Source organism: Psychrobacter pocilloporae (genome assembly GCF_029872915.1).
Taxonomy (GTDB): domain Bacteria; phylum Pseudomonadota; class Gammaproteobacteria; order Pseudomonadales; family Moraxellaceae; genus Psychrobacter; species Psychrobacter pacificensis.
The window spans coordinates 922,743-980,413 of record NZ_PGFT01000001.1; the positions used below are offsets into that span (position 1 = coordinate 922,743).

Below are 57,671 nucleotides of genomic sequence, written 5' to 3' on the forward strand. Positions count from 1 at the left end.
GCGTGACGGGCGCTGGTCTGCGCGCGACAGGCGTTGACTTCGACCTGCGTAAAGCGCGTCCTTACATGGGCTATGAGAATTACGATTTTGAGATACCGGTTGGCTACAACGGTGATGCTTACGATCGCTGTATGGTCAAAGTTGAGGAGATGCGTCAGTCATTACGTATCATTCGTCAATGTATGGACAACATGCCACAAGGCCCTTATAAGGCAGATCATCCACTGGCCGTACCACCGCCGAAAGACCGTACACTGAACGATATCGAAACGCTGATTAACCACTTTATCTCCGTATCATGGGGTCCTGTAATGCCAGCGGGTGAGTGTACGACGATTGTCGAGGCGACCAAAGGTCTGAACAGTTATTATATTACCTCAGACAAAGCCACAATGAGCTATCGTACGCGTATCCGTACGCCAACGTTTGCTCATATACAGCAGATGCCATCGGTCATTAATGGCTCACTGGTTTCTGATGCCATTATGTATTTGGCATCGATTGATATTGTGATGGCGGACTGCGATCGTTAAGATTTTGATCTTTAAGGTTAAACCGCTGCTTAAAAAGTATTTGTTCATCAATATATTATTGCCTGATGGCACACCAAAATGCTGTCGCTTGTCGATATAACCACGGTTTTAAGTAGACTGATATTGGCTTGTGATAGAGCAGGATGAGTGAGGAAAGACAGAAGATTATGAAAATTGTTTCCGACAAAATGCCAAAAGTAGATGTGGAAAGCATCCTCACCACTGAGGAAATCGCTGCCATTCATGAGTTTATGCACCATTACCCACAGGCGCGTGCTGCCTCATTAGATGCGCTAAAAATTGTGCAAAAGCGCAACGGCTGGGTCGATGATGCGCAAGCAAACGCTATTGCCAACATCCTAGACATCCCGATGTCAGACATGGATGGGGTCGCCACTTTCTTTAACCGTATCTATCGCCAGCCTGTCGGTCGCCATGTGATTCTCATCTGTGACTCCGTGGCTTGTTATTTGACAGGTTATGAAGCGTTGTCAGCTGAGATCAGATCACAGCTGGGTATTGAGTATGGTCAGACAACTGCTGATGGACGTTTTACGCTATTGCCAATTTGCTGCTTGGGCAACTGTGATAAGGGACCAGCGGTACTGATTGATGAAGACACTTACGGCCCTGTCCAGCCATCTGAGGTCGCGCAATTATTGGAGCTATACGCATGAGTTTAACGATTTCAGAGCAAATTGCTCGTCGCGGTCAAGGCCAAGCGCCAAGCCAGCTAAATGCACAGCGTGTTCCAATCTATGGTGATAAAGCGACAGCCACTAGCGAAACCAAGCCATTGACGTGGCGTTTGGCGCATCATGATGCGGTGCTTGATTTAGCCACTTATGAGTCTCTAAAAGGCTTCACTGGTCTAAAAGAAGCGCTATCTAAATCGCCTAAAGACGTCGGCAATATGATTAAAGCGGCCAATGTTCGAGGTCGCGGTGGTGCGGGTTTTAACGCAGGTCTCAAATGGTCATTTATGTCGCCGCCAGATGGTTTGCCGCGCTATCTCATCTGCAATGCGGATGAAATGGAGCCGGGTACGTTTAAAGATCGCCTCTTAATGGAGCGTCTACCGTTTCAGCTAATCGAAGGTATGCTTATTACCGCTCATGCGATTGGTGCTACTGACGGTTATATCTTTATCCGCGGTGAGTATATCTTGGCCGCTGAGCGTTTGGTCGCTGCTATCGATGAGTGCCTAGCCAATAATCTGATGGGCGACAATATTTTAGGCTCAGATTTTAGTTTTAATCTGCATGTACATACGGGCGCTGGACGTTATATTTGCGGTGAAGAAACCGCCTTGATCAACAGCCTAGAAGGCCGCCGCGCCAACCCCCGTACCAAGCCGCCGTTCCCACAAATCTCTGGGGCATGGGGTCGTCCAACCGTTGTCAACAACGTTGAGACCTTATGCAATATGCCAGCGATTTTGAATCACGGCGTTGAGTGGTATCAGTCATTATCTGAAATCAAAGGTAAAAGTAAAACGCCGGGCACCAAATTATTTGGCTGTTCAGGCTTGGTCAATGATCCAGGTCTCTGGGAGTTACCCTTTGGTTATACCGCTCGCGAAATCATTGAGGATTTGGCAGGTGGCATGAAAGATGGTAAAACGCTCAAAGCTTGGCTACCGGGCGGCGCCTCGACTGACTTTTTAACCGCCGATCATTTGGATGTGGTCGTAGATTTTGACACCATTCAAGAAGCGGGTAGCCGTATGGGTACTGGGCTTATCATGGTCGTTGATGAATCACAAGACATGGTGCCATTACTGCGCAATCTTGAGATTTTCTTTCAGCGTGAGTCATGCGGCTGGTGTACACCGTGTCGTGATGGTCTACCGTGGGGCGTCAAATTGCTGACCGCTATCAATAACGGTGAGGGACAAGTGGGCGATGTCGAAAAACTAGAGGGTCTGACGCGTGATTTATGGATTGGCAAGACGTTTTGTGCCCATGCACCAGGTGCGGTAGAACCCCTCATGAGTGCGATTAAATATTTCCGTCCAGAGTTTGATCAAAAAATCGCGCAGGCGGTTGGTGTCGATGTGATTGATGCGGCAGCCAACCAACAGCCAGCAGTGAAATAAGGAGAGCGGCATGGCAGTCATACATATTGATGGAACCACTGTCGAAGTAGATAGCAGCGACAACTTACTACAAGCCTGCTTATCACTCGGCATTGATGTGCCGTATTTTTGTTATCATCCAGCCCTAGGCTCAGTAGGCTCGTGCCGTCAGTGCGCGGTCAAGCAATTCCAGAATAAAGACGATATGGAAGCAGGTCGTGGTCGTCTCGTCATGTCATGTATGGTCGCCCCTGGCGATGACATGTACATCTCTGTGACTGACGATGAAGCCAAAGCATTCCGCAAGTCGATGGTTGAGCTACTCATGACCAACCATCCACATGACTGTCCAACCTGTGAAGAGGGTGGACATTGTCATTTGCAAGACATGACTTATATGTCAGGTCACAGCCGTCGTCGCTATCGCTTTACCAAACGCACGCATCAAAACCAAGAGCTTGGTCCATTCATCGCGCATGAAATGAACCGTTGTATCGCTTGCTATCGTTGTGTACGTTTTTACAAAGACTACGCAGGCGGCGAAGATTTGGGGGTATATGGCTCAAACAACCGCGTGTATTTTGGCCGTGATAAAGATGGTCAGTTTGAAAGCGAATTTTCAGGCAACTTAACCGAAGTGTGTCCAACTGGGGTATTCACTGACAAAACGCATTCTGATCGCTACAACCGTAAATGGGACATGCAGTATGCGCCAAGCATCTGTCATGGCTGCTCAGCGGGCTGTAATATCTCACCGGGTGAGCGTTATGGTGAATTGCGCCGTATCGAAAACCGCTACAACGGCGACGTAAACCGCTATTTCTTATGTGACCGTGGCCGCTTTGGTTATGGTTATGTCAACCGCGCGGATCGTCCAACCCAAGCGCTTGAACGTATCAATGATAAGCATGTCAAAATCAATATTGACTACGCACTTGATGAAACCATCAAACGTATCAAAGATAAAAAGGTAATCGGGATTGGCTCACCACGTGCCAGTTTAGAGACTAACTTTGCGCTAAAAAATCTGGTCGGCTTTGATAATTTCTCAACAGGTCTGAACCATCAGCAGCAAGCACTGGTCAATAAGTGCATCGAAGTGCTTAGCACTGAAGGCATTTATAACCCTAGCATGACTGATATCGAGACACATGATGCAGTGCTCGTATTAGGTGAAGATATCACGCAAACGTCATCACGTGTCGCGCTGTCAGTACGTCAAGCCGCAAAAAATGAAGGTTTGAAAATGGCAGCGGCGCTGCAAACGCAACCTTGGCTTGCCGAACCCGTCAAACGTATCGCTCAAGATGCGCTAAGCCCAGTCTATGTCATCGATGTAACCCAAACCAAGCTAGAAGATATCAGTAAAGTGAGCGTAGTGGCGACCCCTGAAGACATCACTAAACTTGGCTTCAAAGTCGCTGATGAGATTGCGAGCTTCGCTGATGACTTAGCAGACATAGCAGATCCACAAGCAGCTGAACAAAATGCTGATGCTAGTACTGAGACTGATGGTATGCAAGCGTTGGCCAAACAAATCGCTTATGATTTGATTCAAGCTGATAAGCCGTTAGTTGTCTCGGGTAGCAGCTTGTCTTCTACCGCATTGATAGAAGCAGCAGCACAGATTACCCAAGCGTTGACCCAAAAACGTGCAGCAATCAAAGCGACTGAGCAGCAGCAAGTTGAGGCACATAATGCCAAAGTACAGGCAGCGCAAGCGAAAGCGGCTAATGACCAACCTGAAGAAGACCAAGATTTATCTGCTAAGCCAAACAAACCGGAAACGGGCGTAAATACAGAAGCGCAGGATAATGTCGAACGCGCACCTGCTGAAAACCTTGAGTTAAAAGAAGTGAACGCACAGTATCAGGCACAAGCAGGTATCTATCTAACGGTTCCTGATGCCAATAGCATGGGCGTTTGTATGCTTGGCGGTCAGTCAGTTGAAGAGCTGCTAGCCTCTGATTACGATGTGGTTGTGGTTGCAGAAAACCAGCTAACAGATGCGATTGATGCCAATAAATTGACGCAGCTACTGACTGATAAAACGGTCATTGCGTTAGATCATCAGCTGCTTGATTGGCATAAGGACGTCGATATCGTACTGCCAGCGGCTAGCTTTGCAGAAGCGGATGGCACATTGATATCAGCTGAAGGTCGTGCGCAGCGTTTCTTCCAAGTTTATGACAACGAATACTACCATCCGATGAGCAGTATTAAAGAAGGCTGGCGCTGGATACATGCGGTGCATAGCAGTATTGAAGGTCGTGATGTCGACTGGACGCAGCTAGATGATGTTATCAATGCATTGATTGCCACCCATCCTAAGCTTGCAGGTATCAAAGGCGCTGCGCCTGAAGCGGATTACCGTATGACTGGTCTGAAAATCGCGCGTCAACCGCGCCGTTACTCAGGTCGTACTGCTATGCGTGCGCCAATCTCAGTGCATGAGCCGATGCAGCCAAAAGATTTGGACACTGGTTTGACCTTCTCAATGGAAGGTTATAGCGGTAAAGAAGCACCAAGCTCGATGATTCCTTTTGCCAATGCGGCAGGTTGGAACTCCCCGCAGGCATGGAACAAATACCAAGACAAAGTCGGCGGACATCTGAAAAATGGTGATCCAGGGGTGCGTTTGTTCGATCAGCTAGAGCGCCTAGCCACTCGTCAATATGTGGCGCCAGAAGCCATGTCTTCGAATACAACTGACTTACAGCAAGGCCAAGCGAAGCTAGTACCGATTCATAATATCTATGCCAGCTCAATGATGGCATCACGTAGCCCAATCGTCGCAGAGCAGCTGCCAGTTGCAGCATGGCGTATCGGTATAGATGATGCCAAAGACTGGAATATTGCTACTGGTGATTACTTGGCGATTGAAATTGATAAGCAACAAATCACCTTGCCAGTACAGCTGGTTGGTTATTTGGCTGAAGGCTGTATCGGTTACCCAGTCGGGCAGGTGAGTATCATTCACCCATCAATGCCAGCGTCGGTACGTAAAGTAGACGCACCAGTAACGATGATGGGTAGCATGGCTAACGATATAATGAACAATAACGACACAGCGCAAATGAACGCAGCGCCGACCACCACACAGGAGGTGTAATATGCAAGTTACCCGTATTATCCCTGATGTGCCAAGCTTTTTGGCGGGTAGCATGAGCTTTGATACTTGGTCTATTCTGTTTTTGGTGGGTCAATCGCTAGTCATCTTTTTGGTCGTGGTATTGGTTGCCGCAATGATGATTGTCTATGAGCGCCGCATGCTGGCATTATGGCAAGATCGTTATGGTCCAAACCGCGTAGGGCCTTTTGGTTCGTTGCAGTTAGTCGCTGACATGCTCAAAATCTTTTTTAAAGAAGATTGGACACCAAACTTTACTGATAAGTTTATGTTCACCTTGGCACCTGCGGTCGCGATGTTCACGGCACTGGCTTCATTTGCCATTATTCCTATCTCGCCAACACTTGGCGTGGTTGATTGGGATATTGGTATTTTGTTTTTCTTTGCCATGGCGGGTATTGCGGTATATGCCGTGATGTTCGGTGGTTGGGCATCTGCTAACAAATTCTCGCTACTCGGTGGTTTGCGCTCAGCTGCACAGACGATCAGTTACGAAGTGTTTTTAGGGTTGTCGTTGATGGGCGTTGTTGCACTGACAGGTTCATTTAACTTACGCGCCATTGTTGAGTCACAAGCGGACGGTTGGTATATCTTTCCGCAGTTTTTTGGGTTTTTAACCTTTGTGGTGGCGGGTGTGGCGGTTACGCACAGACATCCATTTGACCAACCAGAAGCAGAGCAAGAACTGGCTGAAGGCTATCATGTCGAATATTCGGGCATGAAGTTTGGTATGTTCTTCATTGGTGAGTATGTCAACGTTGTCTTGATTTCTGCCTTGATGACTTGCTTGTTCTTTGGCGGTTGGCTTGCGCCGTTCAATTTAGATATCCCATTTATTCCACCAGCTTTTTGGTTCATGATTAAAACGCTGTTCTTTATGACCATGTTTATTTTGGCTCGAGGCTCACTCATGCGTCCGCGTTATGATCAGGTGATGAACTTTGGCTGGAAAGTATGTCTGCCAGTAACGCTGATTAATCTATTAATCACTGCTGCGGTCATTTTGATCTTTTCCCCAACGTTATAGTCATTACTAGCCATCACTGATGAACTAGGGTAAAGCTGATAAGGATAATAATCCCATGTTTACTACCATAAAAAAGACCGTCATTGGTATATTTACCATTGTCCGCAGCATGTGGATGGTCAATAGTCATGCGCTCAGACCGCGTGACACCATCCTTTATCCTGAAGAGCCGGTACCTGTGCCGCCGCGTTTTCGTGGACGTATTGTCCTCACGCGTGATCCTGATGGAGACGAGCGCTGCGTCGCTTGTAACTTGTGTGCGGTGGCATGTCCGGTAGGGTGTATCTCATTACAAAAAGCCGAGCGTGAAGATGGACGCTGGTATCCAGAGTTTTTTAGAATTAACTTCTCACGCTGTATCTTTTGTGGATTGTGTGAAGAAGCCTGTCCAACGACAGCGATTCAAATGACCCCAGATTTTGAGCTGGGTGAATATAAGCGCCAAGATTTGGTCTATGAAAAAGAGCATTTGCTCATTTCAGGACCAGGTAAATACCCTGATTATAACTATTATCGTGTGACAGGTATGGCGGTAGCAGATAAACCAAAAGGTGCAGCACAAAACGAATCTGCACCGATTGATCTAAGGAGCTTGCTACCATGATGAATATTTTGAACCATCCTGAACTGGCTGGGTTTTATTCACTTGCAACAGTGGCGATATTTGCCAGTCTGCGCGTCGTGACTCAGGCCAATCCAGTGCATGCTATCTTATCGATGATTGTATCGTTGCTGGCAATTGCTGGGATATTCTTTGTATTAGGAGCGCCGTTTGCAGGTGCGCTAGAGATTGTTGTTTATGCTGGTGCCATTATGGTGCTATTTGTTTTCGTTATCATGATGCTGAACTTGGGCATGAGTAATGATGAGCGCGAAGAGCGTTGGCTCGATGCTGGTACTTGGGCGATACCGACAGGATTGACGATAATCATTGCCGTTGTGCTCTATGCAATGATTGGTATGGGTCATGATGAGGCCGTTATGATGGGTGGCACGACTATCTCTGCCAAAGCAGTCGGTACGGTGCTATTTACCAAATATATCATGCTGGTTGAAATTGCAGCTTTGTTACTATTAGCGGCTTTGGTGGCGGCATATCACTTAGGTAAAGAGTCGATTGATGAAGAGATCGTCGATCATGCGAGTCAAGACTTTCAGCCAAGTGTAGGCAGTATCAAACAATATGACAATGACAGTGCGCTTACACAGCATGATGGCGTAGAAATGGCTAAGCCCTACGAATATAAAGATGTTGACCCGCATGACTATGTTGGTATGAAGATAGGCATGAACACAGGTGCGAACAAAGTGACGCGCAAGGAGGCAGACTAATGGTACTAGCAGCAAGCGTGGCACAAGAGGTGTCAAACGTGCCGTTTGCCCACGAGGTGGCAGGCTTAGTACAGCCAGTTGCTGAGGCGCAAAATGTACTGGGTATGATACCCATGAGCCATGGACTTATTTTGGCAGGTATTTTATTTGCTATTGGTCTGTGCGGCGTCATGGTACGACGTAACTTCTTATTTATGCTCATGAGTCTTGAGATCATGATGAATGCGGCAGCACTAGCATTTGTCGTGGCAGGTAGTCGCTGGGTCGATCCAGACGGGCAGATTATGTTTATCTTTATTTTGACCTTGGCCGCGGCTGAAGCGTCGATTGGTCTGGCAATATTATTGCGTTTTTATCATCAGCGTGGGCATCTCGATGTCGATAGCGCCAATGAGATGAAAGGATGATGTCATGAGTTTATTACCATTAACCTTTATATTCCCGCTCATTGGCTTTTTGATTTTAGCCTTTATGCGCGACAAACTATCAGAGACGGTCGCAGCGATTGTCGGCGTGGGTAGCATGCTGTTATCAGCATTATGTACGCTAGTCGTTAGCTATACCTTTTTGACCACCAATCCAGCTGGAACGGTAATTGAAGTTCCGCTATGGACATGGTTCCAAGTTGGCGACTTTGCGCCGCATTTTGGCTTGAGCTTTGATGGTCTTGCATTGACTATGACAGGCATCATTACTGGGATTGGCTTTTTGATTCATCTGTTTGCCTCTTGGTATATGAAAGGCGACACTGGCTTTGCCCGTTTCTTTAGCTATATGAACTTGTTTGTGGCCAGCATGCTGTTACTGGTACTCGCAGATGATTTGTTCTTGCTATATCTTGGCTGGGAAGGCGTGGGTATCTGTTCGTACTTATTGATTGGTTATTATTACCATGACAGAGCCAACGGTCGCGCCGCGATGAAAGCCTTTACCGTCACGCGTGTTGGTGATGTGTTCTTAGCCTTCGGTTTGTTCTTATTATTCCGCGAATTCGGTACGCTTAATATTCAAGAGATTATTACGCGCGCGCCAGAAGTGTTCGATATCAATAATCCAACGATGATGCTTACCACGATGATGTTGGTCGGCGGCGCAATGGGTAAATCAGCGCAGTTGCCACTACACACATGGCTTGCTGATGCGATGGCAGGTCCAACACCCGTATCGGCATTGATTCACGCGGCAACAATGGTAACGGCTGGCGTTTATCTGATTGCCCGCTTGCATCCATTGTTTGAGTTGACCCCAGGCATCTTATTATATTGGGTTGGTGGCGTCGGGGCATTGACGCTGGTCGTTGCTGGATTCTGTGCGCTCGCACAAACAGACATTAAACGTATCCTTGCGTATTCAACCATGAGTCAAATTGGCTATATGTTCTTAGCGCTTGGCGTGGGTGCGTGGCAAGGGGCAATCTTCCATTTGATGACCCATGCTTTCTTTAAAGCATTATTATTCTTATCATCAGGTGCGGTTATTCTTGCGGTACATCATGAGCAAGATATCTTTAAAATGGGCGGTCTGCGTAAAAAGATACCATTGGTATTTTGGTGTTATATCATTGGTGGCGGTGCGCTCGCGGCGATACCTTGGGTTACCGTTGGTTTTTATTCTAAAGAAGCGATTCTTTGGGAAACTTATGCCACAGGTCACTTAGTACTATTCTATATGGGTGTGTTCGGCGCATTCTTAACCGCAATCTATACGTTCCGTATGATTTGGATCATATTCTTCGGTGAAGAAAAAACCCATGCGCACAAGCTATCAGGGGTGTCGTACTGGTTACCTTTATCGGTATTACTTGTATTGTCTACCGCTGTTGGTGCATGGATTACGCCGCCACTGCAAGGCGTATTGCCAGAGAGCGTGGGTCACTTATTAGAAGTCGCGGGTCAAGACCATGCTAAGCACACCGCAGAGTATATCGCGATGGGTGCGATGGTGGCCGGTTTGATATTGGCAGCACTATTATATGTCGTCAATAAAGGTCGCATGCTCATGAGCTTTAAGCGCTCACGTATTGGCGGGGCGCTATATCATTGGTGCTATCACGGCCTAGGTTTCGATGCGCTATACGATATAATTTTTGTAAAACCCTTTTTGTTCATCGGCCGCTTATTAAAAGCCGACCCTATCGATAAAACGTGGCTATTCTTGCCTAAGCTGGCTTCGGCAGGTAATAAAGTATTGTCTGCGACGCAAACAGGGTCTCTTCGAGGTTATGCCACAAGCTTTGGCTTGGGTATGGCTGTATTGCTGGTGCTGGTAATGATAACGGTGGTGTAAAGATGATGGAGTTACAACAAACGTGGATGCTGCCAGCATTAATCGCAATTCCTTTTATTGCAGGATTGCTATGCTGGTTGGTGGAGCGATTTAATAAACGTCTGCCGCGCTGGATTGCCTTGATCGGTATGATGTTGACCTTTGCTTTGTCATTAGTACTTTGGCAGCAGGGTGATTTTAGCGGTATGAGTAAGCAGGTCATCGCGCCAGATGCTGCCGTGCCTTGGGTCGCTGAATTTAGTGTGCCGTGGATACCGAGCTTTGGTATTAGCTTCCACTTGGCGCTAGATGGTTTGTCATTGATGATGGTAGTCTTAACAGGCTTGCTTGGTGTGGCAGCTGTTGCCTGTTCGTGGAATGAGATTCAGCGCCGCGTTGGCTTTTTCCACCTAAACTTGCTATGGAGTTTGGGCGGCGTTATCGGGGTTTTCTTAGCGATTGATCTGTTCTTATTCTTCTTCTTTTGGGAGATGATGCTGGTTCCTATCTATTTCTTGATCGCGCTTTGGGGTCATGATGTGGTTGGCAAAACCAAAGAATACGCCGCAACCAAATTCTTTATCTATACCCAAGCGTCTGGGCTTATCATGCTCATCGGTATTTTGGTATTGGTCATTATCAGCTACGCCCAAACTGGGGTGGTCAGCTTTAACTATAATGACTTGCTCGGTACGTCACTTGGCGGCTGGGAATATCCCATCATGCTGTGCTTCTTCATTGGTTTTGCGGTGAAGTTGCCTATTGTACCTTTTCATGGCTGGTTGCCAGATGCGCATGCGCAGGCACCAACGGCAGGTTCGGTGGATTTGGCAGGTGTGCTCATTAAGACGGCTGCCTATGGTTTGATTCGTTTTGTGTTGCCGCTATTCCCAGTAGCGTCACAAGAGTTTGCACCGATAGCTATAACTCTAGGTACGATTGGTATCTTCTACGGTGCTTGGCTCGCGTTTATGCAGACCGACATGAAGCGTTTGCTAGCGTATACCAGTATCTCGCACATGGGCTTTGTGGTACTAGCAATCTATGCTGGAACATTACTCAGCTTACAAGGTCTGATGATTCAGATGCTTGCGCACGGGCTTAGCTCAGCCGCACTATTTATCATGGCAGGGCAGCTATATGAGCGTCTGCATACACGTGATTTGACCTTGATGGGTGGTATGTGGGGACAGTTCCGTTACTACGCACCGATATTGATGTTCTTCTGTGCGGCGTTGCTTGGTATTCCAGGTACAGGTAACTTCATTGGCGAGTTCATGATTTTATTTGGCTCCTTTGCTCAGTATCCTGTGTTTGTAGTGTTTGCAACATTCAGCTTGGTGCTTGCAGGTCTATACTCACTTATTTTGATTCATCGCGCGTTATTTGGTGAAAACAACATCGCTGCATTGGCAGAGCGAGAGACTAAGTCACATGGTTTGCCTGCACGTAGATTAAAAGATTTGGGCAAGCGCGAGCTGTCATTACTATTGATGTTAGCGGCTGGTTTGGTATGGCTCGGATTATATCCACAGCCGTTCCTTGATACCTCAAGTCACGCGATGCAGTGGATCAATAATGCATATATATACAGTCAAGTGACACAGGTAGATGCGTCGCAACTGCTTGATGTAATGGAGGCACGTTAAGTCATGAATGAGATTACAATGAATGATTTGATAGGGCTTGTGCCTTACGCGCCGATTATCGCCGTAGTGATTACGGTACTCGTGGTGATGATTGCCATCACTATCAAGCGCTCGCATATGGTCACTGGTACAATCACCGTAGTCGGTTTGAATATTGCTCTGGTTACGTTACTTGGGCAAATGACGGGCTTTATTGAAAGCGGTGCTATTGCGCCAAATGCTGAGCAGTTATTTGTGATTGATAACTTTGCTCAGTTCAATATGGTGATAGTTCTAGTTTGTGCCTTGGCGTGTTGTACGCTATCGTATGCGTATCTGGCCGATCTAAAAGACAATAAAGAAGAGCTATACTTGCTCATGCTGCTATCGACCATTGGTGCATTACTCATGGTCAGTGCTCAGCATATGGCGTCATTCTTTATGAGTCTTGAGATGCTGTCAGTGCCATTATATGGTTTGCTCGCTTATACTTATATGCGTAACCGCTCGCTTGAGTCGGGGCTCAAGTATCTAGTGCTCTCAGCGACCGCATCAGCAACACTTTTGATGGGTATGGCCTTTATTTATGCAGAGGTTGGCTCGTTGGCATTTAAGCCAATCAGTATGGTGCTAGGCAATATTTTTGAATCGCCACTACTGATATTGGGTGCGGCGATGATGATGTTTGGTATCGCCTTTAAACTCTCGGCTGCGCCCTTTCATATGTGGACGCCAGATGTATATCAAGGGGCACCTGTCCCTATCGCGACCTTTTTGGCGTCTGTCTCAAAAGTTGCCATGATGGCGCTGGCGGTTCGATTCTTAATCGATACCTCTTTATTAGCATTGCCATCGGTGCAAATGTTATTAATGGTGATGGCAACCTTGTCTATCTTGGTAGGTAACTTGTTGGCTGTGCGTCAGACCAGCCTCAAACGTCTATTGGGTTATTCATCCATTGCCCATATGGGTTATGTGATGATCGTCATCGTCAGTATTGGCGCTGCTGCTGATAGCATTTCTAGTATGTATATGGCGGTGTATGCCTTTACGTCTATCGGTGCCTTTGGTGTGGTGACATTGATGTCGAGTCCATATCGCCTATCTGGTGAGGCCGATGAGCTGACACATTATCAAGGGCTATTCTGGCGTCGTCCAGTATTGACGGCAGTGATGACTATCATGATGTTATCACTGGCTGGTATTCCATTGACCGCAGGCTTTATCACCAAACTATTTGCGATATTGGCTGCTGTACAAGGAACCAACTGGTTCTTAGCTGCGATGATTATCCTAGGTAGTGCGATTGGTCTATTCTACTACTTGCGCGTGTTACTCACACTGTTCAAGCGTCCTAAGCAGTTCATCGAGTTTGACGTGTCCGGACAATGGGGTATTCGTACCGGCGGTATTATGGTTATTGCGGTGACGGCCATTATCCTGTTCTTTGGTATTTTGCCAAATAGTATGATCGAATGGGCAAGCTTGGCTCGTATTTGGTAGATTCGATGATTTATGCGATAAGATAAGCCATTTGCTGCTTATCTGTTGTTACGGTTAAAAAACCAAGATGCGCCCGCTTTATGATAAGCTTGGCGCATCTTTTTTTGCTTAATTTTTGTCTTTGGCAAACTTATCTTATAAAAATACCATTTAATAAAATATGAGTGATGAACAGTTATGAGTGATAATATTCAAACGGTAACGGTGCTCAGCAAAACCACATGGACGCCAAATTTATTTAGCTTTACCGTCAGCCGTCCTGATAGTTTTAAGTTTACTGCCGGACAGTTTGTGCGCTTGGGCGTCAATCCCAGCCAGTTGAAATATTACCAACAGGTTGAGGCAAGTGATGAAGCATTGAATGAAGATATCTTTCGAGCGTATTCGATTGTGTCTTCGCCATTCGATGAGGTGCTAGAGTTTTTCTCCATTGTGATTCCTGATGGTGCCTTTACCTCACAGCTGCAACATCTACAAGTGGGCGATGAGTTACTGCTTAATACCATGCCATTTGGATTCTTAACGTTAGCGCGTTATCAAAAACCATTGCCAAAGGATTTGTGGCTGCTCGCCACAGGGACTGGTCTTGCACCATTTTTATCGATGCTACAAGACCTAAAGACATGGGAAGATTACGAGCATATCGTGCTAGCCTATAGCGCACGCTCGACGGATGAGCTTGCGTACGTTGAGCAAATCGAGCGCTTGCAAGAAGACTTTGGCTCGCTGGTGGATAATCCGGCAAAGCTGATCTTTATTCCTATCGTCACCCGAGAGTCTGTCGACGGCGCGTTATCAGAGCGACTACCAAAGCTGTTATTAGAAGGCACGTTGCAAGCGCGCGCGGGTATCGATTTGGATGTCGATACGACGCATGTCATGCTATGTGGTAACCCAGATATGGTGGATGATACCAAAGAGGCATTGAAGACATTGGGTCTGGTGATGAATCGCCGAGGTGAGGGTAATATCGCTGTTGAGAACTATTGGTAGGGGCAGCTGACGATTGTCTCATTTAATAAAAAACGCTGCATCTATCAGGCTAATAACCTGTGAGATGTAGCGTTTTTTTGGAGACATCGTTTATGGATCGTTATTCTCGGCTGGGTTCGGTGGCATCGTCTACAGGGTTGATAGGGCCTTGCATCAATTGCGGCTCATCATCGTCGCTAATGATATCTTCGTTATTGCTTGAGGCCAATAAGTCACGGTAGTTAATCTGCGCCTTCAAAACCATTTGCTCTTCTTCAAGCTTTCCATAGTTGACCTGTACTTTATACAACGTACTCATGATCTTTTTGTTGTTTTTTAGCCAGCGGTTAATATCGAGGTAAATCACTTCATCTTTTGGGCGAGCAATATTGACGTAGGAGAGAATAAAGCCCAATGGGTCTTTTTTGAGGACGCTATGATAAAACCAAATAGCAAGCTTGATCCCTTGGCGCTTAACAAAAGACTCGCAGCGTAGATTTAATATATCGGTATACGTCTGCTGACCAAACACAAAACGTTGGACATTACGATCGAGCTGCACATGTATCAAACTAAAATTACTGGCCACTTCAGCGTAAATACCGCCAGCATCAACCGTGCAGTATAAGCGAAACCAATCATCATGCATTTCAACGCGCAGCTCTAGTATGGCTTTTACATTATCCGTCACAAAGCTTTGTAGCGCCTCGTTGACGTATTTTTGTGCGACTGGTAGGGATATCTCATCTTCGAGTTTCTCTGTCGTTTTATGATAGATGTCTTTAACCGATTGAGCGATACGCTCCCAACCACTATCAAGTGATTCGTCAAAACGATAGCCGATGTTCTCAAAGAACTCGTCAAAACTGTCTGAATTATTCACGTTATCAAAGTCGCTCAAACTTATTATCCTTATAATTATAGGGCTTAGCACTACCATTCTAAAACAGTATATAACAAATACCGTGGCTTCAAAATGGACACATGCGTTTTATGACAATTCATTTGATATCATAAAGACGATATCTGTTTTATAACATTTTTAGTGATAGGGATTTGTTTTAAGTAGATGAAAGGTTGTAAACACTGACTGATTAGCGCCATCTCTCGACCCTATCGGTTGGGCTAGCGACATAGTTTTATGTCATGTTATGATAGCGCCGACATATATCGTGCATATCACTACATGCTCATTCATAAACCATACGCCTTACCTATCAGCTGAGACCCATTGTGGCCTATATCAAAGACTCACAGAGCTACCATTTTTCGGCGCAGCCTCCCAAGCGTGATGTGAGCTTACCTGTAGCGATTGTCATTGCGGTCGCCATACACGTATTGATTATTTTTGGCATCAGCTTTTCGATGGGTAAAGACCCGGCTGCTATGATGCAGGATGTGGCAAAGGCGCTCACCGATAATATGCAGCCAAACGAAGACGCGCATTTTATTGCCAACGCCTCACAAGAAGGCGGCGGCACCATAGAGGAGCGACTGAGACAAGAGAATGACCAAGTGAGTCCATTGTCTGCTGAGCAAATGAGTGAGACACAAGACGTCATCAATCTACAGCGCCAAGTTCGACAGCAGCGCTACCAAGAGAGCTATCTGCGCACCACGTTAAGCTGGCGTCAGGCGAGCGTAGAGTCGGATAATGATAGCAAACAAGCACAAGATGACATCATGGCACAAGAAGCGCGTCTGCGTAAGCAAATCGCTACTTTAGAAGCGCAATTGTCTCAACGTCAGCAAGTCTATGCGACCAAATCCAAAGTGGTCACTATGGATAGTAACTCGACCACGCGCGGGGCAGCAGCTGACTATATCAATACCTTCCGTGAGCATGTCGAGCGTGTCGGCAATCTGCATTATCCTGTGCAAGCACGGGCGCAAGGCATTACGGGTGAAGTGCGGCTCATGGTCATCATTAGTAATAATGGCAATATCAAAGCCATTCGTCTGTTAGAAAGCTCAAATTCGACGATACTGGATGAGGCCGCAAAACAGTCAGTACGACAAGCAGCACCTTTTGGACAATTTACCAAAGAGATGAGTGATATTGTCGAGTTACGACTGATACGTACTTATCGCTATAGCGACGAAGTGAATGTCACCTACTAACGCCACAAAACGAAAACTACAAAACTAAAGCGATAAAAAATCAGTGACACGATAAATAAACATAGAATATCAACGAATACGTCATAATATTTGACGACAATAATTAAAATTAATCGGCAATTAAGATTAATCGACACCCAAATTTATAACACACCGCTATCGAGTAAAGAGTTAGTATGGAATTTTTAGGTTTTACAGTAGATGTTGCAACGCTCACCAGCAATGCATTAGAGATAGTCATCAAGGTGGCTTTGGCAATACTTATATTTATCGTTGGGCGCTGGCTTGCCAAAAAAGCCGTCGACTTTTTTGGCCGTCTCATGGCGCGTAGTCATTTAGATGAAACCGTGACGGGCTTTTTAAGCCGTCTGTTGTATGGCGTGCTATTGGTTGTCGTAGTCTTAGCCGCACTTAGCAAAGTTGGCGTACAGACCACCTCGGTCGTTGCTATCTTGGGCGGTGCCGCGGTTGCAGTTGGTTTGTCACTAAAGGATCAATTATCAAATTTTGCCGCTGGCATTATGATCGTGACTTTTCGCCCATTTGTACGCGGTGATTATGTGCAGATCAGCAGCTATACGGGTACAGTGACCGAGATTACCTTGGTCAACACGCATCTAACGACCATTAACAATCATGACATCATTATTCCTAACAGCGACATCACAACCTCAGCGGTGGTCAACTATACAGCACTACCCAATCGCCGCGTCGATATCACCGTGGGCATTGGCTATGATGCAGATATCAAAACGGCCAAAGATCTGATGCTGAGCCTCGCCAGAAATAACCCGTTGTCTTTCACCGATCCTGAGCCTATTGTACGAGTGACCAATCTTGGTGACAATTCAGTTGATTTGACATTGAACGTATGGACGACCAATGCTGATTGGTGGACCATGCAGTGCCAGTTACTTGAGCAGTTCAAACACGCATTGGATGATGAGGATATTGAGATTCCATTCCCGCAGCGCAGTATCCATGTCAAAGGCTTGGATCAAATGATCAATCAAATGGGTCAAGCACAAAAGCTGCCGAACACTAAAGATTGATTAAGACTGAATTAAAGATAGGGATTTGGTAGGTTTAGGCCTGCCAAAATCTCAATCTCAAAGCGTTCCATTTCATCTTGCTCAGCCTCTCCGAGCTCATGATCAAAACCCAGTAGGTGCAGCACGCCATGTATCAGTAAATGACTGATGTGCTGCACCACGGTTTTGTCTTGCTCTTGTGCCTCACGTACCATGACCTCATGACAGATAATAAGCTCACCAAGAGACAGTGTTGGCATTAGTCCAATGATGGCGACAGGCAACTCACTTGGATAAGACAAAATATTGGTCGCATAGTCCTTACCGCGTGCCTCTAAATTGAGGGCTTGGCCTTCGATTTCATCTGTAATATATATATCCAAGGTTTTAGGTTTTTCTTGCCACAGCTCAGAATCGATATCTGCAAAGTAGGGTAGTGTCAGCCCTTCATTGATGCGCGCGTTCATATAATCTAAAGTCGCCATCATGACAGATAATAGATACTTACGATCATAAAACGTATCAAGCGTCTCATCATCGATACTATCGGCTGCATTAATATCCAGTGCTACCAAGCTGTCATCGTCATTAGTGGCGCTATGATCTTGGTGGCTATTATTACTGTCAAATTGGTTCATATCGGTGTCCTGTTTTATTATAAATGGGCGTGTTTAGTTGGCTATACTCAATCTAGACCATGCCTCACCCAAGTAATGCTAAACCTAAGCAATCTCTGCCAAGAAAAAACCGGACTACTTTAGTAATCCGGTTTTTCTATGCAATATAAATCTTTATAGTAAATTGTTCTAGCGTTATTATAGTTGATCCAATTTAAGAGCGATACAAGGCAACCGAGTGCAGATGTATATGTCATACTTCAAGCGAGTTTAACGCTATAACGCTTTTATAGTGGATTGACTATATTATAGTTTGGCAGCAGCATTAGCCACAGCTTGTCTACGTTCTTGTTCTTTGATACGTTCAAACTTACGTTTTTCTTCTAGAGCCATTTGCTCTTCATCGTATACGTCATACGCTTCAACGATTTGTTGTACCAACTGATGGCGTACCACGTCTTTTGAATCAAATTTGGTGATATGAATCTCTTCGATGTCTTTTAAGATCTCCATCGCCTGCGCGAGACCTGACTTATGACCGCGCGGCAAATCGACCTGCGTGATGTCACCAGTAATCACAGCCCGTGAGCCAAAGCCCAAACGTGTCAAAAACATTTTCATCTGTTCAGGCGTGGTGTTCTGTGCTTCATCCAAAATGACAAAGGAGTTATTGAGCGTACGACCACGCATATACGCAAGCGGGGCGATTTCGATGATTTGTTTTTCGATCATCTTGCCAACTTTCTCAAAACCTATCATCTCATAGAGGGCGTCATACAATGGACGCAAGTAAGGATCAATTTTTTGCGTCAAATCACCAGGCAAGAAGCCTAGTTTTTCGCCAGCTTCTACGGCTGGACGCACGAGCAAGATACGCTCAATCTCGTTACGTTCTAGCATATCGACTGCACAAGCGACCGCAAGATAAGTTTTACCAGTACCAGCAGGGCCAATACCAAACGACACATCAGAGCTTAAGACGTTTTTTACATAGCGCTGCTGGTTGCCACCGCGCGGTATGATGCGACCTTTGCGCGTACGCAGACTGACGGGCGTAAACTCATTGGCCTCATCTGATTCTGCATCCTCGATATCATCATCCTGCTCATCGTCGTCCATATCCTCATCACGCGAGATGCTAGATTGAATAATCAGATGCAGCTCTTCTGCGCTGATATCCTTGGTATTTTGGGCTTCATCGACCATCTTGTAGATGATGCGCTCACCGCGCTCGACAGCGGTCACATCGCCACTTAAGCAAAAATCGCCTTGGCGTTGCATGATTTTGATATCGAGGCGTTCTTGGATGTATTTCATGTGATTGTTATATTCACCAAGCACGGTTTTGAGCTGTGCTGGCGTTAGGGATTCAAACTTTATACGGCGGCTCATGGTATCAGTCAAGCGATTATCCTTGTATTATGTGCCCGGCGCTGTGATTTCATTTTGATAGCGTCACGGGTTTCAGAGATAAAGTAGTTAGTAGCGTTATATGGGTGTTGAGTAGTTATAGTAGATACTAAAAATGACGGTAATATTATTGTTGGTTTTGTGGAAGATAATAAATAAAAGTCTTGCCTTCATTATGGTAGAGAATTTTTAAAATTCAAGCGATACATTGAGCAGATAGCGTTGTTTTTGTATGTCGATTGCAATCAACACACAGGCCTACTCTAAATCGAGTCAACAGCATGTCTATTAAGTTCATTTATCGGTTAGATAACATCATCAGGGAAAAGTAACGCTCGCATTGAGAGATGAATAAGTTGAGTTTTTACTGATTTTACTAGGGTGTGTTGACAATTACCGTAAATGGATAATCGTCGCTGCTAAATAGATATTAGCAGCAAACGACTCATCCGTTTTTTCAGCACGCATGGCAATTTTCTTGAAATCTTTCAGCTTACAGAAGAAGTTCTCGATTAAGTGACGCCACTTGTACATTTCTTTATCGAAATCTCGTTGCTTTAAACGAGAGCGTTTAGGGGGTATGACCGCTTTGCTACCACGCTCTTCTAAGTCTAGCAGTAGCCAATCCGTGTCAAAGGCTCTATCAGCAAGCAATGCACCAAACTCTTTGTCTTTAATTAAAGGTTTAACGCCAGCCATGTCATGCTGTTGTCCTTTCAATAAAGTAAAATCAACAAGGTTGCCTAATGCATCAACCATTGCCATGATTTTAGTGGTCATACCGCCTCTTGATTTGCCAATTGCCTGATGACAAGCCCCCCTTTTGCGCCTTGTCCATGACGATGTACCTTAACAATAGTGCCATCAATCATGGCATACTCTAAATCTGAGTCATTCAGAGCATTAAATAGCTTGCTGAATCTATCGCTTTTTACCCATCGACGGTAGCGCTTATAAACACTGTTCCAGTTACCAAATTCAGGGGGTAAGTCTCGCCACGGACTACCTGTTCGGACAATCCATAGAACAGCTTCGATAAATAGTCGATTATTTACCGCTGTTCTACCAACATCGGTCTCTTTACCTGCACAATACGGTGCTATCTTTGCCCACTGGGCATCACTTAGGGTTAATCTAGTCATAACACTATGATTATCAATTATTCTATATATGTCAACACACCCTAATATAAACCTTGCTTGCGACGAGGATGGACGAACGATTTGTCTACGGTTAAGAGCGCAGCATGATAGGCAATTTGTGGTAATCTATGAGCGATATTACAGCACTCAATCGCCAAAGACGTGTCTGCCCAACAATTATAATAGGAACAACAACGATGCAAGAGACAGGTTCACCTTTATCCAATTCTAAAAGCCTACCTGAAAGAAGAGAAGCAATCACCGACCAGCAAGTGCTTATCGTCGGTGGCGGTCATGTCGGTTTGTCTTTTGCCTTACTACTGGCGCATCACGGCATTGCTAGCACGCTATTAGAAAAAAACCGCTATCCCACTATTAGTCCGACCGATGACCGTACGCGCAGTCATTATTTGGACAGTCGTAACACGGCGCTATCTCGGCGTACGGTACAGATCTATCAAGAGATTGGATTGTGGGATGAATTGCAAAGCCATGCGTGCCGAATTGATAGCGTGCAGATTAGTGAGCAAGGTAGCTTTGGGCGCGCGCAGCTCAATAAAACCGAAGAGAAGGTCGAATCCTTTGGACAAGTCATTGAAAACGCGTGGCTAGGGCGTAAGCTCTTATTAGCCGCACAGCAGTCACCACTTATTACCTTGATTGATAATGCCAGTGTCAACGCCGTTGCCCAACAAGCGGACGGCGTGACGCTGAGTTTTAGCAATGATGGCGAAGCAGAAAACGAGCAACAGCTACAAGCCAGCGTGTTAGTCGCTTGTGATGGACGCGACTCTACGGTACGTCAGTTGTTAAATATCGGCACCACAACCTATGACTATCAGCAAACCGCTATCGTTGGTGTGGTAGAGACCGATAGACGTCATGAGCATGTAGCGATTGAGCGTTTTAGCCCAGCGGGGCCACTGGCGGTACTCCCACTGACGGACCCAAAAGGTGATGGCAATGATGAATATCAACGAGGTTATAGACGATCTGTGGTTTGGGTCTGTCCAACAGGTGAAGAAACCAAATATCTAGAAGACGACGCGCAGTTCTTGCAGACGCTACAGCAAGCGTTTGGACAACGCGCGGGCACGTTTGTCGCCGCTGGTCGCCGCGGCGCGTATCCGTTATCGCGTGTGCTAGCAGATAAGCAGGTCGAGGGTCGCTGCGTTATCATGGGCAATGCCGCTCATACTTTGCATCCTGTCGCGGGTCAAGGGTTCAATCTTTGTATGCGAGATGCTCATGTATTGGCGCAAATGATGAGCTCACAAGTGCTCAAAGGCGAGGACATCGGTAATGCACAACTACTAAGGCGCTATGAAAAAGCGCGTCAAACGGATCAAAAGCGGGTGATTCGATTCTGTGATGCCGTGGTACATGGCTTTACCCATCCTAATCCCGCCATTAAGTTTGTACGTAATATGGCATTACTGGCCTTTGATAAATTGCCAAATATCAAGCCATTGGTGGCAACCTACGCGATGGGTTTAAAGTCATAGCGCTATAGTTAATCCTCTTTAAAAGAGTGACAGCTTTAACCTCGCTTGCAGTATTGCCTATACATCTGCACTCGGTTGCCTTGTCTCTCTTTTAAACTGAATCAACTATATGTAATTGAGATTGATAATAAGCATTCTAATATTGAGCAATATTGAGAGACACCTTATGAAAAACAATCATACGCTGATTATCGGTGGCGGTATCGTTGGCGCGACGCTCGCGCTAAAGCTGGCGCAAAATAAAATGCTAGTGACCTTGGTTGATGCCTGTCCTGCGCGTGACGAGTCAGTGTGGCAAGCGGTGCTAAGCAAACGTGACGCTCGTGTCTATGCGCTTAGTCTGGCGAGTATTAACTTGCTCGAAGAGGTTGGCGCGTGGCAACACATTACCGCATCCAAGCGTAAAGCGGACTATTCGCAAATGCAGGTATGGCAACTGAATGGCATGGGCGAGCTATTATTTGGTGATAGTCATGACCAAAGCGCTGCGCCTGAGATACTCGGTAGTATGGTGGAGCCAGCCGTTATTGAGCACGCCTTATGGCAGCGTTTGCATGAAGCGGATGTCAGCGACTATCTGACCGTTATCGCTGGGCATAAAGTGGTCAATATGGACTGGCTAGGTGCACAGCAAGGTTACCGTGTGACCTTGGATGATGGAACAGCGATTGATGCGCGTCTGTTAGTTGGGGCTGATGGGCGTGGCTCATTTGTCCGTCAACAAGCAGGCATTGGACTTGATACGCTTGATTACAATCAAACCGCGATTTGCTGTGCGATTCAGACCGAGAAACCGCATCAAGCGACTGCTCGTCAAGCCATGTTGCCAACGGGCACGCTAGCACTATTGCCGTTAGCGGATATCACTGAGGAAGATAAAGCCCGTCCAGAGCATTGGCAGTCAGTAGTATGGACTTTGCCGCGCAATCAGGCATTGGCATTGATAGAGGAAGACGACCGCTTTATCGCAGATAAACTCGCAGCGGCAAGTCATTACGAGCTGGGTGCTATCAACCAGATTGAGTCCATCGCCAGTTTTCCTTTAGCAGCACAACAAGCAAAAAGCTACGTCGCTGATAACTTAGTACTCATCGGCGATGCCGCCCATGGCGTGCATCCGCTGGCAGGCCAAGGGTTGAACCTCGGTATGCTCGATGTAAAAGTATTGTGTGAGCAGTTGATGCATGACTTTACCCGTAGTGGCGGCACGCTGTGGGGCGGTAATCAAACGCTGCGTCATTATGAGCGCTCGCGTCGTCCGCATAATAGCCTGATGATGCATAGTTTCTCTGCGCTTAATTGGTTGTTTGCAGGATCGCTTGCTCAAGCGCGCCCCGTGCAGCAAATCCGTAATGAAGGCATGTATCGGGTGGGCAAGATAAAACCACTCATGCGCTTGTTTGCAAAGCAGGCGAGTGGGGTTTAGTTTGCTTGTTCTTAGTGACATAGAGTTAGGGACATAGCATGAGTATAAGTATGACCTATCATAACCAGTAAGGCATTCACTATGACAAAGTTTAAGACAACAAAATTCTCTACTGCCTTATGGATGATAGGAGCTGTGGTAATAGCAGGCTGCCAATCAGTGACTCCAGCCACAAGTAACATAGCACAAGAGGTTTTAAAGCCCTCCATTTGCATGGTTGAACCGCCACCTGTTGATGAAAATGGCAAACCTATGCCAGTAGATTTGGACGATACATTGTCTATGGAGTTACGAGTATTTTTTGATAAAGATAGTGTCGAATTCAAGGAACAATATACTCCGGAATTAAATAAGATCATAGCGTTCGCGGATCGCTGTTCTAACCTGACTTTTTTTGTCCAAGGGCATACCTCCAAAATTGAACAGCAAGCCATTGACGAGAAAGCTCTACATCTCAAAGGCTCGTCTCAGCCACTGGACTTTATCTCATTAGCGAGTGCTCGTGCACAAAGTATCAAAAATTATTTGGTTAATCTTGACCTACCAGCGCATAGAATTCGCACCTTTGATTGTAGCGCTGATAATCCTATTGCTCCTAATGATACCGAGGAGGGAGCTATTATGAATCAGCGAGCGTTCGGTTGGATATCAGCGCGAGATAGGTATGATCAAATGTTACTCGAATGCAGAGAGTTTTAAAGGAAAAATATTATGAAAACTCAATTGGGAAATGCATTTTTAATTTTGGTAAGTGCTTTGGCGTTATCAGCCTGCCAAACATCTGTTTCACAAAATCAAGCAACTCAAAATATTAATGCCCCAGTTGCTAAAGTTATTTTAGATAGCGACGGCGATGGCGTGCCTGATGACATCGACCAATGTCCAAATACAAAAATGGAAAGTAATGTAGTAGTGGATGACAGAGGCTGCCACTTCATTATGGGACCTGACATGAGTTTAAAAATCGAGTATCGCGCCTTTTTTGATAAAGACAGCAGTGAGCTTTTGCCAAAGTACCAAGATGAACTCAATAATGTCGGTAAAAGAATGCAAGAACATAAGACAGCAACGATACGGATTGAAGGTCACAGTTCCAAAAGTGAGGTTGATAGCGCCGATTTAAACAAATCCAATCCACTGGCGCAAGCTCGAGCCGACAACGTTAAAAACTATTTGATGTCAAAGTTTAATATTTCACCTAAACGTATCACGGTAGTTGAGTACGGCGCAACTAGACCAACTGCGCCTTCAGACAGTGAAGAAGGCGATATGTTTAATCGTCGAGTTTATGCGCTTGCGACTGAACCTGATAAGTGAAAATGTAGCTTTTTTTAAAAGGACAAAATAATTATTAAAAAGGACTTTACCATGACATCAAAAGTTTATTTAGCTATGGGTATTTTTAGCAGTATTTTTACGTTATCAGCTTGTCAAGCTGCACTGCAATCGGTAACGGCTAATCAGCAAGCGCCTATCGTAGCGCCCGTCGTTCCGGCAGTTTTGGATTCCGATGGCGATGGAGTGCTTGGTGATATAGACGAGTGTCCACAAACGCCACTTCATACAGTAGTGGATGATAGAGGCTGTCCATTTACTCTTATTGGTGTCGGTCTAAAAATGGAATACCGAGCCTTTTTTGCCAAAGACAGTAGTGAGTTATCAAAAGAGTACCAGCTTGATCTTGATAAAGTAGCAGAGCAGATGAATAAGTACGATACCGCTACTATGAAAATTGAAGCTCATATTTCGAAAGATGAAATGGGGCAGGCGTTAAGTGCTTTATCTAAAAATAGAGCTATGATGGTCAAAAACTACCTTATTTTAAAACACGACATCAAGCCTAGTCGTTTGAGTACTTTTGACTGTAGTATCAGAGCGCCTATTGCATCAGCTGACACCGAAGAGGGAAAATCCATGAATCGTCGAGTCTATGGACTAGCGACAGAGCCAAAAATAAACGCTTATAATGATCCGGCTGACTCAGCTTCAAAGATATGTGACGAGTTCTAAATCGTACTCAATCTTAAAAATCTGTATCTACCCCAAAGCCGAAAACACCACCATCAGTACGGGCGAGATGATATTAATCAAAAAGCCAAAGCTAATTGCCAGTGGCACGACCTTAAGGCCGCCTGATTGCTGAATAATCGGTAAGGTAAAATCGAGACTCGTCGCGCCGCCAAGGCCAACTGAGGCAGACGGATATTTACGCATAAACACCGGTATAAATAGCAGTGCAAAGAACTCACGGATTAAGTCATTAAATAACGCTACACTGCCCCAAATTGCGCCATAAGCCTCGGTCATGACGATAGCGGAGAGCGAGTACCAGCCAAAGCCTGAGGCTAATGCTAAGCCTTTGGTCCATGAGACTTCACTAAATAGCAAGGCAAAGAATAGTCCGCCCGCCAACACCGCAAAGGTGAAGATAACGCTCATCTCCACGCCGCGGCGATTGAGCAGTACTTCTTTAAGCGTAATCCCTGAGCCTTTAAGGCCAATACCGACGAGTAGGATCAAAATCATCAGCATGACCGTCATAGAGTTTTCAGGCGGTAGATAGCCTTCTGGCAAAAAATACCCAATCACCATCCCAATTACCACGCAGACGACCTGTAATAGGCTACCTCGAATACTGACACGATGCTCTTTAGATTTGACGCTTGGTTTTTTGGCATGCCACGGTCGTACATGATCAAAAACCATCAGTGCAAACAATCCTGTGCCTATCGTCAATATGGATAAGACAGTCACGTACAGTGCAATTTCGCCAACTTGGTTACCCAGCCCTTCTACCTGTGATAGCTCAATACCGATCAGTGCCAAGATAAGATAGACCAAATAAGACAAGCCCGTATCAGCAAGTTTGGTCAAGGTCGGATTAGACGGAATGGCAAAGCCAATAAACATTGGCATCAAGACCAAAACGAGGGTAATTAGGCTTTGCATGGTGGTCAGCTCGCAGCGATTTTAACAAGATATTTTAGGAAGCTTGCGATTGTACCATAACCCTGACCGAATACTAAAAACCCACTAGGTAGCCTACATTGATTGATATTTTGTGAGCTGATAGAACTTACGACAAGTTAATCAATCTCTGCTATTGGCTGACTTTTTCTAGGACGTTGATGTGTACACTGCTCCGTTAAGCAATCAACGTTTTCCACATATTATTTAGCGTTTTCGATATATTTATAGATTGAGCAGCAGAGATATGTTGCTGATATGGCTCACGCTGCGGCTCAACCACACTTGCCCGAGGTATATCCGATAGCTTTGGATAATCAAGGCGATAATGCCCGCCGCGACTCTCCATACGCTGATAAGCAGACTGAATAATTAAGGTCGCTAAAGCAAGCTGTCTGGTTAATTGAAAGCATGCAAGTTCGCTAGCAGTAGTAGGGCTGCGTCTATTACTTGCATCGGATTGATCAGACTCAGCATCTGTGAACCAGTCTTGCCACTTTTGTATTTGGGTTAATGCTTGTTCTAATTGTCCCGCGCTACGGGTGATACCCATGTTGGCCGTCATGAGTGCTTTTAGTTCTGTGGCTATGGTTGCGACATCAGTTTTTGCCAGATTAGTGTCAACAACATCGAGTGTTTTATTGCCATGACCATATTGTTGTGCAACAAGCCCAGAGATAGGCAAGACCACAGGCTGCGTATTTGTAAGAATTGGCGCTGACCAAAACTCAATCGCTGATTGAGCTGCCTCATAATAAATGTCACCATTTATCTCTTCTAAGTCTTCTAAACGTTCTAAATACTGAGGCAAATGGTCTGCGATATTACGACCAACCACCACGCACTCCAACAACGAATTACTTGCTAAGCGGTTGGCCCCATGTAGCCCTGTATAAGCGACTTCACCAGCCGCATAAAGTCCTGGTACATCCGTCAATCCATTGGCATCAGTCACCACACCGCCACAACTATAATGCGCAGTCGGGGCAACTGGAATAGGGTCTGTCGTGATATCAATCCCGAGCGTTAAGAGCGTTTGGTAAATCTGCGGGAAATGCGCTTTTACAAAGTCAGCAGGCAAGTGACTGACATCAAGATGCACGTAGCCAAGCCCGTTGTTATCAATCTGCTCGGCTATCGCCCGAGCGACGATATCGCGCGGTGCCAATTCAGCACGTGCGTCCACGTCCAACATAAAGCGGACACCCGTCTTTGGACAATATAACCGTCCCCCTTCACCGCGCAGTGCTTCAGATATCAAAAAGCTGCTGTCATCTAGCGCTAAACCTGTTGGGTGAAACTGAATGAACTCCAAGTTTGCCAAGCGGCAGCCTGCTTGCCATGCCATCATGACACCATCACCGACGCAGACGTTAGGCGCGCTGGCACGCTTGAATAATTGACCCAATCCACCACTAGCCAGTACCACTGCACGACTATGAAAGGTGAGCGGGCGCCCATTGATATGATCAAAAACAAGCGCCCCTCGGCAATGCTTAGCATCGCTATTATCTGTAAAAAAAGGCTTGTCGCTCGCTATAGGCAGTGTCAATAACTCAAGCGCTTCATGATAAGGCAAAATAGTGATATTGGTAGCAGCTTGCGCTTTGATGGTTAATGCGTCCATCACGTGTCGACCCGTTGCATCGTCCGCATGGGCGACGCGTCTACAGCCGTGACCGCCTTCTTTTGTTAAATGCAAGTCGCTAGTCTGTAACCGAGAAAATTCCTGTGCGCTTGTATTATCCAAAGCGTTAGGTGAGTTCTGCGTAAAAGGGACACCTTGCGCGCATAGCCACTGAACCGCTTGCTGTCCTGCACCCAAGATACTGGCGGTATTATCGGGTGTGCAAAGCCCGGCACCAGCCACTAAGGTATCAGCAACATGGTCAGACACAGAGTCATCTTTGTCTAGACTAGCGGCAATGCCACCTTGAGCATAGTGACTTGAGCAAACCTCAAGTGCCGCTTTACTCAAAACCGTGATATTTAGTGACTTTGGTAGCGATAACGCTGTACTCAAGCCTGCCAGTCCAGCGCCAATGATAAGGACGTCAGTTTTGACAATATGGCTCATGTGACTACTCCTATAGTTATCAGGAATACAGTTATCAGGGATGGTGGTACGGGTTTGATTGGCTGAGCGCGGCTGACTCATGCTAGGCTGCCCCAACATTGGCAAACAATGCACGGTCTTGGACGATATCGCCACTGGCGGCCACACGTTGCTTTTGTGATTCAGCAAAATCAAGCATACGTTGTAAGGGTTTTCTAGCGGCGGCGGCAAGCTCAGGCGTCATTAGTACCTCACCGCTGTTATTGGTCAAGCATTGCTCGATACCTTTTAGGCCATTCATCGCCATCCAAGGACAAAAGGCACAGCTTTTACAGCTTGCGCTTTCACCAGCGGTAGGCGCTGCCAAAAAGCGTTTGTTCGGCGAGCGTTTTTGCATTTCATGCAATATGCCGAGGTCAGTTGCAACGATAAAGGTGTCAGCATCCATCTCATACGTTGATTGCAACAGTTTACTGGTTGAACCAACGACATCAGCGAGTGCCACCACGCTATCGGGCGACTCAGGATGTACCAAGACTTTGGCTTCTGGGTACTCGGCTTTTAATTGCAGCAATTCAGTGGCTTTAAACTCATTATGCACGAGGCAAGACCCTTGCCAAAGCAGCATATCTGCACCCGTCTCACGAGCGATGTATTTGCCCAAATGACGGTCAGGCCCCCAGATGATCGGCTCACCTTGTGCATGCAAATGACGGACGATATCGATACCGACCGATGATGTCACAACCCAGTCAGCGCGGGCTTTCACCGCGGCGCTGGTATTGGCATAAACGACCACGGTATGCTCAGGGTGGGCATCACAAAATGCGGAAAACTCATCAGCAGGACAACCCAAATCGAGCGAACATTCCGCCTCCAAATCTGGCATAAGCACGGTTTTTTCCATACTTAAAATCTTTGCTGATTCGCCCATAAAGCGTACACCAGCGACGACTAGGGTCTGGGCGCTATGGGCTTGTCCAAACCGAGCCATCTCAAGCGAGTCACCGACGCAGCCACCTGTCGCAAGTGCTAAGTCTTGGATAAAAGGATCGACATAGTAGTGTGCAACGAGTACCGCGTTATTATCTTTCAATAATTTTTTGATGTTTTCTTCAACCACGAGTCGTTCAGCACGAGGCAAGTCTGCTGGCATTTTTGCTCTGGCATATTCGATGTTCATCTGAGTGGCGATGCGATTGTCGGTACTCATGATGGGTGCGTCGTAAGGATAAATTTTCATAATGGCAACCTCTGTTGGCGCTATAGTGATAAATGGTGTGCTAAAACAAGATATTTGGTTAAATAAATTTAATTGGTCTTTAATTATGCTCATTTTGAGTATAAATACAAGTGTTTTTTATAGGTTTACTGATTTATTTCCTCTGTTGTCATCATTTATTCTTAGTTATGTGATAGAGATTCTCTAGCATGTCTCTGCACCATCTTTCTTTGATAGTAGAAGGACCATTTTGATGTTGTCTGATTACAACGCCAGACTATGATATTTCAAGATTCACGTTATACTGTTTTAGATTTGAGGCGTACTATCACTATCAGCCTTGAGAACCCTTTTATGCCATTTTAAAGAGACAGGATAATCCCCAAAACTATGACGTTGTCTTATTCACATGCGCACCAGCAAGGTAGCGGCACAACAGAAGTGGTCGCTGTATTGGTCGCGATTACCGATCATATCGCTCGTGTCCTAACCGTTGACCAAGGCAAACTGTTGCCAAATGGGCCGCTTATGCCATTACATCGCTCGCTACAGGCAGGCGTGCGTCAATGGGTAGAAGAGCAGACGCAGCAGCCGCTTGGGTATTTGGAGCAGCTATATACCTTTGTTGATACCAACAGACGTAATGTTGATGGTCATGCATTGGTGTACGTCAGCTACCTTGGTTTGGTACAAGAAACTCAAATGCAGGCATTGCAAAGCCAAGCGCTATGGCGAAATTGGTATGATTATTTCCCGTGGGAAAATCATTTGGATGGTATGCCCAGTATTATTACCGACTTTATCGTTCCTATGCTTTTAGAGTGGGCAGATACCGCCGAAGACTCTATTGCCCGGCAGCGCAGGCGTCAACGTATTGGTTTGTGCTGGGGACTTAGCGAAGAGTTTTTGACAGATAGCGAGTTCATAGAAACTGAACCAGTTGGCGATAAGGCTGATGAAAGCAGAGAATGGATCGCAGAGCATGTGCTGCTGCGCTACGAGATGCTGTATGAAGCAGGACTGATACCAGAAGCGCCCAATTATCCGCCTAATTACCAAACGGTTCAATTGCCAAGCGACTGGTCTCAGCGTATCGGCATACCGATGTATTACGATCATCGCCGCGTGATTGCCACCGCTATCTCCAGACTACGCGCCAAGATTGAATATCGACCGCTTATCTTTGGGTTGATGCCAGATGTGTTTACTTTATCCCAATTGCAGCAAAGTGTTGAGGCCTTATCAGGCATACGCTTGCACAAACAAAACTTTCGCCGTTTGCTGGAATCTCAGAATCTTGTGATGGAGACAGGAGAGAGTAGTAGTGCTCAGCGTGGTCGCCCCGCCAAACTCTATCGTTTTCGCCATGATATCGAGCTACAAAGCTTATTGATGGACAGCAAACTTCCTAAGCGTAAATAATTGCTACTAACAAATACAGCTAGGTCAATTTCATATAGAAATCGACTTGCTCAATAAAAACTTTTTCACCTTCCCTTGCAGGAGCGTCAACTTTACGCTATATTTATGCTCATTTTGAGTTTAAATATTTAGAAGTTTTTATTCATATTACGCCTACATAAGGGTCAAACATGACAATTGAAAAAGAGCCAGTATTGGATGACGTATTGCTTAAACCTTTGGTAGAAGATGCGCTAGCGGAAGATTTGGGCAGGCGTGGTGATGTCACCTCGCAAGCCACTATCCCAGCAGATATGCAAGCCCAGCTACAAATTAAGGCACGACAATCAGGTGTGATATGCGGTATGGATTTGGCGCGGTTGTCTTTTGCCTTAGTTGATGCAAGCATTGAGTTTGTGGCTCAAGTGCAGGATGGCGAAACAGTCGCTGCTGGTGCCGTATTGGCTACTGTAAAAGGTAATGCACGCCATCTGCTAACAGCAGAACGTACAGCATTAAACTTCATGACGCATCTTAGCGGTATTGCGACTGCGACCCGCCAGATCGTCGATAGCGTGGCGCAATATCCGGCGCAGATTACTTGTACGCGTAAAACCATCCCAGGTCTGCGTATTGTACAAAAATACGCGGTACGCTGCGGTGGCGGTCGCAATCACCGTTTGGGACTGGATGATGCGATTTTAATCAAAGACAATCATATCGCTATTGCCGGTGATATAAAGACGGCTATCGAGCAAGCGCAACACTTTGCTGGGCATCTGATTCCGATTGAGGTTGAAGTCGATACACTAGAGCAATTAGAGCAGGCGCTAGAGGCGGGTGTGAGTTTGGTATTGCTAGACAATATGTCGCCAGAAATCTTATCGCAAGCGGTTGCTATGTGTAAAGGTCGCGCAAAGACTGAAGCATCCGGTGGTATTACGCCTGAAACGGTACGAGCCGCCGCCAGTACAGGGGTTGATTTTATCGCGATGGGCTACCTAACGCACAGTACTACCGCTTTGGATATTGGCTTAGATTTTAGTGCATAGGCCATCAATTATTTCAGCTTTATCTGAGTCATAGCTTTTATATTCGCTGGATTTTTCGCCAAGATGACATAGAAGGGTAACCGAGCAAAGTTAATGATTTAACTCGCTTATCTGCCTATGTTACAATGCTATTATGAATTGCCTATTGGGTCATCGTCGCACTCGCACGATGGCCTTCTCTTTTTGCACCAGTGGTATCAATAGACAAGCGAGCGCTCAGTGAATACTGAAATTATCAAGATAATCCTAGCCTTTATGGTATTGATCAATCCATTTAGCGCATTGACGTTGTTCTTGGATTTGACTCGCGGCTATTCGATGAGAAATCGACGTAAGGTGGCACGCGTTGCCTGTCTGACCATTTTTATCACCATTAGCTTTTTTACGGTGGCAGGTGAGACGCTACTAAAGGCACTAGGTATTTCTATTGGCTCGTTTCAGCTGGCTGGTGGTATATTGGTGTTCTTGATTTCACTGAATATGATGAACGGTGAAGGCAACCCTGTTAAGCCTGATCAAGAGAACTTCGATGTCGACCACGTGCAAGATGCACCGCCGACGATGGCCTCAGCAGTGGTCCCCATTGCGATACCAATGATGATTGGACCAGGTGGTATTTCTACCGTTATTATCTATTCATCGCAAGTCTCAGGCATTTTGCAGGTATCTGCCATCATCATTGCTGGTCTCTTCATTAGTTTATTTTGCTACTTGGCATTGATGGCTGCTGGTCGTATCAGTCGTTTGTTGGGTGATACCGGTCTTAACATCATGAGTCGGATCATGGGTATGCTATTAGCAGCCGTGTCTATCGAGATTATCGTTAGCGGTCTGCGCACACTGTTTCCTGCTTTAATCTAAGCTATTTATTCTGTGTCTAATATTGAGCACTTAAAATCCTCTTAATTTATCTAGATTTAATGCCTAATGTTGTATTTAGCTTTGGTATAAATGCCAAGCCAGATACAACATCAGCAATCCTACCAACGCATCCAGTATGTTCCACGCTTTGGGCTTCGCAAATAGAGGTCTGAGCAATCGTGCACCGTAACCGAGCGCAAAAAAGAAAAAGAATGAGGCGCTAATTGCCCCAATGGCAAAGGTGAGCTTACTACTTGCGCCTGTTGAAACCATCCCAACGAGTACCAATGTATCTAAGTAGACGTGTGGGTTTAGCCACGTAAAGCCAAAGCAGAGCAGCAGCGCTTTTTTTAAGCTACTCACTACTTGTCCCTCGACCGTCAGCGCATGAGATACGCGTACGCTGGCATACAGACTCTGTAAGCCATAACCCAACAAAAATAAAACCCCTGCTATTTTTGCAATATCGATCACATGCGGATAGCGTGCGGTGACCGCACCAAATCCACCAACGCCTGCTGATATCAAGAGCGCATCGCTCACCGCGCAAAACAGGCAAACAAAAAATATGTGCTCACGTTTGAGACCTTGTTTGAGTACAAAGGCATTTTGTGAGCCAATGGCGATGATGAGCGATAACCCAAGCAGGAAACCAGAGATATAATCGGGAGCATTCATAACAAGGCGCTTAGCATTTAGGAAGTGAGCGGAGAGAGTAGGAATGTTGACACTTTGCGTACTGGCAGGTCAGCAAAAACCTGTTAAGATACGCTATTGAATGAAGGTATGCAATATGAGCACAGATTGCAGGTATCGAACGAGGGGCAGAGCAAGTTATGGTCGTTAGTTTGACAAGAATGCTAAAGTCATTTGGGCAAGCGCAAGATGACCTACCAACGCTAGCTGCCAAAAATGCGCAGGAAATAGGTGCCAGTCAGCACATGGATAATGATATTAATCATGTGGATATCGATCATACGAATAGCAGTACTCAAGCAGATCGCCAGCGTCCGCCACTCACAGCGCCTGAGCGAGTAGACCGCATCTGTGATGCATTGGCGCAAGTAAATGATATTCACTCATCAACCCCGCTGACTGATCGCTATTTGTCCAATCGCGCCCAAATGCAACCGACCAATAGACCACCTTTTGACCCCGATACCTTGTGGTATCTCAAACATGGACGTTGTCCGATTATGACTGAGCTTGTTGATGTGGTCGATGAGGCCACCCTAAATGCGATGCCTATCGAAGCCGTTGCGATATTAGATCGTATCAATGGTAAGCTAAAACGCTATCGTGAGTGGAGTAGTGAGCTAAACGAGCAACAGCAGCAGCAACATAATGAGCGACAATTTGTCATTGATAAGCTGGTGTCCGAGAGCATCCCAGAAGCGCTACATCATTACGAGCAGTTGCAGCGCTTTAGTCCGCATCGCACCAAAAACAATATGGTACAGGGTAAAATGACCGCAGGTGATATGTTGACCGATTTGTTTTTAGAAATTGATTATGAGCTTGATGAGCTATTGGATGAATTGCATCAAACCGTTTTAAATCGTCTTGCCTCAACCCATCGCTATGTCAAGAGCCGGACACAAAGCTAAGGATGGTAGGATTCTATGGATAAGCGCAAACGCCTATCCAAAAACATAACAGACTCAATGTATAACAATATAAGGCTTTCATAGAGCCTTATTTTTTTGTTTAATAAAAGCAGTGCTAAGCAATAAAGTTGATGACACTAAAACCGCCTAGCTTAAAATACTGATTAAAATAACAAGAAATCTGCCAAACAATTCTGTCAAATAATAAGGAAAACCCGATGACCCAAGTGACTGCTATGTTAGTGATGTTTGTATTATACGGAGTGCTGCCGGCCGCTGGGTTATATCTGGGGTATCGTGGTATTAAGAAAGTTACCGCGCCCAAAATGCTGGAATATACTGCCATGCCGCAACTAGGCTATATACCAGAGAAAAGCCTACCCGTTGAAGTCAAAACAGCACTTGAGCAAATCAATCGAAAAGGCAAAAAACTCCGCTTGATTTATGGTGATACCAATAATGACGGTAAAATTGATGATAAAGACACCATCAATGAAACCTATATTATGATCCAAAATCTGATGGACCGACACATTCCGCAAGCCGTGGCCGATTATCGCCGCTTGTATGATCTAGATGTGACAGATGGGGCGCGTGCTGATACCACCAAAATCAAACATTCAGATGTCACTGGCAAACAAGCATTGTTAGAAGTGCTTAAGACGATCAATACCCAGTTTGACGATTTACTCAATGCCTCATACCATCAAGATGGGCAAAAACTGCTCGCGACCAATCGCTATCTGCAAGCGCGTTTTGATCATCCAAATGCAGAGTCAACAATGCAGCCGCTGAGTAATCTCAGTAAGAAAACAGAGGCTATTGAGTCACCTACTTTGAGTAGCGCGAATGTGAAAAATCCAGTAGCAGAAGATATTAAACGCTAAATGCTAAATGCTAAATGCTAAGTGCTAAGTGCCAACGATAAGTAGTCATACATAGAATTGAGTGATGAGTAGCGAGCAGTTATGAGTATATTGATAGGCATCGGTATTGTAACGACCGTCACGACTTTTTATCTAGGTAGAAAAGGCTGGCATGCATTGCACAAAGCGGTCGGTATTACCCCAGGTGTGCTTATATATCAAGATGATCATGCGCCATTGTCACTGGCTACGTTAAGTTGGGAGCAGCTTAACTTGAATAAAAAGCACTTAAAAAGCTTGTCAGATCAGCAGCTACGGCAATTAAAGCGTATCGATAACAAAGTGAGTAGCTATCAAGCTTATCAGGCAGCATTACAAGTTCAACATAAAACACCTGCTATAACAGAAGCGCAGTTTGTATTGAACAAAATGCTGCAAACTCGGCTACCTGAAATGCTAGCCAGTCACTACCAATTCACAAATATAAATGTCACTAATGAGAATAGTGAAAAGAGGTTAGAGGCTAGTGAGTTATTGCAAAGTGTTTTAGATAATATCGAACAGCGTTTGGATAGACTACTGGCACAAATGGACGGGGAGCAGCTAAAAGAGCTGCGAGTCATGACGCATTATATTAATAGCCACGACAGCTGAGCCGTTATTTTTATACTGAGTCACTGTGAGGCCTGTAAAAAAGACATAAAAAAAGCGGTCAATGATGAATAGTTATTGACCGCTTTTTTATGTTTATTCTAAATCTATCAAAAACTTAGAATAATGTTAAATAAACTGAATTAGTGCTTATCATTGCGGTCACGACTATTACGCGTGCCGCGGCTGGCAGGGCTAGCACTGCTTTTTTTAGGCTTCGCGCTGCTGTTGCGATTGTCATTACGAGTGTCCGTGCGACGCGCTTTAAGCGGCTTGTTTCTGATGCGCTCTTGCTTTTCTTTAGCCGCACCATGTAGACCTGTGCCATAACGTGGACGTAAGCTCACCAAATCGGTCAATGTATTGATCTCTTTTTTATCGAGCTCTAAGAAACGACCTGTACGTAACTCTTTTGGCAAAGAAATCGTGCCATAACGTGTACGTAGTAGACGACTGACTTTTAGACCTTGAGACTCGAATAAACGACGTACTTCGCGGTTACGACCTTCTTTGAGCTGGACGTGATACCACTTGTTAACGCCTTCGCCGCCGCCTTCTTTGATATCGTCAAACTGCGCCATGCCATCTTCTAACATAACACCAGCAGTCAAGGTGCGAGCAATATCAGGAGTTACTTCACCCAGCACACGAACGGCATATTCACGTGTCACTTCGCTAGAAGGATGCATTAGGCGATGCGCCATCTCACCATCATTGGTAAATAATAATAGGCCAGTTGAATTGATATCTAAACGTCCCACCATAACCCAGCGATCATGAGTGAGCTTTGGCAAGCGCTCAAATACGGTCGGACGACCTTCTGGATCTTTTGCTGAGCAGACTTCGCCTTCAGGTTTGTAATAAGCGATCACTCGGCGACGCTTCTCATTTTCGGCGGTATATTTGATCTGACGACCATCCACACGAATCTCATCACCTGGTGTGACACGGTCACCAATCGTTGCTGGACCGTTATTAACAGATACGCGACCTGCTTTAATCACTTCTTCCATTTGACGGCGTGAGCCAAGGCCCATACGGGCGAGTGCTTTTTGTAATTTTTCATCTTTCATCTTAATGTCCTTGAGTCGGTGGGTTTACATTTCTCAATGTATAATGATTCACAATTGTTTATACTAGATTATAAATGATAATAGGTAAGAAAATGCATTGTTTGCTGTGAGCAGCATTATACTAGTAAAAGACTGCTTGTACTGTATTTTTTGACTTATACACCTCGCAACTGTACTCAAGCCAATTTGAACAAAATCTTGCATATTTTTACTAAGAATGTTTAACAGCTTTTAGATAGTCGTACATATGCAGCAACATAGCAGTGTAAGAATTTAGTATAAATTCAATCAGTGATTAATATACGTAATATATTTAGTTGTAATTGATAAAAAGAATTTATATGCTACATGGAGTAATTAGTTTAAAAATAGCTTTTTGTATCAATCAATAAGAACATTACTGTATAACAGATAACTTATGTTATGATGCCGATTATTTTTGTGGAAGATGTAAAAAAATAACATCGATACAAATTTATTAATACAAAACTGTTTTTAGTCGTTTTATGTGATTGCAGTAATAGAAGAGGCTTTTTGATATGAGACAGACAACTAAGTTGTTGAGTGCAGCGTGTTTGTTAGCTAGTAGTATGCTCTATGGATGTGCTACTACAACCATCAATTCTGGGCTTCAAGCTGGTCAGTTACCGCCCAGTGGATCTTTTACTGCAGAGAATGGTATTAATTTCAATGTACTGCCATTGACTCTCGCCACATTGCCACCTAAACAAGTCGCTCGCTCACAAATGAGTGCCAACCTATCTGACCTAGTACGATCGTCTAATAGGATGAATTACCGTATTGCATCCTCTGATGTATTAAGTATTATCTTGGTAGATTATCCTGATATTAATGCTGCAGGAGCATCTGGTTATCCTGTTGATCAGCAGGGGTTTATACAGTTTCCGTTGATAGGTCGTATACAAGCTGGCGGGCTAAGTGTTCCACAGTTCACCGCAAACCTAAGTTCAAGATTGCAACGCTACCTAAAGTATGCAGATCCGCAAGTGAAAGTTGCTGAGTATCGAGGCAATAAGTTTTTTATCGATGGTGAGGTTAACAAGCCTGGTCAATTCAATATTGCTGACGAACCTGTGTCATTGTACAGTGCAATATCTATGGCTGGTGGTACGACGAGAGAAGGTAACTCAAACAGTATTGTATTGAGAAGAAATGGTATTGATTATCGTATGGGATTACAGTCTCTGCAGCAGGCGGGATTATCAGCCAATCAAATTTATGTACAAGATGGTGACTCTATTCGTGTCAGTAGCGAAGACATCAATAAAGTGTATGTTTTGGGAGAGTTTGGCAAAGTTGCACCTGTACCTATTATTGACCAGGGGTTGAGCTTAGCGCAGGTGATTGGGGAGTCAGCTGGTCTGAATTCTAATACGGCTAATGCGGCTAAGATCTACGTAGTACGTGATCAACCTGAATATCAGCGTACAAATATATACTATGTAGATATGCAGGCGCTCACTAGCTTTCCACTGACTAGCCGGTTTGAGATGTTGCCTAATGATATTGTCTATGTCGACCCAACTGGTCTGACGCGCTGGAACCGTGTTATCAGTGCTTTGTTACCATCAACTTCAGCAATCAGAAGTTTTTCAACTTTATAGGAAGTGATAAGCATGGCGTTTGATAATATTTTGGTTGTTTGTGTTGGTAATATTTGCCGTAGCCCAATGGCAGAAGCTTTGTTAAAAGAGCGTTATCCTAACAAAGTAATTGACTCCGCAGGCGTTGGTGCTTTAATTGGACATCCTGCAGATTCATCTGCTCTCAAGATTATGACTGAACAGCAGATAGATATTACAGACCATATAGCCAAACAAATCGACGAAAAATTAGTAAAAAAAGCTGATCTTATTTTTACCATGTCAGATAGTCAGACTAAATGGATTGAGGAACGTTGGCCATTTTGCCGTGGTAAAACCTTCAAGCTTGGTCACTGGCAAAATAAGGATATTGCTGACCCATATAAACATGAAATGAGCGCTTTTGAGACAGCATATCAAGATATTGTTGATGGTCTCGATCAGTGGGCCGATAAAATTAACTAAGTAATGCTTATCCGATGAACAAGCTGAAGTGGTAGACCTATAGTTATGAGTACAGATTCGAAAAATTTATCAAACCCTGTTTCGAAAGAAGATAATGATGACATTGATCTTATGGCGCTGCTGTTTGCCATTTTGCGTGGCTGGAAAACTGTATTGTTTTTCGCATTAATTGGCTTATTGATTGGTGTGCTGTACGGGCGCTATGTGAACCCCACTTTCAAATCCGATGCTTTGATACAAATAGAGGAAAACTCTCAAGGTATATCAGCATTAGGTACAAGTGCATCAGAGCTCATCGCTCCACAATCGAGCAAAGCTCAGACAGAGTCCGAGCTGATAAGATCTCGTATGATACTTGAGCCTGTAGTAGATAAGTTAAACTTGCGTATACGTCTAACGGATCCTTCTATCGGCTATATTGATCGGATCAAAAGTGATCGCGTCGCTACCCAAGTTAATACTCCTGATGGTGTATCGTTACAAACAGAAGACGGCGATGCTCAGATTAGCCAGTTCAATGTATCGCAAGCTTATCTTAATCAAATATTTACTCTGACCAAATCCGAAACAGGTTTTGTCCTGAGCAATGGGTTCGATGATTTTAAAGGCCAGTTGAATAAACCGCATTTATTTAAGGGTGTAGATGGTCAGATTCAGATTACTGTGACTGATTTACCTGACAACTCTCATCCTATCAACTTAGCCAAGCAATCTCTACAGGTTACTACTGATTCAATAAACAGCAAGCTATCCGTAGTTGAGCAAGGGCAACAGACTGGTATTGTTGAACTGTCTATGACAGGGTCTAACCAACAGCAAGTCAGTTTGATATTGAAAGAAATAATTCTGTCTTATGTAGATCAGAACCAAACGCGGGGCACTGAAGAAACAACCAGAACAATCAAGTTTATGGAAACACAGATCCCAGACTTGAAGAAAAAGTTAGAAGATTCTGAAGCAGCATTTAATAAATTCCGTGAAAATAACGGTACTATTGACGTTAGCAAAGAAGCTGAACTTTTATTATCAGAGAACTCTCAAATTGATACACAGATTAATGAGCTCAAGCTGAAAAAAGCTGATTTGACTACCTATTATACGGAAGAGCATCCATTAGTCATCCAGATCAACGAACAACTCGACGTACTTAATCGTAGAAAACAAAATATAGATGACACCATTGAAGGATTGCCGGAAATACAAAGGGAGTTCTTACAGTTGTCTGAAGATACAGCGATTAATAGAGAAATATACCTAACACTGCTAAAAAATTATGAACAGCTAAAAGTCGTGAGAGCTGGTCAGATCGGCTACGCTCGTATTATTGATTTGCCTATCAATACTTTCAATGCTATTGCGCCAAATAAGCCACAAATTTGGGTGTTAGCAACGCTACTAAGCACTATGATAGGTGTATTGCTCGTACTCCTGAAAAACATGCTTAGAAATGTGGTTAAAGACCCTGAACGTATCGAAGCAAAAACGGGTGTACCTGTGGTCGCAACGATTCCTCGTTCACCTTTACTGACCAGATTACGTAAAGATAAGAAAACGCCTAGTCGTTTGCTGGCCTATACTGATAGTAACAGCTTGAGTTATGAAGCCATCAAAAGCCTAAGAACGAGCCTGATGTTCGGTATGACGACACCAGAGCAAGCGGGCCAAAGGGCGAAAGTTATACTTATCACTGGTGAGAGTCCTGGCGTTGGTAAATCATTTATCTCGGCCAATCTAACGGAAGTTTTTGCTCAGTTAGACAAGAAGGTGCTGATTATGGACGCAGATATGCGCTTGGGTGAGCTGCATAAAATATTTGGTATGACCCAATATAACGGTTTGGCCGACTATCTATCGCAAGATAAATTATCACAAAATATGACTGATTTTGCGCAGAATAACGCTCAAGTCCCAGAAGCTATCACCACCCAAAATATCAGTAATCTAGCGAGCTTTATCCATCCGACCAATATAGATAATATTGATTTTATGCCAAGGGGCGAGTATCCACGTAATCCTGCATCGCTGTTGTCTGATAGCAGGCTCAATAACCTAATGACAGAGTTAAGCTCACACTATGACTATATCATTATTGATTCACCGCCGATCCTAGCAGCTTCCGATGCAATGATACTGGCGCAATATGCTAATAAAGTATTGATGGTAACTAGATATGATAACTCAATTGAGGGACAGCTGGTCTATGCGGTCAATCAAATGAATAAGGCAAATATAGAAGTAGATGGAATTATCTTAAATGACGTACAGCAGGGTATCATGAGCAAATACAGCTATCATTATAGTTATGCCTATGGTAACAACCAGTAGTATGCTATTAACTAACTTAGTTCTTAAAAACGATGTGGTATGAATAGACAATCCATATGGTTGAAACGTCTTTACATAGTGTCAAACGTAAGCCGAAGCTTATAGGTGGAAATGTGTTGCAATCTATCGCTCAGTACCTGTTGTCGCTGCCAAGATATGTCAAGCGTCTGATTTTGATTAGCGCAGACTTTATAATGGCTATTGCCTGTCTGTTTTTGTCACTATTATTGCGATATGGTTATATCGAGCTTCATATTAGTTTATGGACATTAAGTTTATATGCCTTAATTCCTGTCATTGGTTTATACCTTGTAGGCTTTTATCATGGCGTATCTAGAGGGTTTCTTGATACGGTTATGAGTGGTGTATTGCAGCTGTTTTTTGTGCTGATTGTTTTTTATGAACTGATTATCTACTTTGATGTACTGCCACAAATCCCTCGATCGACCCCTATTTTGTTTCTGTTTTTGCTTTATATCTGGCTGTGGAACAGTCGTCTGACAATTAAAGAATTATTGAAGCGATGGCAAGGTAAGCGTTTTGAGGGTGAGCTTATAGACTACGATAATATTTTGATTTATGGTGCAGGTGAAGCAGGGCAGGAGTTGATGAAAGGTTTGAGTAACTCACATAAATATAGTGTGGTTGCTTTTGTTGATGATGATCGTCAGCTAACAGGTGCCCATATTATGGGTAAAAAGATTTACCATACTGATAACTTATTGGATATCGTAAATACCCTTGATATTGCCCAAGTATTTTTGGCAGTACCCTCGATTAGCCGTGCTCGTAAGCGCAAAATTATTGAAAAGCTTTCACATATCTCTATCAAGATAAAAGAACTACCCAGTCTAAAAGAATTGGCTGACGAAAAAGTCACGGTTAGCCATATGCGCAAGATCGATATATTAGACGTATTAGACCGCCAAACTGTAGAGCCAGACGAAGAGTTGCTGAAGAAAAATATCGCTCATAAATCTGTCTTGGTAACAGGGGCTGGTGGCTCTATCGGTAGTGAGTTGTGCCGTCAAATCATCAAAAATAAACCAACTTGTCTGGTGTTATACGAGCTATCAGAGTTTGCCCTTTATAGTATTCACCAAGAGCTTTTGGCAAAACAGGCTAGTAGTAATGAATATCAGGATATTCAAATCGTATCCATTATTGGTAATGTGACTGATGAGCATAACCTTATGCGGATATTTCAGACTTATCATGTACAAACAGTCTACCATGCAGCAGCATATAAACATGTGCCTATGGTCGAGCACAATCCGTTTCAAGGGGTTATTAATAATAGTCGCGGTACTTACCATTGTGCGCGTGCTGCTATTCAAACAGATGTAGAAACTTTTGTTTTGATATCTACTGACAAAGCTGTTAGACCTACTAATGTGATGGGTGCCACAAAGCGTTTAGCTGAGCTTGTGTGTCAGGCATTAAGTTATGAAGCCAATTCAATCAAGCCAGGTAGCAAAACCTGTATTAGTATGGTTAGATTCGGCAATGTGCTAGGCTCATCAGGATCTGTAGTACCTGTTTTTACCAAACAAATCGAAAAAGGTCTTCCAATTACTGTCACCCATCCTGATGTGACACGCTATTTTATGACTATTCCAGAGGCTGCTAATCTAGTAATACAGGCAGGTGCTATGGCGCAAGGTGGTGAGGTTTTTGTGCTTAATATGGGAGAGCCAGTAAAGATTGTCGATCTGGCTCAGCGTATGATTCGCCTAAGTGGGCATGAGGTCAAAGACGATAAGCATCCTAATGGTGATATCGAAATTGTCTTTACAGGTCTTCGTCCTGGTGAGAAGCTCTATGAAGAGCTCATAATCGGTGATGACAATGTTGAAGAAACTGCTCATCCTCTTATTATGCAAGCTATGGAGCATAGGTTTTCTCTAGCAGATCTTGAACGGGTATTAGAGAAGTTACCAGAAAAATCTCAATTATACGACGTTGTATGGTTAAAGTTGCAGTTCAAACATTTTGTAGATGGATATAAAGAAGATACTACAGTTCACTCCTAATTTGGAAAACACTCATTGATAAGGTTGGTTGATAGATACTATGCTAAATATTGATAATATTAAAATTGCCGTTATTGGTCTTGGTTACGTGGGGCTACCATTAGCAGTAGAGTTCGGTAAAAATCACTCGGTTATAGGCTTTGATATCAATGCTGAACGTATTTCAGCACTTAATACAGGTATTGATCATACTTTAGAAGTCAGTGAAGAGGAGTTAGCAGAAGCTACACATTTAGGATACAGCTCAGATATCAATGAGTTAAAGGACTGTAACTTCTTTATTGTGACTGTACCTACTCCTATTGATGACTACAAACAACCTGACTTAACACCGCTTATAAAAGCATCGGAAGCAATCGGCGGCGTATTGAAGCAAGGTGATATCGTCGTTTATGAATCAACCGTATACCCTGGCGCGACTGAAGAAGTGTGTATCCCTGTACTAGAGCAGGTATCAGGCCTAACCTTTAATCAAGACTTTTATGCAGGTTATAGCCCTGAGCGTATTAACCCAGGTGATAAAGAGCACCGTGTAACTAACATTCTGAAAGTCACCGCTGGTTCAACGCCTGAGATTGCGGACTTTGTCGACGAAGTCTATAACTTAATCATCACTGCTGGTACTCATAAAGCACCTAGTATTAAGGTAGCGGAGGCAGCAAAAGTTATCGAAAATACGCAACGAGATGTCAATATTGCTCTCATTAATGAGCTTGCAGTTATTTTTAATAAAATGGGTATCGATACTGAAGCAGTGCTAGAAGCTGCTGGTACTAAATGGAATTTCTTACCGTTCCGTCCAGGTCTAGTCGGCGGCCACTGTATCGGGGTTGATCCATACTACTTGACGCACAAAGCTCAAGCCATCGGCTATAACCCTGAGATTATCTTAGCGGGCCGTCGCTTAAACGATAGCATGGGCGAGTACGTAGTCACGCAGTTGGTCAAAACCATGATTAAAAAGCGCATTCAGGTAGAAGGCGCAAAGGTACTAATTCTAGGTCTTAGCTTTAAAGAAAATTGCCCAGATGTACGTAATACTAAGGTTATTGATATCGTACACGAGCTGCAAGAATATAATATCGAGGTCGATGTGTACGACCCATGGGTAGATGCTGTAGAGGCCCAAAGAGAGTACGGTGTTAAGCCTGTCAATGAGCCTACAGCCAATAGCTATGATAGTATTATTTTAGCAGTAGCTCACAGTGAGTTTGTCGATATGGGCGTAGCGCATATAAGAAGTTTAGGTAAACATAATCATGTGCTATATGATCTGAAGTATGTGTTCGCCAAAGAAGACACAGATATCCGTCTATAAGCCTATATAGTCTTACAATAACAGCATGCGAGCAATACTATGACAGCGACAACCTACAATAAAGTGAAAGAAACATTAGTACAGACGCCTAAAACTTGGCTTATCACAGGAGTAGCGGGCTTTATCGGCTCTAATTTGCTTGAGACACTATTATTGCTTGATCAAAAAGTGGTTGGGTTAGACAATTTCGCCACAGGTTTTCAGTATAATTTAGATGAAGTAAAAAGTTTAGTAAGCGCTGAACAGTGGGAAGGTTTTACTTTTATAGAGGGTGATATTCGTCAGTTAACTGATTGTTCGAAAGCCTGTCAAGGTGTTGATTACGTGCTGCATCAAGCAGCGCTAGGCTCAGTACCGCGCTCTATCGCTGATCCTATCGCAACCAATGAGACTAATATTTCAGGCTTCTTAAATATGATGGTAGCCGCTCGTGATGCTAATGTAGCTAGCTTCACCTATGCTGCTAGTAGCTCAACATATGGTGATCATCCGGCACTGCCAAAAGTAGAAGATGCTATTGGTAATCCTTTATCGCCGTATGCGGTGACTAAATATGTTAATGAGCTGTATGCAGATGTATTCTCACGTACTTATGGCTTTAAGACAATAGGTCTACGGTATTTCAATATCTTTGGTAAGCGTCAAACGCCAGACGGTGCCTATGCGGCGGTGATACCGAAATGGACGGCGGCGATGATTACAGGCGATGAAGTCTTTATCAACGGCGATGGCGAGACTAGTCGTGACTTCAATTTTATTGAAAATGCTGTACAAGCAAATATCCTAGCAGCGACGGCTAATGATGAGGCTAAAAATGAGGTGTATAATGTAGCAGTCGGTGGTCGTACTACCCTTAATACACTGTTTTCAGCGCTTACAGAGCATTTAAGTACTAATGGCGTTAGCTACACTCAAGCAGCAGTCTATCGAGATTTTAGAGCAGGGGATGTGCGTCATAGTCAGGCTGATATTAGCAAAATACAAAATGCATTAGGCTATGCGCCACAGTTTGATATTGTTCAAGGTATTGAAAAAGCGATGCCTTGGTATGTACTAAATCACAAATAAACTTATTTAATAGGATATGTAATGAAGAAATTTGCGCTAATAGGAGCTGCTGGATATATTGCTCCAAGACATATGCAAGCCATTAAAGCTACAGGAAATGAATTGGTTGCCGCTTATGATCCGAACGACTCTGTAGGAATTATAGATAGCCATTTTCCTGAAGCACATTTTTTTACTGAGTTTGAAAGATTTGATCGACATGTAGATAAGTTGCATCGTCAAGCTGAAAATAAAAAAATAGACTTTATGTCAATTTGTTCTCCTAACTATCTACATGATTCTCATATGCGTTTTGCTTTACGTAGTGGTGCTGATGCTATTTGTGAGAAGCCTTTAGTTTTAAACCCTTGGAATATTGATGGTTTATTAGAAATAGAAAAAGATACAGGGCATAAAGTAAATACCATTCTTCAGCTAAGAGTGCATCCTGCTATCGTTGCGCTAAGAGAAAAAGTAAAAAGCCAACCACGAGATAAAAAATATGAAGTCGATCTAACGTATATCACTTCTAGGGGCAAATGGTATTTACAGTCATGGAAAGGTGATATTAATAAGTCGGGAGGAATTGCAACTAATATAGGGGTGCATTTCTTTGATATGCTGCATTTTATATTTGGTGATTTACAGCAAAATATTGTACATCATGTTTCAGAGACGAAGTCTTCTGGTTTTCTAGAATATGAAAATGCTCGTGTGCGCTGGTTCCTATCTATTGATTTAGAAGATGTGCCAGCTGATATATTGGCTACAGGACAGCGTACATTTAGATCGATTACGGTGGATGGTGAAGATATTGAGTTCTCTGGCGGTTTTACCGACTTACATAATCGTAGCTACGAGCAGATATTGGCAGGTAATGGTTTTGGCTTAGAAGAAAATCGTACCGCGATTAGTACTGTAGCTCATATTCGCGATGCTCAGCCTATTGGTTTACAGGGTGATTATCATCCTTTCTTGAGTAGATAAGGAAATATGATAATGAATGATTATTATCAGCACTCTAGCGCAATAGTCGATGATGGTGCTCAAATAGGTGAAGGATCTCGAGTCTGGCATTTCGTACATGTCTGTGGTGGGGCTAAAATTGGAAAAGGTGTTTCACTTGGTCAAAACGTCTTTATAGGTAATAAAGTCATTATTGGTGATTACTGCAAGGTACAAAACAATGTATCAGTTTATGATAATGTAACTCTAGAAGAGGGTGTGTTTTGTGGACCAAGTATGGTCTTCACCAATGTATATAATCCACGCTCTCTCATTGAGCGTAAAGATGAATATCTCAATACTTTAGTAAAAAAAGGTGCCACATTAGGTGCAAACTGCACTATCGTGTGCGGGATAACCATCGGCGAATATTCTTTCGTGGGAGCAGGTGCAGTAGTAAACACAGATGTTCCAGACTATGCCTTGATGGTAGGCGTACCTGCAAAACAAATTGCTTGGATGAGTGAGTATGGTGAGAAGTTAGACATACCGCTCACTGGTAACGGTGAAGCAATATGCGAACATACTGGCAGTAAATATGTGCTTTCCAATGGCCAATTAGCCAAGGAGGCTTAATATGCAGTTTATTGATTTAGCAGCACAGCAAGCAGTCATAAATGATAAGTTACAAGCCAATATTCAAAAAGTATTGGCCCATGGTCAATATATTTTAGGCCCTGAAGTTCATGAGCTTGAAGAAAAGCTATCAGCATATACAGGTGCTAAATACTGTATCACTTGTGCCAATGGTACTGATGCGCTACAAATTGCCCAAATGGCATTTGATATCGGTCCTGGAGACGAGGTCATCACGCCAGGATTTACTTATATTGCGACAGCAGAGACGGTCGCGGTACTAGGTGCCAAACCTATCTATGTAGATATCAATCCAAAAACTTATAACCTAGATGTCGAGCAACTTGAAGCTGCCATTACGCCGCGTACTAAAGCTATCATCGGTGTCAGTCTCTATGGGCAATGCGCAGACTATGATGCTATCAATGCTATTGCAGCTAAACATAATATTCCAGTGATTGAAGATGCAGCACAAAGCTTTGGTGCCACGTATAAAGGTAAAAAATCTTGTAATTTAACAACTATTGCTTGCACCAGCTTTTTCCCAAGTAAACCGCTCGGTTGCTACGGTGATGGTGGGGCTATTTTTACTAATGATGAAGAATTGGCTAAAATAATTCGTCAAATAGCACGCCATGGTCAAGATCGCCGATATCATCATATACGTGTAGGGGTCAATAGCCGATTAGATACTTTACAAGCAGCGATATTGCTGCCTAAGCTTGAAATCCTAGATGATGAGATGCAAGCACGTCAGCGCGTGGCAGAGACGTACAATCAACTCTTTACTGAAGCAGGTATTAGGACGATACCATTTATCGAAGCACATAATCAGAGTGCGTGGGCGCAATACACTATCCAAGTTGATAATCGTGATGAGGTGCAAGCGAAGCTAAAAGAGCAGGGTATCCCTACAGCCGTACATTACCCTATTCCGTTAAATAAGCAACCTGCCGTTGCAGATATCAATGCAATACTGCCAGTAGGTGATGAAGTGGCTCAAAAAGTAATGAGCTTACCGATGCATCCTTATTTAAAGTGTGAAGAACAGAAAAAAATAGTTAAGGCCTTAGCTGAATGAATAAACCAATACATATTCTAATTATTCCTTCTTGGTATCCACATACTACAGGAGATATCGGGGGAAGTTTTTTTCGTGAACAAGCCCACGCTTTAAGGAAAGCAGGGAATAAAGTTGGTGTGATATATCCCCAAGTTAAAAGTATAAAGGATATAAAGAGGGTTTGTTTACAACCCCATGGAAGAGAGTATATTAACGATAACGGCCTACATACTTATAAATTTCATTATTTAGCAATACCTAAATTACACAGAATCCAACGCAAAAGATGGGTAAGTCATGGATTAAAGCTTTTTGAAAACTATACTGCTAAATTCGGAATTCCAGATATTATCCATGTTCATTCTTTAAAACCTGCGGGTTATTTAGCCTTAGAAATAAAAAATAAATATCAAATCCCCTATGTGGTTACAGAGCATAGTACTGCTTTTGCAAGAGGATTAATACAAGAAAACGAGATTAAAAATCTCGAAAAAATAGTTTCTGCAGCTGATTACAATATCGCAGTAAGTGAACCTTTTTCTAATTTATTAAATAGTTTTTTTGGCCTAGAAACTTGGAATTACATCCCTAATATTGTTAATAATGATTTCTTAAATGCTAATATTGAAGAACCAAAAGAAACATTTAAGTATTTAAGTATTAGCTTACTAACAGAAAAAAAAGCTGTTGATAATTTAATAACAGCTTTCTCTGATATTACGAATAAGATACCTAATGCAGTGCTGCATATTGGTGGTGACGGTCTAGAAAAAGTAAATCTACAAAAATTGGTTAGCGAGTTAAATCTAGAAAGTAAAGTCGTATTTCTAGGAAGCCTCTCTCGTGAAAGAGTTAAGTTAGAGATGGCAAACAGTTCTGTATTTGTATTGCCTAGTAGATACGAAACATTTGGTGTGGTTTTAGTTGAGGCTTTAGCGTTGGGTAAACCAGTGATAGCAACTAAATGTGGTGGCCCAGAAAGTATAGTTAATGAGAAAGTCGGCAAACTAGTTAAGGTAGACGATATTAGTGAACTCTCTAAAGCTATGTTGGATACATACTTAAGCTATAATAAATATAATTCAAACGACATCAGAGAGTATTGCATCGATAATTTCAGCGAAGAAGCGGTAACTTCAAAGCTTGGCAATGTCTATCAATCTGTACTTTCTGGTTCAAATTAATGAATAAAAAGACTATTTTAAGCTATGCTATAGGTCCTATAGGTTCTGGAATCCTTGGCTTAATCTCTCTACCAATAATCACTTGGTTTTTTTCGGTAGAAGACGTTGGTAGAATATCAATGCTACAAGTAGTAGCAAGCTTTTCGGTGTTACTTTTCTGTTTAGGTCTCGATCAAGCATATGTACGTGAATACCATGAGGTAAAAGATACGCCAGAGCTGTTAAAGCTTACACTTATGCCTGGATTGTTTTTAACAATGCTAGCATATAGTTTAGTATTTATCATAAAGCCTACCTTAGTTTCTGAGTGGCTATACGAAATTCCAAGCGTCTATCTAAGTGTTATAAGCATTACTTGTTTTATTTTAAGCATTATCTCTCGTTTTCTGTCTTTAGTACTAAGGATGCAGGAGAAGGCTCTAGCATTCTCGATGAGTCAACTTCTACCTAAAATCATATTTTTAATATTCATCATTTCGACAGTTTGGCTAGGATTCAAAAAAGATATCTATACCTTAGTTACTGCACATTTCTTATCTATACTAGCAGTATTTTTAGTATTTTCATGGAATACTCGTAAAGAGTGGTTAGCTTCGTTTAAATACAGATTTAATTGGTTAAGATTCAAGCCTTTATTGTTATTTGGACTACCTTTAGTTGTAGGAGGCTTAGCCTCTTGGGGCTTGAATGTTATGGATAGGCTTTTTTTACGTGGCCTGTCGACGTTTGCAGAGCTAGGTGTATACTCAGTGACCATGAGTATCGCAGCTGTTGCTACCGTTTTTTCTGGTATTTTTAATACTATATGGGCGCCTTTGGTTTATAAGTGGGTTAAAAATGAAGAGATGAATCTAAGTAAGATTGATGAAATATCAGAGCACTTATTAGCAGCTATCTACTTTATAATCGTTTTATCTGGTTTATTCTCTTGGGTTCTGCCATTTTTTCTCCCAAAAGAGTATGCAGCCATACAGTATTTAATTACCCCATGTTTATTAGCACCACTTTTTTATACCCTTTCAGAAACCACCTCTGTTGGGATAGCTATTGCTAGAAAAACAAGCTATTCAATGTTTGCCTCTATACTTGCCATGTTATCCAATGCAGTAGGGAATTATTTATTGGTTCCTGAAATGGGGGCTCTGGGGGCGGCTATTTCTACCGCTTTTTCATTTTGGTTTTTCTATATTTTAAGAACCGAATTATCTTGTAAGGTTTGGAGAGATATTCCTAGAGCTAAGTCTTATGTTGTGATTACTGTGTTATTAGGTTTTACAATAATTTCTTCTTTATTTTCCCATATAAATTATTTATCAGTACTAATTTGGGGATTGCTATTTATCACAGGTATACTACTATTTAGTAAATCTATTAAATTAGCCTTAAAACAATCAAAGGTTTTAGTAAACTAAATGCAAGTGTTTACTAAGCGATTTAATAATCAAAAAATAGTCTTAAGGCATTCTAAGTCAGGGATAATTAATGCAACTTAGTTGTAGACTATTAAATATAAAGATATAGCCAAACCCATTTAAAAGTGTTATAAATTAATTATTAGACCCAATTGTTATTATAAAGACCATGACTTACTCACTAGATTTTCGCAAACAAGTACTAAAAAGCTTAGACGAGGGTATGACCTTTGCCGGGGCGGCTGAATTCTATAATCTCAGCCCAACCACCATACAAAACTGGAAGAGACTTGTTCAGAGCAAAGCAACCAGGCAAACCAAACCCTATAAAATACCAGATGACGTGCTACTTAATGATGTCAAAGAACATCCTGATGATTACCAGTATGAGCGAGCCCGTCGTTTAAATTGTAGTAAAACAGGCATTTATCATGCCCTAAAGCGCCTAGGCATCAGTCAAAAAAAAGACATTAGAGCATCCAAAAGCGTGTCCAATAAAAAGAGCGGCGTATCAGAGAAAGCTTGATAGATTTACGCAGCAATGCTATCCCATTGTTTATATGGACGAAAGCGGCTTTGAGCACAAGACCATTCGCTCTCATGGTTATGCACCGATTGGTAAGCCTTGTATCGATAGCTACAACTGGCAAGGTAAAAAGCGAACCAACGTTATCGGTGCTCTATATGAAAAGATGCTGTTTGCCCTAGATTACTTTGAGACAAACATCAACAGCATCGTCTTCTATCACTGGTGCAAACACAAGCTAATCCCAAGTCTTAAAACCAAATGCGTGATTGTAATGGATAATGCCAGATTTCATAAGAGTAAGCGTATTCAAAAGCTACTTAATAGACATGGTCATCGTATTTTATGGTTACCACCCTACAGTCCTGATCTGAATCCTATTGAAAAGAAATGGGCACAAGTAAAATTCCTACACCAAGGATGGATGAAGAATAATCTACCTAAACTGTTTTATGATATGGGCTGTATCGATTTTGTGTTAAACTGACTATATACAAAAATTAGTGCTAATACTCTTAAATCGTATTAATTTATAATTGAACTAAAGGGCTTTTGATGAAGATTTTGACTATTACTTCTAATGATCTAGGTATATCTTGGGGTCCAGCAATTCATTATTTGGAGTTATGGAATGAGGTAGTTGAGCATAGTGACTTTGAAGTAGTAGGTATTTCGCCTAGCTGGACTAAAAAGGAAACTATTGTTCAATCTTCTTTTAAATTAAAAAGTATTCAGATACCTGATTTAAGAGGAGTTAGACAAATAATTTATGACTCTAAAGTTTTCTACTATCTTATATTAAATCATAAGAAATATGACTTAATTTATATTCGCCTAAGTCATTGGCACTTACTTCAAACAATATTTTTTTTAGTAAACAAGAAGAAGTTCGTGTTAGAAATTAATGGACTAGCAAAAGAAGATTCAATATCTTCAAAAAAGAGTTTTATATATTCATATATTGTTAAGCTTCAAGAAAAATGGTTGGTTGAAAATGCTCAACTAAATATATGTGTTAGTAGTGGTATTGAAAATACTCTTAAAAAGCGCTATAAAAAAATTATTAATACTATCACTATCGCAAATGGAGTAGCTACAAGTTTCTTTAGAAAAAATTATAATAAAAAAAATACATCTTCACAATTGAAAGTTGGCTATGTAGGTACATTTACTTCATGGGATGGAGCAGCTGATATCTCTAAATTAGCAAGATATTTCCCTAATATCGATTTTATTATGGTAGGGCATGGTGACTTGAAAGCTGAGATTCAAGAATCTGCACCAGAAAACGTAATCTTTACTGGCAAGTTGGACTACTCTCAGTTACCTGAGTTCTATGCAAGTATCGATGCTGCAATTGTACTCTATGAGTTTGAAAGGCATAGAAATGTCAAAGTATCTTCTTTGAAGACTTTAGAGTATGTTGCATCAAGTTTGCCAATATTCTCTACTAATATAAATGGACAAGAGTTTATTCAGGAAAATGATTTTGGCTTGTTACTTGAGGAAGAAGGCAACTTAGTAGAAAGCTTTGATAAATTCATTAGCAGCCTTGATAACTATAAAAATTCCTACAAATTTTTAGATTATAACTTAGTTGATGTTTTTGGATGGAAAAAAACAGCGTTAAAAACGATACAAGCTATTAAGAAATTAGAACTATAAAAAGGTGTTTTAATATGTGTGGAATAATAGGGTTTTTAAGAAGTTCTATATACTTAAATGAAAGTGATGTTACAAGAACTTTAAGAATAATGACCAAATCTATTTCCCATAGAGGCCCTAATTCAGTAGGCTTTTGGTATGATATTTATGATGAAATAGCTTTAGGTCATCGCCGACTTGCCATATTGGATTTAACGGATTCTGGCCATCAGCCTATGCTCTCTGACGATGACAGATATGTTATGGCCTTTAACGGTGAAATATACAATCACTTAGAAATCCGTCAAGAAATCGAGAATTCTATTCCAACTATCATCTGGAAAGGGCACTCAGATACCGAAACCTTATTGAAAGCAATACAGGTTTTTGGATGGGAAGAGACGCTTCAAAAACTCGTGGGTATGTTCGCTATTGCATTGTGGGATCAACAACAAAAAGAGTTAACACTCGCTCGTGACCGTATGGGTGAGAAGCCTTTATATTGGGGCTGGTCAGGACAGACATTACTCTTTGGTTCAGAGCTGAAAGCATTGAAAGCACATCCAGCATTTAATGCAGCAATAGATAGAGATGCTTTAGCATTATTACTTCGCTATAATTATATTCCAGCACCTTATTCGATTTATGGCGGTATAGAAAAACTATTGCCGGGTCATTTTGTTAAAATAAAGATAGATCAGGCTAGGGAAGAGGTTTCTCCTATATCTTATTGGAGTCTAAAAGAAACCGTTGAAAAGGGAGTATCTGCTCCTTTTACCGGTTCTGATGCTGAAGCAATTGATTTGCTTGAGCATACCATTAAACAGAGCCTTGTCGGACAGATGGCAGCGGATGTGCCTTTGGGCGCTTTCCTCAGCGGTGGTGTGGATAGCAGTACTGTTGTTGCTCTGATGCAGGCCGAGAGCAAACAACCTATCAAGACCTTTGCTATTGGCTTTGATGAACCAGGATATAATGAAGCTGAGTATGCCAAAGCAGTAGCCGAGCACTTGGGGACGGAGCATACAGAATTCTATGTAACGGCTAAAGATGCTCTAGAAGTGGTTCCATTGCTCTCAAGTATCTTTTGTGAACCGTTTGCCGATAGCTCGCAGATACCCACGTATCTGGTGAGTAAAATGGCAAAGCAACATGTTACGGTGGCGTTAAGTGGCGATGCTGGTGATGAACTATTTGGTGGTTATAATACCTATCAGCTATTACCGAAGATCTGGAAAATAGTAAGTCCACTGCCTACGCCTGTTCGTAAACTGGCTGCTAAATTACTATCAGGACTACCGATGCCTGAAAAGCTATTAAAGCTAGTTGAGGTTTTGCCGGTTGATAATCGAGCTGAGTTTTACAACTTAGTAATTAGCCATTGGAAAAATTCTGAGCAGCTGGTCATCGGTGCAAAAAAGGTCCCTACGGCACTGACGGATAAGTCTCAATGGTCTAACGTTGACTCATTTGAAGAGTGGATGATGAGTATGGATGCCCAGCAATATATGGTTGACGATATACTGGTGAAAGTTGATCGTGCCGCTATGGCTAACAGTCTTGAAGTGCGTGTACCTATGCTGGATCATCGAGTGGTCGAGCTAGCTTGGCAATTACCAATTGATATGAAAATCCGTGATAAATCTGGTAAATGGGTATTACGAGAAGTGTTATATAAGTATGTGCCAAAGGAATTGATTGAGCGTCCTAAAAAAGGGTTTTCTATACCTTTAGCCCAATGGTTGAGAGGACCACTTCGAGAGTGGGCAGAACCATTGCTAGCTGAGAAACGGCTAACAGAAGAAGGCTACTTTTATCCGGATAAAATTAGAAAGGCTTGGAAAGAGCACCTAGAAGGTCATAAAGACAACTCTTCAAAACTATGGAGTGTGTTAATGTTCCAAAGCTGGTTGGACAATAATATTAAGGTGGGATTATGAATGTTGCAGTTTATTTCGCTTATCCTATGCAGTACTTTATATATACATAAAAGTGTTTGAGAATTCAAATTAACTATAAAAGATTATGTATGGATGTCATAGCCTAATTATAGTGATTACCTGTAAAATTGAGTATTTGCATTTTAGATAAACTATTTTTTGATATGGGTTATGTTGATTTTATATCGGACTGACTATATTAGACTTCTTGCATAAGTCATCGTCAGCCCTTGTAACTCCGTCAGTGGAAGTCAATGAACTGGTACTTTTGCAAGAGATCTATTTAATATCCTTTTGGTAATACCATAGCAACTGTTGAAGTGATTTATACTAAAATAAACATAATTAAGGAATCTAATGTTTCTTGACATATGGCAGGTGACAGCTCCATTCTTAGTCTTTCTTTTGGGCTTATTTGCTGTTATATCTTTATCTAGGAGGTTTGGATCAAAAGATAAGCGAGCCTCACTGTTATATTTTTGGCACACTACTTTTACTTTTGTCTACTATTGGTTCACTATTAATGTCGGAGCTGACTCTTCTGTTTACTACGCAAAAGCGATCAGAGGTAACGTAGTTTTTGAGCCTGGTACAAACTTTATTGTCTACTTAGTTTCAATTCTAACAAACTATCTACATTTAAACATGATGGGTTGTTTTCTTGTTTTTAATTTAATAGGTAGTTTAGGGTTGATAATTCTTGACTCTATTATTCAACCCCTAGTTAGAAATCAACAAAAATCATTACGAGTTATAGCTACATTAGTGATATTTCTACCTTCTATTAGTTTTTGGTCTTCTGGAATAGGTAAAGATGGCATTTCATTTCTTGGAGCAGTATTAGCTCTGTGGTCGGCACTAGAGCTTAAAAAACGCATGGGTAGTATGAGTATAGCTATCCTTATGATGTTTTTGGTACGACCTCATATTGCCGGTATTATGATAATAGCTTTAGCAGTATCATTATTTTTTGATAAGAAAGTCAATATAATTATGAAGCTTGTATTAGCTTTTGTTACCATCGGAATATCAGCATTTCTAATTCCATATGCTCTTAATTATGCGGGAGTTAATGCTGGAAACTCTCCTGACGATATAGCAAGTTATATTGAAAGTCGTGAAGACGTTTATAAAAATACAGACAGTGGTATTACTCTTTCGGAATTAAGCTTTCCTATGAAGCTCTTTACCTATATGTTTAGACCCTTAATTTTCGAAGCACGCTCTATTACTCAGATTTTTTCTGCATTAGATAATTTGATATTACTATATCTTTTCATCTTTGGTGGTTACAAGATAATTAAAACTAAAAATCTGACTTCACTAGAAAACCGTAAATTCATGTGGGCATATGCAATTATAGCTTGGGTAATTTTGGCTTTAACTACGGGTAACTTAGGAATCGCTGTTCGACAGAAAATTATGGTGTTACCATTTTTTCTTTATATTTTTATTTCTGTTATGTCTAAAAATAAGAGATTTATTGATCATTATAAGTAAGTTTTATTAAGAGGTAAGTTCTCATATTTTGAATAGGAAGCAATATTTTGAAAGTCGTACATATAATTACTGGTGGAGAAGGAAGAGGAGGTGCTGAGGGAGCACTTCTTAGATTAATAAACGGTACCTCTAAAAAAGTCGAGCATATAGTTTATACGCTTTTAGACATGCCAGAATACAATAGTGATTTTAAAGAAGCTGATATAGTTATCCAATCACTTAATATCCGTAGCCTAAAATCATTTGCTATAAACCTATATAAATTAAGAAAAGAGATACTGGAATATGAGCCTGATATTATCCAGAGCTGGATGGGTCACTCCAACTTTCTCTTTGGGCTGCTTGGTAAAACTTGGGGAATTCCAGTTGTTTGGAATATTCGTCAAAGTAGAGTTACTAAAAAAGAGTTAGGCTCTAAAAATTATGCTTTAATGAAAGCAAGCGCTAAACTTTCTAAGCTTATACCATATAAAATAATAAACTGCTCATTAAAATCTATTGAGCTTCATAAACAAGCTGGATTCTACGATAATTTCGCATATATCCCTAACGGA

General features: G+C 42.9%; 51 protein-coding genes (2 of these 51 cut by a window edge). 42 read left to right on the top strand and 9 right to left on the bottom strand.

Going from position 1 to position 57,671, the window contains the following annotated elements; genetic code table 11:
- From nuoC to CUR83_RS04180, 12 genes are all read left to right on the top strand, one after another.
- Positions 1–533: the end of an NADH-quinone oxidoreductase subunit C/D gene (gene nuoC, locus CUR83_RS04125; RefSeq protein ID WP_284719129.1), read on the top strand. The gene continues 1,243 nt to the left of window position 1, outside the view; 533 of the gene's 1,776 nt are visible here — the last part of the coding sequence; its start codon lies off the left edge, out of view; it ends in the stop codon at positions 531–533.
- Positions 534–700: 167 nt separating this feature from the next.
- Positions 701–1,210, top strand: coding sequence for an NADH-quinone oxidoreductase subunit NuoE (gene nuoE / locus CUR83_RS04130; RefSeq protein ID WP_058024550.1), 510 nt, complete (start codon positions 701–703; stop codon positions 1,208–1,210).
- On the top strand, positions 1,207–2,631 hold the full coding sequence (gene nuoF / locus CUR83_RS04135; RefSeq protein WP_284719130.1) for an NADH-quinone oxidoreductase subunit NuoF: 1,425 nt from the start codon (positions 1,207–1,209) through the stop codon (positions 2,629–2,631). Before nuoE ends, nuoF begins: the two co-directional genes overlap by 4 nt.
- Before the next feature lie 10 nt (positions 2,632–2,641).
- Positions 2,642–5,722, top strand: coding sequence for an NADH-quinone oxidoreductase subunit NuoG (gene nuoG, locus CUR83_RS04140; RefSeq protein WP_284719131.1), 3,081 nt, complete (start codon positions 2,642–2,644; stop codon positions 5,720–5,722).
- A 52-nt stretch (positions 5,723–5,774) separates the two neighbouring features.
- Positions 5,775–6,767, top strand: coding sequence for an NADH-quinone oxidoreductase subunit NuoH (gene nuoH, locus CUR83_RS04145; RefSeq protein WP_284719811.1), 993 nt, complete (start codon positions 5,775–5,777; stop codon positions 6,765–6,767).
- 55 nt (positions 6,768–6,822) lie between these two features.
- On the top strand, positions 6,823–7,371 hold the full coding sequence (nuoI, locus tag CUR83_RS04150; protein WP_010198902.1) for an NADH-quinone oxidoreductase subunit NuoI: 549 nt from the start codon (positions 6,823–6,825) through the stop codon (positions 7,369–7,371).
- Positions 7,368–8,099 carry an NADH-quinone oxidoreductase subunit J gene (gene nuoJ / locus CUR83_RS04155; protein WP_284719132.1) on the top strand — a complete coding sequence of 244 codons (732 nt, stop codon included), beginning with the start codon at positions 7,368–7,370 and terminating at the stop codon, positions 8,097–8,099. The genes nuoI and nuoJ overlap by 4 nt, the downstream gene beginning before the upstream one ends.
- Before the next feature lie 98 nt (positions 8,100–8,197).
- Entirely contained in the window at positions 8,198–8,506 is a 309-nt protein-coding gene (gene nuoK, locus CUR83_RS04160; protein WP_025653102.1) for an NADH-quinone oxidoreductase subunit NuoK, read from the top strand.
- Between the two features lie 4 nt (positions 8,507–8,510).
- Positions 8,511–10,385, top strand: a complete 1,875-nt coding sequence (gene nuoL / locus CUR83_RS04165) for an NADH-quinone oxidoreductase subunit L (protein WP_284719133.1) — start codon at positions 8,511–8,513, stop codon at positions 10,383–10,385.
- Between the two features lie 5 nt (positions 10,386–10,390).
- The gene (gene nuoM / locus CUR83_RS04170) at positions 10,391–12,013 is read left to right on the top strand and encodes an NADH-quinone oxidoreductase subunit M (protein WP_201587839.1); all 1,623 of its coding nucleotides are present in this window, start codon (positions 10,391–10,393) and stop codon (positions 12,011–12,013) included.
- A 3-nt stretch (positions 12,014–12,016) separates the two neighbouring features.
- On the top strand, positions 12,017–13,495 hold the full coding sequence (gene nuoN, locus CUR83_RS04175) for an NADH-quinone oxidoreductase subunit NuoN (protein WP_284719134.1): 1,479 nt from the start codon (positions 12,017–12,019) through the stop codon (positions 13,493–13,495).
- Positions 13,496–13,672: 177 nt separating this feature from the next.
- Positions 13,673–14,488, top strand: a complete 816-nt coding sequence (locus CUR83_RS04180; protein ID WP_284719135.1) for a ferredoxin--NADP reductase — start codon at positions 13,673–13,675, stop codon at positions 14,486–14,488.
- A 100-nt stretch (positions 14,489–14,588) separates the two neighbouring features.
- Here CUR83_RS04180 and CUR83_RS04185 read toward each other — a convergent pair whose 3' ends face one another.
- A complete protein-coding gene (locus CUR83_RS04185; RefSeq protein ID WP_284719136.1) occupies positions 14,589–15,368 on the bottom strand; it encodes a hypothetical protein in 780 nt (259 codons plus the stop codon).
- Positions 15,369–15,700: 332 nt separating this feature from the next.
- On the opposite strand from CUR83_RS04185, the gene CUR83_RS04190 reads away from it, so the two are divergent.
- Complete coding sequence (locus tag CUR83_RS04190; RefSeq protein ID WP_284719137.1) at positions 15,701–16,588, top strand: energy transducer TonB; 888 nt, start codon at positions 15,701–15,703, stop codon at positions 16,586–16,588.
- Between the two features lie 176 nt (positions 16,589–16,764).
- Positions 16,765–17,640 carry a mechanosensitive ion channel family protein gene (locus tag CUR83_RS04195; RefSeq protein WP_284719138.1) on the top strand — a complete coding sequence of 292 codons (876 nt, stop codon included), beginning with the start codon at positions 16,765–16,767 and terminating at the stop codon, positions 17,638–17,640.
- An 11-nt stretch (positions 17,641–17,651) separates the two neighbouring features.
- Here the strand turns inward: CUR83_RS04195 and ybeY are convergent, their stop codons facing one another.
- From ybeY to CUR83_RS04210, 3 genes are all read right to left on the bottom strand, one after another.
- Positions 17,652–18,257 carry an rRNA maturation RNase YbeY gene (gene ybeY, locus CUR83_RS04200; protein ID WP_284719139.1) on the bottom strand — a complete coding sequence of 202 codons (606 nt, stop codon included), beginning with the start codon at positions 18,255–18,257 and terminating at the stop codon, positions 17,652–17,654.
- 285 nt (positions 18,258–18,542) lie between these two features.
- Positions 18,543–19,628 carry a PhoH family protein gene (locus CUR83_RS04205; protein ID WP_058024365.1) on the bottom strand — a complete coding sequence of 362 codons (1,086 nt, stop codon included), beginning with the start codon at positions 19,626–19,628 and terminating at the stop codon, positions 18,543–18,545.
- 411 nt (positions 19,629–20,039) lie between these two features.
- Positions 20,040–20,788 (bottom strand): IS5 family transposase gene (locus CUR83_RS04210; RefSeq protein ID WP_165596948.1). Its coding sequence is split into 2 segments (ribosomal slippage): positions 20,040–20,458 and positions 20,458–20,788, totalling 750 coding nucleotides; the frame shifts between segments, so codons are not numbered across the junction.
- A gap of 197 nt (positions 20,789–20,985) precedes the next feature.
- Here CUR83_RS04210 and CUR83_RS04215 point away from each other — a divergent pair.
- The 5 genes from CUR83_RS04215 to CUR83_RS04235 all read left to right on the top strand — a co-directional run bounded on the left by CUR83_RS04215 (position 20,986) and on the right by CUR83_RS04235 (position 25,729).
- On the top strand, positions 20,986–22,293 hold the full coding sequence (locus CUR83_RS04215; RefSeq protein WP_284719812.1) for a UbiH/UbiF/VisC/COQ6 family ubiquinone biosynthesis hydroxylase: 1,308 nt from the start codon (positions 20,986–20,988) through the stop codon (positions 22,291–22,293).
- 166 nt (positions 22,294–22,459) lie between these two features.
- On the top strand, positions 22,460–23,719 hold the full coding sequence (locus tag CUR83_RS04220) for an FAD-dependent monooxygenase (protein WP_284719140.1): 1,260 nt from the start codon (positions 22,460–22,462) through the stop codon (positions 23,717–23,719).
- Positions 23,720–23,800: 81 nt separating this feature from the next.
- Positions 23,801–24,418 (top strand): OmpA family protein, encoded by a 618-nt coding sequence (locus CUR83_RS04225; RefSeq protein ID WP_284719141.1) that lies wholly within the window; start codon positions 23,801–23,803, stop codon positions 24,416–24,418.
- A 12-nt stretch (positions 24,419–24,430) separates the two neighbouring features.
- Positions 24,431–25,036 (top strand): OmpA family protein, encoded by a 606-nt coding sequence (locus CUR83_RS04230; protein WP_284719142.1) that lies wholly within the window; start codon positions 24,431–24,433, stop codon positions 25,034–25,036.
- Between the two features lie 51 nt (positions 25,037–25,087).
- Complete coding sequence (locus tag CUR83_RS04235; RefSeq protein WP_284719143.1) at positions 25,088–25,729, top strand: OmpA family protein; 642 nt, start codon at positions 25,088–25,090, stop codon at positions 25,727–25,729.
- 27 nt (positions 25,730–25,756) lie between these two features.
- On the opposite strand, the gene CUR83_RS04240 is transcribed toward CUR83_RS04235, so the two are convergent.
- The 3 genes from CUR83_RS04240 to nadA form a co-directional block, all read right to left on the bottom strand.
- Positions 25,757–26,668 carry a LysO family transporter gene (locus tag CUR83_RS04240; RefSeq protein ID WP_284719144.1) on the bottom strand — a complete coding sequence of 304 codons (912 nt, stop codon included), beginning with the start codon at positions 26,666–26,668 and terminating at the stop codon, positions 25,757–25,759.
- A 196-nt stretch (positions 26,669–26,864) separates the two neighbouring features.
- On the bottom strand, positions 26,865–28,844 hold the full coding sequence (gene nadB, locus CUR83_RS04245) for an L-aspartate oxidase (protein ID WP_342213124.1): 1,980 nt from the start codon (positions 28,842–28,844) through the stop codon (positions 26,865–26,867).
- 1 nt (position 28,845) lies between these two features.
- Complete coding sequence (gene nadA, locus CUR83_RS04250; protein WP_425301254.1) at positions 28,846–29,985, bottom strand: quinolinate synthase NadA; 1,140 nt, start codon at positions 29,983–29,985, stop codon at positions 28,846–28,848.
- Between the two features lie 369 nt (positions 29,986–30,354).
- Between nadA and CUR83_RS04255 the strand changes: the two genes are divergently transcribed.
- The 3 genes from CUR83_RS04255 (at position 30,355) to CUR83_RS04265 (ending at position 33,278) form a co-directional block, all read left to right on the top strand.
- On the top strand, positions 30,355–31,386 hold the full coding sequence (locus CUR83_RS04255; protein ID WP_284719145.1) for an NUDIX hydrolase: 1,032 nt from the start codon (positions 30,355–30,357) through the stop codon (positions 31,384–31,386).
- Between the two features lie 170 nt (positions 31,387–31,556).
- Entirely contained in the window at positions 31,557–32,417 is an 861-nt protein-coding gene (nadC, locus tag CUR83_RS04260; RefSeq protein ID WP_093070670.1) for a carboxylating nicotinate-nucleotide diphosphorylase, read from the top strand.
- 219 nt (positions 32,418–32,636) lie between these two features.
- Positions 32,637–33,278 carry a MarC family protein gene (locus tag CUR83_RS04265; protein WP_093070668.1) on the top strand — a complete coding sequence of 214 codons (642 nt, stop codon included), beginning with the start codon at positions 32,637–32,639 and terminating at the stop codon, positions 33,276–33,278.
- 75 nt (positions 33,279–33,353) lie between these two features.
- Here CUR83_RS04265 and CUR83_RS04270 read toward each other — a convergent pair whose 3' ends face one another.
- A complete protein-coding gene (locus tag CUR83_RS04270; RefSeq protein WP_284719146.1) occupies positions 33,354–33,956 on the bottom strand; it encodes a LysE/ArgO family amino acid transporter in 603 nt (200 codons plus the stop codon).
- Between the two features lie 179 nt (positions 33,957–34,135).
- Here CUR83_RS04270 and CUR83_RS04275 point away from each other — a divergent pair, with 179 nt between their 5' ends.
- From CUR83_RS04275 to CUR83_RS04285, 3 genes are all read left to right on the top strand, one after another.
- A complete protein-coding gene (locus tag CUR83_RS04275) occupies positions 34,136–34,885 on the top strand; it encodes a hypothetical protein (RefSeq protein WP_284719815.1) in 750 nt (249 codons plus the stop codon).
- Positions 34,886–35,103: 218 nt separating this feature from the next.
- Positions 35,104–35,772 carry a hypothetical protein gene (locus CUR83_RS04280; RefSeq protein ID WP_284719147.1) on the top strand — a complete coding sequence of 223 codons (669 nt, stop codon included), beginning with the start codon at positions 35,104–35,106 and terminating at the stop codon, positions 35,770–35,772.
- Positions 35,773–35,853: 81 nt separating this feature from the next.
- Complete coding sequence (locus CUR83_RS04285; protein ID WP_284719148.1) at positions 35,854–36,405, top strand: hypothetical protein; 552 nt, start codon at positions 35,854–35,856, stop codon at positions 36,403–36,405.
- Between the two features lie 140 nt (positions 36,406–36,545).
- On the opposite strand, the gene rluB is transcribed toward CUR83_RS04285, so the two are convergent.
- Positions 36,546–37,475: a 23S rRNA pseudouridine(2605) synthase RluB gene (gene rluB, locus CUR83_RS04290; protein WP_284719149.1), complete on the bottom strand. Its 930-nt coding sequence runs from the start codon at positions 37,473–37,475 to the stop codon at positions 36,546–36,548.
- Between the two features lie 539 nt (positions 37,476–38,014).
- Between rluB and CUR83_RS04295 the strand changes: the two genes are divergently transcribed.
- The 17 genes from CUR83_RS04295 to CUR83_RS04375 form a co-directional block, all read left to right on the top strand.
- Positions 38,015–39,100 (top strand): polysaccharide biosynthesis/export family protein, encoded by a 1,086-nt coding sequence (locus CUR83_RS04295; RefSeq protein WP_284719150.1) that lies wholly within the window; start codon positions 38,015–38,017, stop codon positions 39,098–39,100.
- Between the two features lie 12 nt (positions 39,101–39,112).
- Complete coding sequence (locus CUR83_RS04300; RefSeq protein ID WP_186474892.1) at positions 39,113–39,544, top strand: low molecular weight protein-tyrosine-phosphatase; 432 nt, start codon at positions 39,113–39,115, stop codon at positions 39,542–39,544.
- Positions 39,545–39,589: 45 nt separating this feature from the next.
- Positions 39,590–41,869, top strand: coding sequence for a GNVR domain-containing protein (locus CUR83_RS04305; protein WP_186474891.1), 2,280 nt, complete (start codon positions 39,590–39,592; stop codon positions 41,867–41,869).
- 113 nt (positions 41,870–41,982) lie between these two features.
- Positions 41,983–43,902, top strand: a complete 1,920-nt coding sequence (locus CUR83_RS04310) for a polysaccharide biosynthesis protein (protein WP_228724616.1) — start codon at positions 41,983–41,985, stop codon at positions 43,900–43,902.
- A 40-nt stretch (positions 43,903–43,942) separates the two neighbouring features.
- Positions 43,943–45,220, top strand: coding sequence for a Vi polysaccharide biosynthesis UDP-N-acetylglucosamine C-6 dehydrogenase TviB (gene tviB, locus CUR83_RS04315; protein ID WP_284719151.1), 1,278 nt, complete (start codon positions 43,943–43,945; stop codon positions 45,218–45,220).
- Between the two features lie 39 nt (positions 45,221–45,259).
- Entirely contained in the window at positions 45,260–46,288 is a 1,029-nt protein-coding gene (locus tag CUR83_RS04320; RefSeq protein WP_284719152.1) for an NAD-dependent epimerase/dehydratase family protein, read from the top strand.
- A 21-nt stretch (positions 46,289–46,309) separates the two neighbouring features.
- Positions 46,310–47,254, top strand: a complete 945-nt coding sequence (locus tag CUR83_RS04325) for a Gfo/Idh/MocA family protein (protein WP_284719153.1) — start codon at positions 46,310–46,312, stop codon at positions 47,252–47,254.
- Positions 47,255–47,266: 12 nt separating this feature from the next.
- On the top strand, positions 47,267–47,848 hold the full coding sequence (locus CUR83_RS04330) for an acyltransferase (RefSeq protein WP_186474886.1): 582 nt from the start codon (positions 47,267–47,269) through the stop codon (positions 47,846–47,848).
- A gap of 1 nt (position 47,849) precedes the next feature.
- Entirely contained in the window at positions 47,850–48,929 is a 1,080-nt protein-coding gene (locus CUR83_RS04335) for a DegT/DnrJ/EryC1/StrS family aminotransferase (RefSeq protein WP_284719154.1), read from the top strand.
- A complete protein-coding gene (locus CUR83_RS04340) occupies positions 48,926–50,095 on the top strand; it encodes a glycosyltransferase (protein WP_284719155.1) in 1,170 nt (389 codons plus the stop codon). Before CUR83_RS04335 ends, CUR83_RS04340 begins: the two co-directional genes overlap by 4 nt.
- Positions 50,095–51,507: a lipopolysaccharide biosynthesis protein gene (locus CUR83_RS04345; protein WP_284719156.1), complete on the top strand. Its 1,413-nt coding sequence runs from the start codon at positions 50,095–50,097 to the stop codon at positions 51,505–51,507. Before CUR83_RS04340 ends, CUR83_RS04345 begins: the two co-directional genes overlap by 1 nt.
- A gap of 169 nt (positions 51,508–51,676) precedes the next feature.
- The gene (locus tag CUR83_RS04350; protein ID WP_284719157.1) at positions 51,677–52,033 is read left to right on the top strand and encodes an IS630 transposase-related protein; all 357 of its coding nucleotides are present in this window, start codon (positions 51,677–51,679) and stop codon (positions 52,031–52,033) included.
- Positions 52,002–52,520 (top strand): IS630 family transposase, encoded by a 519-nt coding sequence (locus CUR83_RS04355; protein ID WP_284719816.1) that lies wholly within the window; start codon positions 52,002–52,004, stop codon positions 52,518–52,520. Before CUR83_RS04350 ends, CUR83_RS04355 begins: the two co-directional genes overlap by 32 nt.
- 68 nt (positions 52,521–52,588) lie before the next feature.
- Positions 52,589–53,698 (top strand): glycosyltransferase, encoded by a 1,110-nt coding sequence (locus CUR83_RS04360; RefSeq protein ID WP_284719158.1) that lies wholly within the window; start codon positions 52,589–52,591, stop codon positions 53,696–53,698.
- 14 nt (positions 53,699–53,712) lie between these two features.
- The gene (asnB, locus tag CUR83_RS04365; protein WP_284719159.1) at positions 53,713–55,617 is read left to right on the top strand and encodes an asparagine synthase (glutamine-hydrolyzing); all 1,905 of its coding nucleotides are present in this window, start codon (positions 53,713–53,715) and stop codon (positions 55,615–55,617) included.
- 357 nt (positions 55,618–55,974) lie between these two features.
- Positions 55,975–57,117 carry a hypothetical protein gene (locus CUR83_RS04370; protein ID WP_284719160.1) on the top strand — a complete coding sequence of 381 codons (1,143 nt, stop codon included), beginning with the start codon at positions 55,975–55,977 and terminating at the stop codon, positions 57,115–57,117.
- Positions 57,118–57,164: 47 nt separating this feature from the next.
- Positions 57,165–57,671, top strand: the start of a protein-coding gene (locus tag CUR83_RS04375) for a glycosyltransferase (RefSeq protein WP_284719161.1). It continues 630 nt past the right edge of the window; the window shows 507 of its 1,137 coding nt (coding positions 1–507); the start codon lies at positions 57,165–57,167; its stop codon lies beyond the right edge, outside the window.

Coding starts and splice junctions, on each gene's coding strand:
- nuoE (WP_058024550.1), top strand. CDS start 701: ATGAAAATTGTTTCCGACAAAATGCCAAAAGTAGATGTGGAAAGCATC.
- nuoF (WP_284719130.1), top strand. CDS start 1,207: ATGAGTTTAACGATTTCAGAGCAAATTGCTCGTCGCGGTCAAGGCCAA.
- nuoG (WP_284719131.1), top strand. CDS start 2,642: ATGGCAGTCATACATATTGATGGAACCACTGTCGAAGTAGATAGCAGC.
- nuoH (WP_284719811.1), top strand. CDS start 5,775: ATGAGCTTTGATACTTGGTCTATTCTGTTTTTGGTGGGTCAATCGCTA.
- nuoI (WP_010198902.1), top strand. CDS start 6,823: ATGTTTACTACCATAAAAAAGACCGTCATTGGTATATTTACCATTGTC.
- nuoJ (WP_284719132.1), top strand. CDS start 7,368: ATGATGAATATTTTGAACCATCCTGAACTGGCTGGGTTTTATTCACTT.
- nuoL (WP_284719133.1), top strand. CDS start 8,511: ATGAGTTTATTACCATTAACCTTTATATTCCCGCTCATTGGCTTTTTG.
- nuoM (WP_201587839.1), top strand. CDS start 10,391: ATGGAGTTACAACAAACGTGGATGCTGCCAGCATTAATCGCAATTCCT.
- nuoN (WP_284719134.1), top strand. CDS start 12,017: ATGAATGAGATTACAATGAATGATTTGATAGGGCTTGTGCCTTACGCG.
- CUR83_RS04180 (WP_284719135.1), top strand. CDS start 13,673: ATGAGTGATAATATTCAAACGGTAACGGTGCTCAGCAAAACCACATGG.
- CUR83_RS04195 (WP_284719138.1), top strand. CDS start 16,765: ATGGAATTTTTAGGTTTTACAGTAGATGTTGCAACGCTCACCAGCAAT.
- ybeY (WP_284719139.1), bottom strand. CDS start 18,257: ATGAACCAATTTGACAGTAATAATAGCCACCAAGATCATAGCGCCACT.
- CUR83_RS04205 (WP_058024365.1), bottom strand. CDS start 19,628: ATGAGCCGCCGTATAAAGTTTGAATCCCTAACGCCAGCACAGCTCAAA.
- CUR83_RS04215 (WP_284719812.1), top strand. CDS start 20,986: ATGCAAGAGACAGGTTCACCTTTATCCAATTCTAAAAGCCTACCTGAA.
- CUR83_RS04220 (WP_284719140.1), top strand. CDS start 22,460: ATGAAAAACAATCATACGCTGATTATCGGTGGCGGTATCGTTGGCGCG.
- CUR83_RS04225 (WP_284719141.1), top strand. CDS start 23,801: ATGACAAAGTTTAAGACAACAAAATTCTCTACTGCCTTATGGATGATA.
- CUR83_RS04230 (WP_284719142.1), top strand. CDS start 24,431: ATGAAAACTCAATTGGGAAATGCATTTTTAATTTTGGTAAGTGCTTTG.
- CUR83_RS04235 (WP_284719143.1), top strand. CDS start 25,088: ATGACATCAAAAGTTTATTTAGCTATGGGTATTTTTAGCAGTATTTTT.
- CUR83_RS04240 (WP_284719144.1), bottom strand. CDS start 26,668: ATGCAAAGCCTAATTACCCTCGTTTTGGTCTTGATGCCAATGTTTATT.
- nadB (WP_342213124.1), bottom strand. CDS start 28,844: ATGAGTCAGCCGCGCTCAGCCAATCAAACCCGTACCACCATCCCTGAT.
- nadA (WP_425301254.1), bottom strand. CDS start 29,985: ATGAAAATTTATCCTTACGACGCACCCATCATGAGTACCGACAATCGC.
- CUR83_RS04255 (WP_284719145.1), top strand. CDS start 30,355: ATGACGTTGTCTTATTCACATGCGCACCAGCAAGGTAGCGGCACAACA.
- nadC (WP_093070670.1), top strand. CDS start 31,557: ATGACAATTGAAAAAGAGCCAGTATTGGATGACGTATTGCTTAAACCT.
- CUR83_RS04270 (WP_284719146.1), bottom strand. CDS start 33,956: ATGAATGCTCCCGATTATATCTCTGGTTTCCTGCTTGGGTTATCGCTC.
- CUR83_RS04275 (WP_284719815.1), top strand. CDS start 34,136: ATGCTAAAGTCATTTGGGCAAGCGCAAGATGACCTACCAACGCTAGCT.
- CUR83_RS04280 (WP_284719147.1), top strand. CDS start 35,104: ATGACCCAAGTGACTGCTATGTTAGTGATGTTTGTATTATACGGAGTG.
- CUR83_RS04285 (WP_284719148.1), top strand. CDS start 35,854: ATGAGTATATTGATAGGCATCGGTATTGTAACGACCGTCACGACTTTT.
- rluB (WP_284719149.1), bottom strand. CDS start 37,475: ATGAAAGATGAAAAATTACAAAAAGCACTCGCCCGTATGGGCCTTGGC.
- CUR83_RS04295 (WP_284719150.1), top strand. CDS start 38,015: ATGAGACAGACAACTAAGTTGTTGAGTGCAGCGTGTTTGTTAGCTAGT.
- CUR83_RS04300 (WP_186474892.1), top strand. CDS start 39,113: ATGGCGTTTGATAATATTTTGGTTGTTTGTGTTGGTAATATTTGCCGT.
- CUR83_RS04305 (WP_186474891.1), top strand. CDS start 39,590: ATGAGTACAGATTCGAAAAATTTATCAAACCCTGTTTCGAAAGAAGAT.
- tviB (WP_284719151.1), top strand. CDS start 43,943: ATGCTAAATATTGATAATATTAAAATTGCCGTTATTGGTCTTGGTTAC.
- CUR83_RS04320 (WP_284719152.1), top strand. CDS start 45,260: ATGACAGCGACAACCTACAATAAAGTGAAAGAAACATTAGTACAGACG.
- CUR83_RS04325 (WP_284719153.1), top strand. CDS start 46,310: ATGAAGAAATTTGCGCTAATAGGAGCTGCTGGATATATTGCTCCAAGA.
- CUR83_RS04330 (WP_186474886.1), top strand. CDS start 47,267: ATGAATGATTATTATCAGCACTCTAGCGCAATAGTCGATGATGGTGCT.
- CUR83_RS04335 (WP_284719154.1), top strand. CDS start 47,850: ATGCAGTTTATTGATTTAGCAGCACAGCAAGCAGTCATAAATGATAAG.
- CUR83_RS04340 (WP_284719155.1), top strand. CDS start 48,926: ATGAATAAACCAATACATATTCTAATTATTCCTTCTTGGTATCCACAT.
- CUR83_RS04345 (WP_284719156.1), top strand. CDS start 50,095: ATGAATAAAAAGACTATTTTAAGCTATGCTATAGGTCCTATAGGTTCT.
- CUR83_RS04350 (WP_284719157.1), top strand. CDS start 51,677: ATGACTTACTCACTAGATTTTCGCAAACAAGTACTAAAAAGCTTAGAC.
- CUR83_RS04360 (WP_284719158.1), top strand. CDS start 52,589: ATGAAGATTTTGACTATTACTTCTAATGATCTAGGTATATCTTGGGGT.
- asnB (WP_284719159.1), top strand. CDS start 53,713: ATGTGTGGAATAATAGGGTTTTTAAGAAGTTCTATATACTTAAATGAA.
- CUR83_RS04370 (WP_284719160.1), top strand. CDS start 55,975: ATGTTTCTTGACATATGGCAGGTGACAGCTCCATTCTTAGTCTTTCTT.